Origin of the sequence: Kitasatospora sp. NPDC058115 (assembly GCF_042884635.1) — a bacterium.
In the GTDB taxonomy this organism is placed as follows: Bacteria; Actinomycetota; Actinomycetes; order Streptomycetales; family Streptomycetaceae; genus Kitasatospora.
On record NZ_JBHVTL010000001.1, the window covers coordinates 298,161 to 352,743 of the forward strand.

The window sequence follows — 54,583 nt, forward strand, 5'->3', positions numbered from 1 at the left end:
TTCGGGGGGTTGGGGGTGCACTGTTTCACCGGGCCCCCCACGCGCACCCCCGCCGCCGGGCACGCGGGGGGCGTGGGTGCCGACGGCACCGACGCCACCGACGGCACCGACGCCACCGCGGACCCCCGGGCCGTCGGCCGGATCGCCGACCTGGCCGGCCTCGTCTACGGCCTGGGCTGGCCGCTCCTGGCCGCCGGGCGCGGCGGCTTCCACGAGGTGGCCTTCGCCGTCCCGCTGATCCTGCTGATGCTCGAACGCGGCCTCGCCCGCCGCTACGGCACCGCCGCCCTCGCCGCCGCCCTGCTCTGCACCACCAAGGAGGACCTCGGCCTGCTGGTCGGCGTCCACGGCCTGGTCCTGCTCTGGCGCAACCGCCCGCGCGGCGACCGGCGGGGCGAGCGGGCCGGGGACCGCCGCGGCCTCGCCCTCGGCGCCGCGCTGCTCGTCGGCGGCCCGCTGGCCTCGGCGCTCGCCATCGTCCGACTGATCCCCGCGATGGGCGGGCAGCCGGACTACTACTGGGTGTACGGCCCGATCGGCCCGGACGCCCGCAGCGCGCTCGCCCATCTGCTCGGGGACCCTCTGCTGCTCCTCCGGACCGCCACCGACGCCCCCGTCAAACCACTGCTGCTGCTCTGGCTGTTCGGCACCCTGCTGCTGCTGCCGCTGCGCTCCGCGACCACGCTCTGCCTGCTGCCGCTGCTCGCCGAGCGCGTGCTCTCCGACAACCCCAACCACTGGTCGATCGCCCACCACTACGACGCGCTGCTCTGGCCGGTACTGCTCACCGCCGTCCTGGAGGTGCTCGGCCGGCTGTACCTGCGGGGCGGGGCACACCGGCGCGCCGCCCACGGCCTGGGCACGGCGGTGGTCGCGGGCTCGCTGGTGTGCAGCCTGCTGCTGGGCGGCCTCAGCCTGCTGACGCCGGCCTCCTGGCGCCCTTCGGCGAGCAACGCCGCCCTCGTCCGGGGGGCCGCGCGGATCCCGGACGGCGCGCTGGTGGAGGCCGACAACCAGGTGGTCCCCCGGCTGGTCGGCCGCACCGACGTCGTCCTGGTGGACGCCACCCCGCGCGGGCGCGACTGGGTCCTGATCCGCTCCGACACCCGGACCTTCCCGTTCCAGACCTCGCAGGAGCAGGCCGAGCGGATCGGGCTGCTGCTCGCCCACGGGTACCGGCAGGTCTGGGCGGAGGACGGGGTGGTGCTGCTGCACCGCGAGGGCGGGGAGCCGGTGCCCGGCGCGCGGGTCCCCGACGGGACGAGTGTGCCGGTGAAGGAGATCGTCCCCCCCGACGTCGGGCACAACCTGTTCAAGGGCTGAGCCCGCGCCGGTGTCCCCGGTCCCGCGCGTGCGGGGCCGGGGACACCGCCCGGTGCGGGGTCAGGCGACCGCCGCCCGGTGCCGGCCCGGCAGGGAGGTCCGCCAGCGGACGAACACGCCGGCCAGGGCGAGCAGGGTGGCGCCCCAGACGATGCTGAAGACCACCAGCATCGGCAGCCAGGTCACCTGGGAGGCGACGGCGCCGAGGCCGAGCGAGAGGCCGACCATGAAGACGACGGCCGTCGGGGTGAGACTGCACAGCCAGTGCAGGGCCCGGTGCGCCCAGCTCGGGTGCTCCGGCGCGTCGGGGCCGGTGTCCAGGGCCTTGTAGGTGATGAGGTCCATCGGCAATCGCCTCCGGGGGGTGTCAGGGGAGGTCACGAGGCCTTCCGGGGAGTGGCGGTCTTCCGGGTCGTGGTCTTCTTCGCGGCGGACTTCGCGGTCTTCCTCGCGGTGGTGGCCGGCTCGGCCGCCGTGGTCCTCTTCGCGGCGGCCCGCTTGCGCGGAGCCGGTTTCTTCTCGGCGGGCTCCCCGGCCGGCCCCTCGGGCTCCCCGGCCTCCCCGGCGCCGTCCGCCCGGGTGCGGCCCGGGTGGGCGTCCTTGGCCTGCCGCAGGCTGCTGCGCAGCGCCTCCATGAGGTCGATGACGTTGTCCGGCGCCGCCCCCGCCTCCTCCTCGTGCGGCACCTCGACGCCCTGCAGCCGCGCCTCGATCACCTGCTGGAGCGCCTGCTGGTAGTCGTCGTGGAGCTGGTCGAGGTCGAAGTCCTCGGAGAGGGTCTCCATCAGCGAGCGCGCCATCTTCAGCTCCTGCGGCCGCACGGTCACCTTCTCCTCCGGCGCGATGCCGGCCGCCGGGCGGACCTCGTCGGGCCAGATGCAGGTCTGGAGCACCAGTGTGCCGTCGTGCACCCGCAGCACCGCCGGGGACTCCCTGGTCCGGAGCGCGATCTTGGTGACGGCGATCTGGCCGGACTCCACGAGCGCGTCGCGCAGCAGCGCGTAGGGCTTGGCGGCGGCCTTGTCGGCGACGCCGACGTAGTAGGCCTTGGAGAACATCAGCGGGTCGATCTCGCCCTCGTCGACGAAGGCCAGCACGTCGATGATCTTCTTGCTGGGCAGCGGGAGGTCGGCGAGGTCCTCGTCGGTGAGGGTGACGGTCCGGCCGTCCGGCGACTCGTAGCCCTTGGCGATCTCCGCGTACGGGACCTCCTTCTCCTCCCGTTCGCAGTACCGCTTCATGCGCACCCGGCCGCCGTCCCGGGCGTGCACCTGGTGCAGCGGGACGTCGTGCTCCTTGGTGGCGGAGTAGAGGTGGACGGGGATGGAGACCAGACCGAAGCTGATCGTCCCCTTCCAGGTGGTCTGCATGGGGGTCGCTCCTTCCCGGAGCCGTCCCGGTGGTGTCGCGCCGCCCCGGGCGGTCCGGGCCCGGGGCTATCCACTCTGCCCGGGTTTGCCCCGTTCGGCCACAGGATGCCGCCCGGCGTCCCTGGGAGGATGGACGGCATGGGGCGCAGCACCGGGCCGGCCCCGCCGCCGGCCGCGACGACGTACCGGGTGCGGTACGCGCTGGCCGGCGAGCCGGAGGTGCGGTGCGCCGAGGTCACGGTGGTGCCGGGGTACTCGCGGGAGGCCGACATCCCGGCCGTCCTGGCCGCCCGGCTCACCGGGCGGCCGGCCGACGCGGGGCGGATCGTCCTGCTGGAGGTGACCGAGGCGTGACGGCCCTGGCGCGGGGGTCAGGCCCGCAGCGAGGCCAGCGTGACGATGGTGATGTCGGACGGCGCGCCGACCCGGACCGGCGGCCCCCAGGCCCCGGCGCCGCGGGTCACGTAGAGCTGGGTGTCGCCGTAGCGCTCCAGCCCCGCGACCGTGGGGTTGGCCAGCTCCGCCAGGTAGTTGCCCGGCCAGAGCTGCCCGCCGTGGGTGTGGCCGGAGAGCTGGAGGTCGACGCCGTGCCGCACGGCGTCGTGGATGGTGACCGGCTGGTGGGAGAGCAGGACGGCGGTGCGGGACGGGTCCCGGTCGCCGAGCGCCCTGCCGAAGTCGGGGCCGTCGCCCTCGCGCTCCCCCGCGATGTCGTTGACGCCGGCGAGGTCGAAGCCGCCCAGCTCGACCCGGGCGTTCTGCAGCGGGTGGACGCCCAGCTCGCGGACGAAGTCCACCCAGGGCGCCGCGCCGGAGAAGTACTCGTGGTTGCCGGTCACGAAGTAGGCGCCGTCGCGGGCCCGCAGCTGCGCCAAGGGCTCGGCGTCGCGGCCGAGTTCCGGCACCGATCCGTCGACCAGGTCGCCGACGACGGTGATCAGGTCGGGCCTCGCGGCGTTGATGGTGTCGACGATCCGCTGGGTGTGGGCGCGCCCGAGGACGGGGCCGAGGTGGATGTCGCTGACCACGGCGATCCGGTACCCGTGGGCGCGGGCCGGCAGCTTGGCGAGCGGGACGGTGACCTGCTTGAGCCGCGGTCCGCGCAGCACCCCGTAGGTCCCGGTGCCGACCACGGCCGCCGCCGCGCCGGAGGCGCCGATCGCGACCGCCCGGGCGACGAACAGCCGCCGCTCCGGCGAGGGGGCGACGGACGCTGACGGCTCGTCACCCGCCCCGGCGGGGGCCTCCTCCGCGGCCGGCGCGGGGGGCGCGTCCGGTACGCCCGGCACTTCCGCCGCACCCGGCACTTCCGCCGCACCCGGCCCGCCCGGTGCGGCCCGCCGGGCCGGCAGGCGCAGCAGCAGCGGCCGCAGCAGCTCACCGACGCCGAGCGCGAGCAGCAGGTACAGCAGCACCGCCAGCCAGAGGAAGCCCGGCCAGGCGAACCAGCGCTGGACCGCCATCGGGAACACCCGCCCACCGACCAGCGCGCCGAGCGAGAGCAGCGGCAGCGCGACGGCCAGCACCGTGCCCGTCCGGCGCCAGCCGCCGCCGGGCACCGAGACGTCGCGCACCAGCCGGCGCCAGAGGTACCAGTGGACGAGGGTCAGCAGGGCCAGGACGAGGACGGCGCCGAGCACCACGAGGACGATCATCACGCGGACAGTATGGACGGCCGCCTGACAAACCCCGCCACGGGGCCCCAACGTGCTGTCGCTGCGTCAGATTTGAGCTTTCCGGGTGACCTTCCCACCTGGCCTGACCAGGCCTTTTGCGTCCGCTCACCGAACAGTTGCCGGTGCCTTGTTCCGATAGCCGGAGGTAGCGGCTAGGTTGCACCGCAATGCGCGGATCCGTCCCCCACCCTCCGGCGTTCGAGCCGAGGGTCAGGCCGCGCCGGAAAGGCACAGGGCACCCTCACGATGCGTGCGGACACCACCACCCAGGCCGGTTCCTCGCCGGCCGGTCCCCCGAAGAACGACCGCTCCCCCGGTCACGGCCACGGCGGCGACGGCCGGCTCAAGGCCGGGCTCAAGAACCGCCACCTGTCGATGATCGCCATCGGCGGCGTGATCGGCGCGGGCCTGTTCGTCGGTTCCGGCGCGGGCATCGCCGCCACCGGCCCCGGCATCCTGCTCTCCTACGCGCTGGCCGGTGTGCTGGTCGTGCTGGTCATGCGGATGCTCGGCGAGATGGCCGCGGCCGACCCGCAGAGCGGCTCCTTCTCGGCGTACGCCGACCGGGCGCTCGGCCGCTGGGCCGGATTCACCATCGGCTGGCTGTACTGGTTCTTCTGGGTCGTGGTGCTGGCCGTCGAGGCCACCGCCGGTGCGAAGATCCTCAACAACTGGATGCCCGGCGTGCCGCAGTGGGCCTTCGCACTGATCGTGATGGCCGTCCTGACCGCCACCAACCTCGGCTCGGTCGCCTCCTACGGCGAGTTCGAGTTCTGGTTCGCCGGGATCAAGGTGGTGGCGATCGCGGCCTTCCTGGTGGTCGGCACGCTGGCCGTGTTCGGCCTGCTGCCCGGCACCCACGCGGTCGGCGCCGAGAACCTCACCGGCCACGGCGGCTTCCTGCCGCACGGCGTGGGCGCGGTGTTCACCGGCATGCTCACCGTCGTGTTCGCCTTCATGGGCAGCGAGATCGTCACCCTGGCCGCCGGCGAGTCCGAGGACCCGGAGCGGGCGGTCAGCAAGGCGACCAACAGTGTCATCTGGCGGATCGGGATCTTCTACCTCGGCTCGATCCTGCTCGTGGTCACCCTGCTGCCGTGGGACTCCGCCGCCGTGAAGGGCAGCCCGTACGTCGCGGTGCTGGAGCATGTCGGCATCCCGGGCGCCGGCCGGGTGATGGACGTGATCGTGCTGACGGCCGTGCTGTCCTGCCTCAACTCGGGCATGTACACCGCCTCCCGGATGGCCTTCTCGCTCGGGCAGCGCGGCGACGCGCCGAAGGCCTTCGCCTCGGTCAGCAAGCGCGGCGTGCCGCGGGTGGCGATCCTCTCCTCGGTGGTCTTCGGCTTCGTGGCGGTGTTCTTCAACTACACCTCGCCCGACACCGTCTTCGCCTTCCTGCTGAACTCGTCCGGCGCTGTGGCGCTCTTCGTGTGGCTCGTGATCTGCTTCTCCCAGCTGCGGATGCGCCGGATCCTCGAACGCGAGAGCCCGGAGCGGCTGACCGTCCGAATGTGGCTGTACCCGTACCTCACCTGGGCCGCGATCGGCATGATCGGGTTCGTGGTGGTGTACATGTTCACCGATGCCGACGGTCGGAAGCAGATGTACCTGTCGCTGGTCGCCGCGGCGATCGTGCTGGCGGCGTCGGCCGTGGTGGGCCGTCGGCGGCGGGCCGCGGCGGTGGCTCCGGCATCCTGAGCCGGACCGCAGTACCGCCCGCGGACACCGGGCCCGGGAGCCGTTGCGGAGGCTCCCGGGCCCGGCCCCGTTTCCGGTGCCGCTTTCCGGTGCCGTTCCGTGACGCGGCGGACATGACCCGGCGACGCGCCGCCCCCTACTCTTTCCCCTCATGCGAGATCTTGCAGCGGGGATGGGGTACCTGGCCAAGGGCCAGAAGTGGGTGGGGCGGCACGGCCGCTGGTGGGCGTTCGGGATGATCCCGGCGCTGATCACGCTGGCCGGCTACGCGGTGGCGCTGTTCTTCCTCGGCGGCTGGGCCGGGGACATCGCCGAGTGGGCCACCCCGTTCGCCGACTCCTGGTCCTCGCTCTGGCAGGACCTGCTGCGCACCACGCTCGCCGCGGTGGTCTTCGTCGGCGGGCTGCTGCTGTCCGTGCTCACCTTCACCGCGGTCACGCTGCTGGTCGGCCAGCCGTTCTACGAGGCGCTGTGCGAGAAGGTCGACGAGACCGAGGGCGGTGCGCCGACCCCGCCGGACGTCCCGCTCTGGCGCGAGCTGGTGGTGGCGGCCCGGGACAGCCTCTTCGTCCTGGTGCGGGCCGGCGGCTTCGGCGTGCTGCTGTTCGCGGCCGGGTTCATCCCGGTGGTCGGGCAGACCGTGGTGCCGGTGCTGGGCTTCCTGGTCTCCGGCTTCTTCCTCACCCTGGAGCTGACCTCGGTCGGCCTGCAGCGGCGCGGGGTGCCGCAGCGCGAACGCCTGCGGCTGTTGCGCGGGCGGCTCGGGCTGGCGCTCGGGTTCGGCGTGCCGCTGGTGCTGGGGTTCCTGGTCCCGCTGGTGACGGTGATCGCCATGCCCGGCGCGGTGGCCGGCGCGACGCTGCTGGCGCGCGACCTGGTGCCGGTCGGGGAGGAGCCCCGGCCGTCGTCGGAGGACGGCGACGAGCAGGGAGAACAGGGCGAGCAGGGCGAGCAGGGCGGGCACGGCGAGCGGCCGGACGCGGCGGCCGTCCCGGAGCTGCCGGAGTACGGCGCGCGGCGGCCCGTGGACGGCAACCCGTACGCCGCCGCCCCGGCGCAGCCGGTGGAGCCGGTGGAGCCCAATCCGTACCGGAGCGCGTGAGTGCCCCGTCACCCTGCGTCCGGCCCGCCGCCGCCCGCGTGTGAGGCCTCCCACAGGGGCCGGACGGTCTACTGCCGCCGATAGTGGCCGGCCGCGCGGCGTCGTCCCGGCCGGGGTCCGCGGTGCGCCGCCCGTAGGGCCGCGGCCCGGGCGGCCGGGCGGCGCCGGAGCGCAACGACGCAGGCGGTGGGCCGGTTCGGACCGTCGATTCCTCGACGGCCCGCCGGTGCGACCATCGATTCACGGAAACGGACAAATCGCCACGAAGCGCCCGCCATCGGCCGGGCGCTTCGCCGTTCCGGGCCATCCGCTCCACTACCGCCCGTCGTAGCCGAGCGCTTTGCCGCCCCCGCCGGGCTCTGCCAAGAATGGCCCGTCGCCGGGCAGCGCGGCTGCCCCCCGAGCGCGCCCGACGCGCCCCGACGGCACCCCGACGGAAAAGGATCGTCCGCTTCATGCAGCTCAGCCATGCCCGCCGCAACTCGCTGATCACCGGGATCGCCACCCTGGTGGTGGCGGGCGCGGCAACCGCCGCCCTGGCCGTCCCCGACAGCGGGACCGCCGTCGCCGAGGCCCCCGCCGCCGCGGTGGTCGACACCGCGGCGCAGGCGCAGGCCGAGGCGGACGCCCGGGCCCAGGCCGATGCCCAGGCCGCCGCCGCTGCGGCTGCCGCGCAGGCCCAGGCGCAGGCCCAGGCCGAGGCGGACGCCGCCGCCCAGGCGCAGGCCGCCGCCCAGGCCGAGGCCGAGGCGAAGGCCCAGGCGGACGCCAAGGCCAAGGCGGACGCCGCGGCCGCCGCCTCCCGCTCGCAGGAGCGCTCCGCGCTGAACAGCAAGCCGTCGTACTCCGGCAGCCCGCGCGAGATCGCCGCCCAGATCGTGCCGGCCGGCCAGCTCCAGTGCTTCAACAACATCGTGTCCCGCGAGAGCAGCTGGAACGTCACCGCGACCAACCCGTCCTCCGGCGCCTACGGCCTGGTCCAGGCCCTGCCCGGCTCCAAGATGGCCTCGGCCGGCTCCGACTGGCGCACCAACCCGGTCACCCAGATCAAGTGGGGCCTGAACTACATGAACTCCCGCTACGGCAGCCCGTGCGGCGCCTGGGCGTTCTGGCAGTCCCACCACTGGTACTGAGCCACCCCCGCCAGGCCCTCCGCCCGCGGGCTCGCGGCCTTCCGGGCAGGCCACCGGCCCGCAACGCCCCGTAGCGGCGGACGGCGTGCGCCGGGTGCCCGCTCCGCGCCGGTTCCACTTGCCGGGTCGGTGCCTTCCGGCGGAGGGGGAAGTCGGGCAGGCCGACTTCCTGCTCCGTTACCCCAACCCGCAGACGGATTGAGGCCGCAAGCCCGCGCCGACCCACAGCCCCACCCGTGACGGCAGCGACGCGACGCGAGAAGTCCACCCCACCGACGTCCTGCTCCACGGACCGCCAGTAGGCGCCCGCCGCCGCGCAGGGCCGTCGTCGTCGCGCGGGCCGTGCGACCGGCATCCAGGTCGGCCGAAATCCTGGTGGTCCCGGGCGTGTCCGGGGAGCGAGAGTGGGACCCATGGATCAGGTGAGGCTCTCCGACGGGGTCGTCACGCTCACCCCGTTCCGGGCCGAGGACATCGACGCGCACCTCGCGGGCGAGGACGAGTTGCTGGTGCGGTGGCTGAACGGCGGCCCGAGCACCCGTGCGGGCACCGAGGAGTACGTGCGCCGGTGCACCGCGCAGTGGGTGTACCGGGGGCCGGCCCGGGTGTTCGGGATCCGGACCGGGCCCGAGCCGGTGCTCGCCGGCACGATCGACCTGCGGTTCGCCATGCCGTGCCTCGGCCCGGGGCAGGTCAACATCGCCTACGGCCTCTACCCGGCCTTCCGCGGGCGGGGCCTGGTCACCAGGGCGGTGCACCTGGTGTGCGGGTACGCGGCACAGGAGGGCGCGCGCGAGGGCGTGATCCGGGTCGACCCGGAGAACCACGCCTCGGCGGCGGTGGCCCGGCGGGCCGGCTTCCGGTACGCCGGGCGGATGCCGGAGCCGCCCGGGAGCGCGCTCGACCGGTACGTCCGCGAGCTGGCCGGCGCACCCGTCGGGGCGCACGCGGCGGCCGCCCGCACGGTCTGAACGATCCCGTCAGGGGCGGCGCCGCACGGCCGCCGCCACCTCACCCGCCAGCAGGCCGACCGCGATCGCCGTCACCAGGGTGACCAGCTCCACCAGATCGCGGAATCCGCCGATGGGGTGACCGCCCGCCAGGTCGGTCAGGCCGCGCATGCCGAGCGAGCCGACGGTCAGGGTGAAGAAGCCCGGCAGCAGCAGGAGCAGGCGCGGCGGCGCGCCCGGCCGGGCGGCGAGCCGCGTCGCGGCGGCGCCGAGGACGACCGCGGCGGCGAAGGTCCCGGCCACCTCGCCGGCCAGCCAGGTGGCCAGGGTCTGGGCCGCCACCGTCAGGTAGACCAGGAGCAGCAGCACCGGCCCGAACCGGGCCGGGACGGCGAAGGCCAGCACGGTGCCCGCGGTGAAGACGATCCAGGCGGTGAACAGCGCCCAGCGCGGCAGGTCCTGGGCCGCCGTCACGTCGAACAGCGCGTGCCGGTCGCGGCCGGTGACGGCCAGTCCGATCAGGATCCCGACGTACAGCTGGAGCAGCAGGAACACCGCGTAGACCAGCCGGACCGCGCCCGGTGTCAGGTGCCCGGCGGCCAGTTCGGCGGTGGCGGCGCTCAGGTAGTCGCCGGGGACGAAGAAGAACAGCGCGGGCAGCATGATCAGCACCGGTCCGCCGTGCGCCGGGGTGCGGGCGAAGACCAGCAGCGCGATCACCGAGACCACGACGGCCGCCGCCAGCGGCAGCACCGGGCTCAGCCGGGGCCGGCGGTCCGCGGCCAGCGCGAGGGCCGCGCTCGCCGAGGCGAGGACGGCGGTGGAGCCGATCTCCCACCAGGTGGGCTGCATCAGCGGGGCGAAGCCGAGCGAGAACAGGACGATCCCGAGCGCCTTCGCCCACCAGGGGTACGGCGGCGGGGCGGTGTCGAGCGCGGCGAGCCGGCCGGCCGCCGCGGGCAGGGTGAGCCGGCCGGCGTCCAGGTCGGCGAGCAGCGGCCGGACGGCGGCCACCTGGTCGAGGCGGAACACCTCGGGGAACGCCCGGACCGTCACCGTGGTGGTCCCGCCGGCGGCGCTGACGGTCAGCACCGCGCCCTCGGGGACGACCAGCAGCCGCGCCGAGCCGCCGAGCGCCCGGGCGGCGCCCGCCACGGCCGGCTCCAGCTCCTGGACGCCCTCGCCGCTGTTGCGCAGCAGCACCGTGGTCAGCCGGGCCAGGAAGGCGGTGAGTTCACCGACCCGCGGTGGCCGCGTCAGCTGTTCCAAGGCCCGCCTCCGTCCGCGTCCCGCCGTGGTGACCTCTCCAGCCTGCCCGCCGCCCGGGAAGGCCGCGCGCCGGGAGCGGGTCCGGGGGGGATGAGGACGCGCCCGGAGCAGCCGGTGAAGATATGGCGTACGTCCGTACGATTTGACGGTAAATGCCCCACCTACGGACCGTCAGGGCTTTGCCACCGTTCACGGGCGCTCCTACGCTCCCGCGTCATGCCCTCACCCCTGATCAGCGTCGTGATCCCCGCCTATGACCAGCAGAAACAGCTGGCGGACTGCCTCGACTCGCTGCTCGCCCAGTCCTTCCGCGACTTCGAGGTGCTGGTGGTCGTCGACCGCTCCCCCGAGTGCCCGGCGCAGCTCGCCGACCGCTACGCGGCCCGCCACCCCCAGGTCTCCGTGCTGCGCCTCGACGCGGCCGTCGGCGTCGGCGTCAGCCGCAACGCGGGCGCCGCCCACGCCCGGGGCGAGTACCTGTTCTTCCTGGACGCCGACCACCTGCTCGCCCGCGACGCCCTGAGCTCCTTCGCCGACCGGCTGGCCGGCAGCGGACCGGTCGACCTGCTGCTGTTCGGCCACACCCGCCGGCACGGCGGGCGGGACTGGCCCGGCGGCGCCGAGGCGCTGCTCGCCGGGGCCGGGCCCGAGGTGTTCGCCCCGCTGGAGCGTCCGGAGCTGCTCGGCGCGCCCGCGCTGGCCTGGGACCGCCTGATCGCCCGGGCGCACTGGCTGCAGCAGGGCCTGGCCTTCCCCGACGGCCGCTACGAGGAGATCCCGCCCGTGCACCGGGCGATGCTGACGGCCCGCCGGGTCTGCGTGCTGCCGCGCGCCTGCGTGCAGCTGCGCCGCCGGGAGACCGTGCACCCGACCGGCTCGCCGGGCAGCAGCAGCTTCGACATCTTCGAGCAGTACGAGCGGACCTTCGCGCTGCTGGACGTGCTGGACGCCCCGGACGCCGTCCGGGAGGCGCTGTTCACCCGGATGATCCGGCACTACCTGTTCGTCTTCGACCTCGCCGGGTGCGTCGCCCGCGCCGAGCGCCCCCAGTTCTTCCACCGCGCCGCCGACCACCACCGCCGCTTCCAGCCGTCCGGCCACCGCCGCCCGGCCGGCCGCGAGGGCGTGAAGTTCTCCCTGCTGGCGGGCGGCGCGTACCCGGCGTTCGAGGTCGCCAAGCTCTCCCACATCGCCGCCGGCACCCTCACCGGGGCGGCCCGCCGCCGCTGAGGGCCGGGGCGTCCCGGGCGTCGGCGGCGCGCACCGGGTGCCGGGGGCGCGCACCGGGCACCGGGGGCGCGCACCGGGCGCCGGGGCGGACCGCCCGCCCCGGCCCCACGGGCGGCGGGGCTCAGACGTGCGCGGTGCCGCCGTCGGCGGCGAGGGCCGCGGCGATCCGGCGCAGGGTGTCGGCGCGGACGTCGTCCGGCAGCGGCGGCAGGAGGTCCATCCACAGCGGCAGGGTGGAGCCCAGCAGCTGCCGCTGGCCCTCGGGGCGGGCGATCAGCCACAGGTGCAGGTGGGCCGCGCCGTCGCCCCAGCGGCTGACGTGCACCCGGCCGATGCCGCCGAGCCCGAGGATCGCCCGCTCCACGCGCTGGAGCGTCGGGCCGAGTCCGGCCGCCAGGGCCGGCGGGAGGTCGAGCAGGTCGTGGTGGCCGCGCGGATTGAGCAGCAGGACGGCGGGCAGCCCGTGCGGCCGGCCGTACGCCCGCAGGCGCCAGTGCTCGTCGGTCCAGACGAAGTCCTCGTCCGGGCGGCCGCACTCGCCGCACTCCGCCGGTCCCGCCTCGCCGTGCCGGGGCGGTTCGGGCAGCTCGGGGGCGTCCAGCGGCCGCACCCGCAGCCCGCCGCCCTCGGACGGCTCGTACGGGAAGATCTCCCAGGACGGCGCGGCGTCCTCGGGGACCGGCAGGCGCTCGCCGACCGGCAGGTGGGCGAGGAACGGGCGGGGGGTGTCATGAGGGTCGGTGATCATGGACCTCGACCCTGCCAGACGCCCCGGGCGCCCGGCCAGCCCTTTCCCGGTACCGCCCGCCGCTCACGGCTGCGATGATCGGCACAGCCGCACCCCTCGCCCGTACGCGTCACCGCCCGGGAGGACCCGCCCCGTGAGCCGCCCCGACACCGCCCCCGGGACCGACCTGGCCCGCGAGCTGTCCGCCGTGCTGCGCGGCGAGGTCCGCTTCGGCGCGGCCGAGCGCACCGTCTACAGCCATGACGCCTCCAACTACCGCCAGCTGCCGCTCGGCGTGGTCAAACCGGCCGACCCCGACGACGTGCGCACCGCGCTCGCGCTCTGCCGCCGCTACCGGGTGCCGGTGGTCGCGCGCGGCGCCGGGACGAGCATCGGCGGGCAGGCGATCGGGCCCGGCGCGGTGGTGTTCGACTTCCGCCGCCACCTCGGTGCCGTCCTCGACGTCGACCCCGGGCGCCGCACCGCGCGGGTCGAGCCGGGCACCGTGCTGGACGACCTGCAGCGCGCCGTCCGCCCGTACGGGCTGCGGTTCGGCCCGGACCCGTCCACGCACAGCCGCTGCACCCTCGGCGGAATGATCGGCAACGACTCCTGCGGCGCGCACTCGGTGGCCTGGGGCCGCACCGCCGACAACGTCGAATCGCTGGACCTGCTGCTCGCCGACGGCACCGAGCTGACCGTCGGCGGCCCGCTCGGCCCCGACGCGCGCGCCGCGCTCGCCGCACTGCCCGGTCCGGCCGGACGGCTCCACCACCGGCTGCAGGAGTTCACCGACCGGAACCTGGCGGTGATCCGCCGCGGCATGCCCGCGCTGCCGCGCCGGGTCTCCGGCTACCCGCTGGACGCGCTGCTGCCCGAGCACGGCCACCACCTGGCCCGCGCGCTCACCGGCACCGAGGGCACCTGCGCGCTGCTGCTCGGCGCCACCGTCAAGCTGGTCGAGGACCCGCCCGCGCGCGCCCTGGTGCTGGCCGGGTACCCGGACGAGACGGCCGCCGCCGACGCCGTCCCCGCCCTGCTGCCGCTCGGCCCGCTCACCGTCGAGGGCATGGCCGCCGACCTGATCGCCGCACTGCTCGCCGCGGGCCCCCGGCCGCCCGCCCTGGACCGGCTGCCCGACGGCGCCTGCTGGCTCTTCCTGGAGACCGGCGGCGCCACCCCGGCCGAGGCGCTGGACGCGGCCCGCCGGATCGCCGACGCCGTCCGGCGCGAACGCACCGCCACCGCCGCCGTGGTCACCGACCCCGCCGAGCAGCGCCAGCTGTGGGGCGTGCGCGAGGCGGGCGCCGGCATCGTCACCCGGCTGCCCGGCGGCGGGGAGGCGTGGCCCGGCTGGGAGGACTCCGCCGTCCCCCCGGAGCGCCTCGGCGACTACCTGCGCGAGTTGCGCGCGCTGCTGCGCCGGCACAGCCTGCGCGGCGTCCCGTACGGGCACTTCGGGGAGGGCTGCGTCCACCTGAGGATCGACTTCCCGCTCGCCCAGCCGCACGGGGTGCTGGTGTTCCGGGAGTTCATGGAACAGGCGGCCGATCTGCTGGTCGCGTACGGGGGTTCGCTCTCCGGCGAGCACGGCGACGGGCAGGCCCGCGCCGAACTGCTGCCGCGCATGTACCCGCCCGAGATCATCGCCCTGTTCGGGGAGTTCAAGCGGATCTGGGACCCCGAGCGGCTGCTCGGCCCCGGCATCCTGGTCGACCCGCGCCCGCTCGACGCCGATCTGCGGTTCACCGGCCCGGTGCGCGCGCTGCCGCTCGCCCTGCCGTACGAGCAGGACGGCGGCAGCCTCGCCAAGGCGGTGCGCCGCTGCGTGGGCGTCGCCAAGTGCGTCGACCCGAACACCGGTGTGATGTGCCCCAGTTACATGGCCACCGGCGAGGAGCGGCACTCCACCCGCGGCCGCGCCCGGCTGCTCGCCGAGATGCTGCGCGGCGGCGGCCCGGCCGGCGGGGCGATCGCGGACGGCTGGCGCTCGGCCGAGGTCCGCGAGGCGCTGGACCTCTGCCTCGGCTGCAAGGGCTGCGCGAGCGACTGCCCGGTCCACGTCGACATGGCCACCTACCGCACCGAGTTCCTGTACCAGCACTACCGGCACCGGCCGCGGCCCGCCGCGCACTACGCGCTGGGCCGGCTGCCGCTCTGGCTGCGCGGCGCGGCGCTGGCGCCCGCCCTGGTCAACACCGCCGCCCGCTCCCCGGCCGCGGGCGTGCTCAAGCGGCTCGCCGGGATCGACCCGCGCCGGGTGCTGCCCGTCCTGCCGCCGGAAACCTTCACCCGCTGGTTCCGGCGCCACCGCGCCGCCACCGGCCCGGCCCCGGCGGGCGCGCCGCCCGTCCTGCTCTGGCCGGACACCTTCGCCGACCACCTGCAGCCGGAGGTGCCGCGCGCGGCCGTCGAGGTGCTGGAGCACCTGGGCTTCGACGTCCGGCTGCCGGCCGGTCCGGTCTGCTGCGGCCTGACCTGGTACTCCACCGGCCAACTCCCCGGCGCCCGGCGGGTGATGCGGCGCAGCCTGGCCTCGCTCGCCGCCACCGGCCTGCCCGCCGGCACCCCGGTCGTCGGACTCGACCCCAGCTGCACGGCGACCCTGCGCGAGGAGGTGCCGCGCCTGCTCGGCGCCGAGGGCCGCCCGCTGGCCGAACGGACCCGCACCTTCGCCGAGTTCATCGACGAGTACGCGCCCGACGCGCCGCTGCCGCAGCTGCCGGTGGACGCCGTCACCCAGACCCACTGCCACCAGCACGCCGTGCTCGGCAGCGCGGCGGACCGCCGGGTGGAGCGGCGGATGGGTGTCGCCAACCGGGTTCTGGACTCCGGGTGTTGCGGCCTCGCGGGCAACTTCGGCTTCGAGCGCGGCCACTTCGAGGTGTCGGCGGCGATCGCCGAGCGGGTCCTGCTCCCGGAGCTCCGGGCGGCCGGGCCCGACACCGTGGTCCTCGCGGACGGCTTCAGCTGCCGCACCCAGATCGCGCACCTGGCCGACGGCCGCCGGGCCCTGCACCTGGCGGAGCTGATGCAGCGGGCGCTGCGCTCCGGCCGCCCGTCGGACGGCCGGCCGGCCGCTGGTCCCCCGGGCCCCTGATCCCCTGACACCCCGGGCCCCTGACGCCCTGACACCCTGCGGCGGGGCCGTCACAATGGCGGGATGACCACCCTCACCACCGCCGAGGCGGACACGATCCTGGCCGACAACTTCGCCCCCTGGGTGCAGGCGCTCGGCCTGTCGGTGACCGAGACCGGCGAGCACCACGCCGTGCTGCGGCTGCCCTGGTCGGACCGGTTGGCCCGGGAGGGCGGCGCGCTCTCCGGGCAGGCCCTGATGGCCGCCGCCGACACCGCGTCGGTGATCGCGGTCTCGGCGGCCCGGGGCGGCTTCGGCCCGATGACCACCGTCCAGCAGTCCACGAACTTCCAGCGCGCCGTCACCGGACGGGACGTCCTGGTGCACGCCCGGGTCACCAAACTGGGCCGCCGGATCGCCTTCCTGGACATCACCCTGACCGCGGAGGGCGAACAGGACGCCGCGGCCCGGGCCACCGCGGTCTACGCGCTGGCCTGAGCCGCCCTGCCGTCACGCGCCCTGCGGCGTCTCCAGCACCTCCTTCGAGCGCGGCGAGTCCTCGGCGCAGACCGCCGTCACGAACTCCGCCACCCTCGCCTGCGGCATGCCGCGCGCGATGTCCGCCTCGCTGATCATGCCGACCAGCTCGTGCTCCGGGTGGTTGATCACCGGCAGCCGGCGCACCCGGTACTGCTCCATCACCCGCAGCACCTGCTCGACGTCCTCGTCCGCCTCCACCGTCATCGGCCGCCCCTGGGCCACGTCGCCCGCCGTCACCCGCGCCGGATCGAGGCCCTCGGCCACGCATTTGAGCACGATGTCCCGGTCGGTGAGGATGCCCAGCAGCTTCTGCCGCTCGCCGCAGATCGGCAGCGCCCCGACGCCGCGCTCCTTCATGATCCTGGCCGCGGCGGCGAGTGTCTCGTGCTCGCGCACGCACTCGGCGCCCCGGTGCATGATGTCGCCCGCATTGGTCATGATCGGCCTCCTGACATGCCTGCCACTCCCACGTCTCCATCGTGGTCCGGTGCCGGTGGCCCCGCCACCGGGCCCGCTACCCCGTCCCGCCGTCGCCCTCCCGGCGTTCCGGCGGATCCAGCGGCGAACGCTCCAGCACCTCCTCCAGCGGCGGCAGTTCGAGCTGCTCCATGCCGGGCAGGACCGGATCCTCCACCGCGTCGGCGGCCGGACCCGCCGCGTCGGCGCCGGGACCGCCCTGCTCCGCGGGACCGCCCTGCTCCGCGAGACCGCGCCGGTGCGTCTCGGCCGCGCTGTCCAGGAACCGCAGCAGCTCCACCGGGAACGGCAGCACCAGCGTCGAGTTCTTCTCCGCCGCGACCTCCACCACGGTCTGCAGCAACCGCAGCTGGAGCGCCGCCGGGGTCGCGCTCATCACCGCCGCCGCCTCCGACAGCCGCGCGGACGCCTGGTACTCGCCGTCCGCCGTGATGATCCGCGCCCGCCGCTCCCGCTCGGCCTCCGCCTGCCGGGACATCGAGCGCTTCATCGCCTCCGGCAGGGCGACGTCCTTGATCTCCACCCGGTCGATCTCGATCCCCCAGCTCAGCGCCGGACTGTCGATCATCAACTCCAGGCCCTGGTTGATCGGTTCGCGGTTGGCCAGCAGATCGTCCAGCTCGCTCTTGCCGATGATCGACCGCAGCGAGGTCTGCGCCACCTGGGAGATCGCGAAGTTGTAGTCCTGCACGTTGACGATCGCCTTCACCGGGTCCAGCACCCGGAAGTACACGACGGCGTCCACCCGGACGGTCACGTTGTCCCGGGTGATGCCCTCCTGCGCCGGGATCGGCAGCGTCACGATCTGCACGTTCACCCGGCGCAGCCGGTCCGCGACCGGCACCAGCGCGACCAGCCCCGGCTGGCGGATCTCCTCGCGCACCCGGCCGAACCGGAACACCACGCCCCGCTGGAACTGCTGCACCACCCGCAGGCTCAGCCCGCCCACCACGGCCGCCACCATCAGCACCGCGACAATGACCCCGATCACCACATCGACGACCATGACGGCCTCCTCGCGCAGCAGCGAGCCCCGGCCGTCGCCGACCCGGCCCGGCCGACGGCCGCCGGAACCACCGGTTCCCACGCTACGCCTGCCCGGCGGCACCAGGGCGAACCCGGCCCGCGCGCCTAGGATCGTCGCCATGCCGCAGTCCCCCGTTCCGCCGGACCCCACCGGCCCGCCCGGCGCCATCGGCCCGCCGGACCCCGCCGACGACCCGGAGCATCCGCGCCACCCCGCCGGGGCCGCCGCCCGCGCCGCGGACCTCACCGTCCTCGACCGCGTCGTCACCGGCTGCCGGGCCTGCCCGCGCCTGGTCGAGTGGCGCGAGGAGACCGCCCGCACCAAGCGCCGCGCCTACCTGGACTGGGACTACTGGGCCCGCCCGATCCCCGGCTTCGGCCCGCCCGACGCCCCGCTCGTCCTGGTCGGACTCGCCCCCGCCGCGCACGGCGCCAACCGCACCGGCCGGATCTTCACCGGCGACCCCTCCGGCGACCTGCTCTACGCCTCGCTCCACCGCCTCGGCCTCGCCAACCGCGCCGAATCCGTCCGCCACGGCGACGGTCTGGCCCTGCACGGCGTACGGATCACCGATCCGGTGCGCTGCGCCCCGCCCGACAACAAGCCCACCACCGCCGAACGCGACACCTGCCGCCCCTGGATCGCCCGCGAGTTCGAACTCCTGCGCCCCACCGTGCGCGCCGTCGTCGCCCTCGGCGGCTTCGCCTGGCAGGCGCTGCTCCCCGCGCTCGACGCGGCCGGCTGGACCGTCCCGCGGCCCCGGCCGCTGTTCGGCCACGGCGCCCACGTCACCCTGCCGGCCCGGGACGGCGGCCCGCCGCTGGACCTGTTCGGCTGCTACCACGTGAGCCCGCGCAACACCAACACCGGCCGGCTCAGCACCGCCATGCTGCGCGAGCTGCTCCGCACCGCCGCCCGCACCGCCGGACTCGACCCCGCCGAGGACTGACCGGCCGGCTCACGCCCAGCGCGCCAGCTTCGGCCGCGCGGCGCGCGCCCACACCTCCGGCAGCGCCCGCCGGGCCCGCTCCGCCTCGGCCAGCTGCTGCCCGTAGAGCACGCCGTAGCCGAACGGCTCCTCCGCGGCCCCCGCCTGCTCCCGCAGCGCCGCCGAGGCCACCACCGCGTCCTGGTGCTCGCCCAGCAGATCCTGGGCGGCCTTCATCCGCTCCACGTAGCGTTCCGCCTTGCGGCCCACCACCGGCACCGCGGTCTCCCCCGCGTACCGGGCCCGCTTGGCCGCCTTCCGGGCCTCGTGCAGCGCCGCGTCCCGCTCGCCGTCCCGCCCCCCGGGCCGCTCCTCGTCGGCCGCGAGCGCCGCCCGCACCCGCTTCGCCGTCCGCCGCTGTTCCCGCGCGGCCACCCGGGCCAGCTCCGGACCGGCCGCCCGGGCCGCCCTGCCGCGCAGCGGCGGGTCGGCCAGCAGCGCCGCCAGGCCGTCCGCGAGGGCGCGGCGGCGGGGACTGTCCAGCGCGGCCACCACCTCCGGCCACACCCGCCGGTGCTCCGCCCGGCCCCGGCGCTCCAGCTCCACCGCGACCCGCTCGGGCCCGCACTCGGCGGGCAGCTCCCGCGCCCGCGCCGCCAGCCGCTCGCCCAGCACCTCCCGGTCCCGGGCCCGCCCCAGCGCCGCCGCCAGCCACCGCAACTCGGCCACCAGTTCGTCCGTGGCCCCCGGCGCGAGCAGCCTCCGGTAGGTGCGGAACGCACTGCGCAACCGCCGGCACGCGACCCGCATCCGGTGCACCGCATCCGGCTGATCCGCCCGCACCGCCTCGTCCAGCCCCGCCAGCACCTCGGCCTGCGCCCGGATCCGCCCGAGCACCACCTCGCCCACGGTGACCATCCGCCTGCACCCCCTCCCGGGGCCGTCCACCACCCCTCCAGGCTAGCCCCGCCCGGGCGGCGGCCCCCCTGGCGTCACGCAGAACGAGAAGTCGGCCCACCCGACTTCCCACTCCACCACCAAAGACACGCCAGGCCCAACACAGGAACCCGACCCGGCCGACCCCCACGCACCCCCACAGACAGGAGCCACCCCACCACGACACAAAACACCTGGAGCAGGAAGTCGACCCACCCGACTTCCCACTCCACCCGCCCACACCGCAGCCCGTGAACCGACCGGAACACCCGACGCGGAAGGTCGACCCACCCGACCTCCCGCACCACCACCGCCAGAGACACGCCAGGCCAAACACAGGAACCCAACCCGGCCGGCTCCCCACGCACCCCCACCCCCACAGGCACGAGCCACCCCTCCACGACGCGGCGCCTGGAGCAGGAAGTCGACCCAGCCGACTTTTCACTCCACCCGGACACCCACCGTGGCCCGTGAACCGACCGGAACACCCGACGCAGGAAGTCGGCCCGGCCGACTTTTCACTCCCGGGGGCGGGGGTCAGGGGCGGAGTTGGACGGCCAGGGACATGGTGTAGCCGACGAGGGCGGCGAAGAAGGTCACGGCGGTGGTGTAGCGGGGGGTGAAGGGGAGGCCGGCGAGGGCGGGGTAGAGGAGGACGGCGGTGCCGGCGGCGAGGTCGGCGAGGTAGAGGCCCCGGGGCGGGAGGGTGCCGGTGGTGCGGGCGGCCCAGCCGGTGGCGACCAGGAAGCCGGTGAGCAGGATGAAGCCGGACAGCAGGCCGGAGCCGATGCTGGAGAGCACGGGGTGGGGTTCGGGCGGGGGTTCGCCCTCGGGGACGGCGGGGCGGAGGCGGTGGGCCACCGCGAGGGCGCCGACGGCGAAGGTGACGCACGCCGCGGCGCTCAACAGAGGGGCGGGGTTCATCGGCGGCTCCGGGAGGTCGCGTGGTGGTGGCCGAGGGCGGCCGCGAGGGCGGCCGGGACCAGGACGGTGAGGACGAGCACGGCCGTCCAGGCGGTCGGTTCGAGCCCGGCCGGGGGCGACTCGACGGCCGGCGGGGGCGCGGCCGCGACGACGGCGACGGTGGCCGTCGGACCGGGGGCGGGCAGCGGGGACGGAGGCGGCGGCTGCGCCGTCCAGCTCGGCGAGGCCTGCACCGGGGCGGGCGCCGCAGACGGCTGAACGGGCGCCCGGACGGGCGGGCTGACCGGCGGCACCGCCTGCACGGTGATCGGCGCCCGGGGCGGGGCCGGCCTCGCCAGGTGCGGCGAGGCCGCCGGTGAGACCACCGGCGGGGAGGCCGGCGAGACGACCACGGTGGCGGACGGGGAGGCCGACGCCACCACCGGGGACGGAACGGCGGTCGGTGACGGCACCTCCGCGACGGTCGGCGTTGCAGTCGGCGTCGCAGCCGGCGTTGCGGCCGGAGGGGCGGTCGGCGTGGCAGTCGGCGTGGCCGCCGGGGACGGGCTCGGCGAGGCCGACGGCGACGGGCAGTGCCACGGCCACGGCCACGGCCAGGGCACCGGCCACGGCACCGGGCCGGGGGCGTAGTCCATCGCCCGATTGTCGGACCGCCCCATCCCCACCGTCAGCGCCTGACGGTCCCTCACCCGCCCCGCGAGCCGTCAAACCCATCGCTCCGGTGAACTCCCCGCCCCCGCTCCCCGAACGAACGACCGATGCGGGACAACCAGTGCCCGGATCCGGCCGCAACCGGGGACGCGCCCTCGTGCCCGGTGTAAGGCCCGTGACATACTCCCGAACGTGACGACGACCTCCACCCACGCGACGAGGGCCCTGCGGGCCGCGGTGTTCACCGCGCTCGCCGTGCCGCTGTCCGCGCTGGGCCAGGTCCTCATCACCGGCCGTCCGCTGCCGCTCACCCTGGTGGCCCTGGCCGCCGCGGTGGTCTTCCTGGTCTCGGCCGCGCTGGCCGGCGGGGAGCGGCGGCTGCCGCAGATCGCGGCCGTGATGGTCCCGGTCGAGCTGCTGCTCAACACGACCTTCAACCTGGGCCAGACCACCTGTGGCCCGATGCTCGGCGGCGACCTCCCGGCCCGCGGCATGAACCTGCTGGTCTGCGGCGGCGGCTCGGTGGACGGATCGTCGCTGTTCTACGGCCAGTTGGGCCACTCCGGCCGGCTGGCGCCCGCCGCCACCCAGGTGCTGCTCCTGCTGGTCCACCTGGTGATCGCGCTCGCCGCGGCCGCCTGGCTGCGGCTCGGCGACGCCGCCCTGTCCGGCCTCGGGCGGGCGCTGCGCGCGCTGCGCCAGGCCGTCGCGGCGCCGCTGCGGGCGCTGGTCGTGCTGCTGGTCCCGGCGCCGGCCCGGCCGGTGCTGCGGGTGCCGCTGCCGGTCTCGGACCGCCGCCGCCCGCGCCGCGAGGACGTGGTGCTGAGCCCGGCACCGCGCCGCGGCCCGCCGCTGCTCGCGCCTGCCTGCTGACGAGCCCCCGAAGGCCGCTCCTCGACGAAGGACGGTCCTGCGAAGGTCCCGTGGCGGGCGGCGCACGACTCCGACCCCTCGCCCCGTCCCCTCCCCTGCCGACGCGCACCGTGCCGAGCACGCCGTGCTGCGCGCCGGAGCGGGACACCCCCGCGCGCCCTGCGGCGCGCCCCCACCACGGAGTTGACCGAGCATGGCTCACCCCAACCAGAAGCCCTCCCGCAAGCAGGCCCAGAAGATCAGCGCCCGTGAGCGCATCCAGGAGGCGCAGCGCCAGGAGAAGCTGGCCGCCAAGCGCCGTCAGCGGATCGTCGTCGCGGTCTCGGCCGCCGTCGCGCTCGCCCTGGTCGGCGGCACCGCACTGGCCATCAGCGCGGCCGGCGACGACAAGTCCTCGGCCGCGGCGGCCGAGCCGACGCAGCTGGTCGTCCCGGCGAACACCTCCGGCGCCGACGGCACCGTGATCGCCTACGGCAAGCCGGACGCCGCGCACACCCTCCAGGTGTTCGAGGACTTCCGCTGCCCGGTCTGCAAGACCTTCGAGGCCTCCAACGGCGAGACCGTCAAGAAGCTCGCGGACGAGGGCACCGTCAAGGTCGAGTACCACCTGGCCGCGTTCCTGGACAAGAACCTGACCGGGAAGGGCTCGCGCACCGCGCTGGCCGCGATCGGCGCCGCGGTGAACGAGGGCGTGGACAAGTTCAAGGCGTACCACGACGTGCTGTACGCCAACCAGCCGGACGAGCGCGAGGACGCCTTCGGCGATGTCAACCACCTGCTGGAGCTGGCCGACAAGGTGCCGGGCCTGAAGACGGACGCGTTCGTCAAGGCGGTCAACGAGCGGACGTACGCGCCGTGGGCGAAGAAGGTCGCGGACGCGTTCAACGACAGCGGGGTGACCGGGACCCCGACGGTGAAGGTGGACGGCAAGCCGCTGACGCTGTTCAGCGGCAACCGCCCGGTGACGCCGGAGCAGTTCACCGCCCAGGTGAAGCAGGCCGCGGGCTTGCAGTGAGCACCACCGGCCCGGCCGATTCCCGGCCGGGCCGGCCCCTTCCTCACCCACGGAGTGCTCTGCCATGACCGCATCGACCGCTCTGCCCGGCTCCTCCTCCCGCCTCCCCGCCCCCGCTCCCGCCTCGGCGCCGATCGGCGCGGGCCGCGCGTTCTCGCTGTTCGTCCTGCTCGCCGCCCTGATCGGGCTGGCCGCCTCGGCGGTGCTGACCTTCGACAAGCTCCGCATCCTGGAGGACCCCTCCTACATCCCGAGCTGCAACCTCAATCCGGTGATCAGCTGCGGTTCGGTGATGCGCACCGACCAGGCCGAGGTGTTCGGCTTCCCCAACCCGCTGCTGGGGCTGGCCGCGTTCGGCGCGCTGGCGGCGGTCGGCGCGGGGCTGCTGGCGGGGGCCGCGTACCGCCGGTGGTTCTGGCTCGGCCTGCAGGCGGGCACGCTGTTCGGGGTGGGGTTCGTCCACTGGCTGATCGACCAGGCGCTGTACGACATCGGCGCGCTCTGCCCGTACTGCATGGTGGTCTGGGCGACGGTGGTGCCGCTGTTCTGGTACACGACGCTGCACAACCTGCGCTCCGGGGTGATCCCGGTCGGGCCCCGGCTGCGGCCGGTGGTCCGGGAGGCGGCGCGCTACCACTGGGCGCTGCCGGTGCTGTGGGCGGCGGTGATCGCGCTGCTGATCCTCAACCGGTTCTGGTCGTACTGGTCCACGCTGATCTGACGCCCCGCCACCCACCGGGTGTTCGCGGCGCCGTACGCGACCCGTTCTCGCCCTGGACCCGACGTGTTCGCGACGCATCGGGTACAGGACTCCCCCTGCTGGAGATGACGTGTCCCCGCCGGATCCGGTCGGCCGCCACCGCGGCCACCGGGCCCGGTCCGGGGGCACCGTCGTCCCGGCCCTGCTGCGGCGGCTGGTCGACGGCGCCGGGCCCGCCGAGGCGGCCCGGTGGTACGCCGAGAGCTACGGCGGGACGGTCGGCATCGAGGACTTCCTCGCCGACCTCGGCGAGCCGGGCTTCCTGCGCGACCCGGACGAGGCCCCCGCGCCCCGCAGCCGCGCCGGGGACGGTCCTACCCGAAGACCGCCCGGCGGAAGGCGTTGCGCAGTTCGGTGAGCGGCCGGAAGTCCCGGTCGTAGTGGACCTTGTTGGTGAGCAGCAGCGCCCAGCGGCCGCGGCGGCGGGAGACCCAGAGCGCGGTGCCGGTGAAGCCGTAGTGGACGAAGGTACCCTCGGCCGGATCGGTGCCGGAGGCGCAGAGCCAGGACAGGCCCCGGGCGGGCGCCAGTCCGCCGGTCTGCACCCGTAGCGACTCGGCGATCCACGGTCCGGCCCACGGCAGCGCGGACCCGGCGGCCGCGCCGCCCCCCTCGCCCCCGCCACCCCTCTCGCCCGCGCCGTCCCCGACGGCCCCGGGGAGCAGCGCGGCGAGGAAGCGCTCCAGGTCACGGGCGGTGGAGAAGGCGCCGGCGTTGCCGGAGACGCCGCCGAGCAGCCGCGCCGAGGGGTCGTGCACGACGCCGCACAGCACCCGGCCGGCACTCCGCTCGTACTCGGTGGGGGCGGTGCGGCCGGCGGGATCCGGGCCGAGCGGGCCGTAGCGGGTGTCGGCCATGCCGAGCGGCTGCCAGGTCTGCCGGGCGGCGAGTTCGTCCAGCGGCGCACCGGCCAGGGACTCCACCAGGTGGCCGAGCAGCACCGCGGCCCGGTCGGTGTACTCGACGGCGACGCCGGGCGGCCGGTGCAGCGGGGCGGCGAGCACCCCGGCGCGGATCGCGGCCGGGTCGGTGCCGTACAGCTCGGCGAACCGGGTGCGCAGCGGCAGTCCGGCGGTGTGGGTGAGCAGCTGACGGGCCGTCACCGCGCCGACGGGGCGGCCCGCGGCCGGTGGCCAGTAGTCGCCGAGGGGCCGGTCGAGCGGCAGGCGCCCGGCCTGCCGGAGGGCTCCGGCGCACGGCCAGAGTGCGACGATCTTGGTGAGGCTGGCCAGGTCGAACACCGTGTCGTGGTCCATCGGCCGCGCGCCGTGGGGCCCTCGGCCGAGCACGCCGGCGCGGCCGCGCCCCCGGACGCCGCCCGCGTCGCCCGCCGACCAGACACCGCCGGTCCCGGCGGCGCGCAGCCCGGCGCCCACCAGCCGGTCCAGCGGTCCTCCGGGCGCCGCGAGTTCGGCGAGCGGGGCAGCCGGCACCGATCCGGTCATCCGTTCCGCCCCCGTCCCGCGGTCCCTCCCGAGCGGGCCCGTCGGACCCGTCGGGAGGCTACCCGGCGGCGGCCACGGTCAGACGCCGGACGCGCCGCCGAACTCCTTGCCGAGGCAGATGCTCTGCTCGGACTCGCGGTAGAGGCCGAACTTCTCTATCGGCTCGTAGCCCTCGGAGGCGTACAGGGCGACGGCCTCGGGCTGCTCGGTGCCGGTCTCCAGGATGAACCGGGTGCGCCCGGCCTCGGCGGCGGTCCGCTCCAGCCGGCGCAGCACCACCCGGGCCAGCCCGCGGCCGCGGGCCCGGGGCCGGACGAACATCCGCTTCAGCTCGGCGTCGGTGGCGCGGATGCCGAACGGCGCCGCCTCCTTGGCCCGCCAGCCGCCGCAGGCGACCGGTTCGCCGTCCAGGTAGGCGACCAGGAAGAGCCCGGCCGGCGCCTCGAAGTGCTTGGGATGCAGCTCGGTGAGATCGGCCTCGCCGTAGCGGCGTACGTACTCCTGCTGGACCTCGGCCGTGAGGAGCCGGGCGTCGGGGTGGCCGAAGCCGGTGATCCGGATCTCGATGCCGCCGTCCTCGGTGTCGTGCACGAAGGGTCCGCCGGTGGTGGTGCTCTCCATGCCGCAAGCCTACGGCCCGGCCCCGGCGCTCCTAGGACCGGCCCTCGAAGCGGGCGACCAGCGCCTCCTTCCCGAACATCCGGGCGGTGTCGACGGCGGACGGGGTACCGGCGGACGGGTCGGCGCCACCGGCGAGCAGCGCGTCGAGGACGTCGTCGGCGCCCTTGAAGACGGCGCCGGCCAGCGGGGTCTGGCCCCGGTCGTTGGCCCGGTTCGGGTCGGCGCCGCGCTCCAGCAGCACGCCGACGGTGGCGGCGTGCCCGTGGTAGGCGGCGAGCATCAGCAGGGTGTCGCCCCGGTCGTTGGTGAGGTCGGCGGGGGCGCCGGCGTCGACGTACGCGGCGAGGGTGGCGGTGTCGCCGGCCCGGGCGGCGTCGAAGAGCTTGCCGGCCAGGGCGATCACGTCGGCGTCGGGGGTGTCGGTCATGTCTCGGCCTTTCTCCGGGGACGACGCCCGCGCGGGGCCCGTCCGGCGTTGTCGGTGGTCGCGCCGGACGCACGCTAGCGCACGGCGCGCGGGCCCGGGGGTCCCGCGACCGTTCGGGCGAACTTTCCGGCACGGAGCGGCAACTCCCGGAAACCACCCATTTGCCCCGTTCCATCAGCTATTACCTTTTGTCACGATTGTGGCACTTTCCGTGGCACTGTCCCCGTACCCTCCCCGAGGAGCAGATCGTGATCCTCTCGATTTCCGGCATCGTCCTGTTCGGCACCATCGCCTTCCTCTTCTTCCGCAGGGACGGACTCAAGGTCTCCCATGCCCTCGTCTGCGCCCTCTTCGGCTTCTACGTCGCCGGCTCCTCGATCGCGCCGAGCATCACCGCGGGCGGCGCCAGCCTCGCCGGCCTCCTCGGCGGCATCAAGTTCTAGGACCCCCGCACGGGCCCGGGGCGCGGATCCCACCGCCCCGGGCCCGGTCGTTGCAGCACGCCCCTCCCACCGACCGTCCCACTCGCCCGGGGAGCCAGGAATGCCACTCAACCGCCACCACCTCAGCAAGGGCCGCGACCTCGTCCGCACGGCCGGCGACCACGCCTCCGACATGTTCGCGCCGCTCACCGTCATCGGCCGCGGGCTGCGCCACCACGCCGCCTGGGCCAAGGACCGCTGGCAGGCCACCCCGAAGGACCGGCGCGGGCCGACGCTCTTCCTGACCGCCGCGATGCTGATCGGGATCTACCTGCTGCCGCACGGCCTGCTGTTCGCGCTGATCGCGCTGATGGCCAGCGCCGCCTGGGCGGGCCGCGCGCCCAAGGCCGCGCCCGCCGCGCCCGAGCCGGACCTCGCGGACGTCAAGCTCACCGCGCTGTACGCCGCGCTCACCCCGTACCTGGCCGGGCCGGAGGGATTCAGCCCGCTCTACCACTACGAGGGCAGCTACCGGGACGTCTTCTCCGGGTGGGAGTTCGACGCCGAGGGCCGGCTCGCCCGGCTGGAGATCGCCTACCCCGCGTACTTCACCGACACCGAGCCCGGCGCCCGGGCCCGCATCGAGCAGGTCGTCCAGGGCAAGGCCGGGCGGGCCAGGGAGTACCGCTTCGACTGGGACGAGGAGTCCAACACGCTGCGGATCGCCGCGCTGGCGCCGCTGCCCGCGGACATCGCCGCCCAGCGGTTCGTGGCGGCCCCGGGCGAGATCGTGCTCGGCTTCACCGACGAGGACGGCAGCGCCCGCACCATCCCGGTGCACCAGGGCGGGGCGCTCACCCAGCAGCCCCCGGTGGTCTGGCGCACCGGACCGCGCTCGGCCGAGCCGCACCTGCTGGCACTCGGCGTCAGCGGCTACGGCACCTCCAGCCTGGTGCGCTCGGTGGCGCTGCAGGCCCTGCCGTTCGCCGACCTGGTGGTGATCGACGGCGCCGGGACCGGCGAGCACGCCTGCCTGGTCAACCGGCCCGGCGTGCACACCGTGGAGACCAGCCTGCACGGCGCGCTGGCCGCGCTGCAGTGGGCCGCCGAGGAGACCGGACGCCGGCTCACCGTGCTCAACGCCGCCCGGCACACCGGCACCGCCCCGCCGCAGGACGTCAGCCGGCCGCTGTGGCTGCTGCTGGACCACCCCACCGAGCTGAGCGAGCTGGCCCACGCCGAGGGCCGCCCGGACCCTCAGGACCTGCTGGAGCTGCCGCTGCGGCACGGCCGGGCGGCCCGGGTCACCGTGGTGGTCGCCGACGACATCGAGGCCCGGGACCGGATCTCCCCGAGCGTGCGGGCCACCACCCGGGCCCGGGTGGTGCTCGGTCCGGCCGGCCCCGAGGAGGGCCACGCGGCGCTCGGCGTTCCGCTGGACATCGTGCCCGCCGCCCAGGCCCCCGCCGGGCGCGGCTACGCCCGGATCGGCACCGGCGCCCCGGTCCGGCTCCAGGTGCCGGCCACCGTCGACCCGCTGGACGAGGACGCCCCGGCCGCGCTGCGGGACGCGGTGATCGCCCTGCTGCCGCACCGCGACACCCGCACCGAGGCGCCCGCCCCGGCCGTGCCCGGCCGGCCGGTGGAGCCCCTCCCGGCGGAGCCCGGCGACGGGCCGCGGCCCGCGCCGCTCCCCGAGCCGCTCCCCGGGGTGGACCTCGCCAAGAGCCCGGCCGCGCTACGCTTCCGCCCGCTCGCCTGATCGGCCCGCCCGGCCCCGGAGCGGAGGGGCGGCGCATGCCGCCGGCTGCGCTCCCGGTACGCTCGTGCGGGAACGGCGGCCCGATCGCCAGATGTGAAATAGGTGACACCTGGGGTGATATCACCGGCCAGATGTGACAAATCGGGCGCCGGTGGGTACAAACAGGGGCGGCACGACAGACGACGCATGTCCCGGGACGGGAATCTTCGTCGGAAGCCGAGCGTTGACCGAACGACGAAGAACAGCGACCACTAGTCCTGTGGGCCATAAGCCCGGGAGGCACGATTCATGAGCGAGCGAGCTCTCCGCGGCACGCGACTCGGGGCCACTAGCTACGAGACCGACCGTGGTATCGATCTGGCTCCCCGCCAGACCGTCGAGTACGCATGTCAGAACGGACACCGATTCGAGGTTCCCTTCTCGGTCGAGGCGGAGATTCCCGCAGTTTGGGAATGCCGTTTCTGCGGCCAGGAGGCGGCCCTCCTCGACGGCGACGAGCCGGAGGAGAAGAAGGTGAAGCCGACGCGCACCCATTGGGACATGCTGATGGAGCGCCGGACGCGCGAGGAGCTGGAGGAGGTGCTGGCCGAGCGGCTGGCCGTGCTCCGCTCCGGTGGGATGAACCTCGCGGTGCACCCGCGGGACACCCGCAAGAGCGCCTGACCCCGCTCCCGCCGACGGGCGGGAGCACGCGAAAAGGGACCCTGGTCACCAGGGTCCCTTTCGCGTGGCCCGGATCCACCGGGAGCCGCGCACGGGAAGCGGACGTGCGGGAACGCACGGGAAGCGGACGTACGGGAAACGGATGTGCCCGGACGCGCGGGGCGTCCGGGCACGTCCGGGCAGATCCGGGAAGGCGGACGGTCAGCCGTTGATCGGCGGCCGGTAGGTGGTGTCCGGCCCCTGCGGCCCGGCCCCCGGACCGCTGCCCGGCTCGACCACCTCGCCCTGGATCACCTTGCCGTCGGGGCGGTGGATGCGCAGCTGCTCCTGCAGCCGCATCGCGTCCGCGAACGGATCGGCGCCGACGCCCGACGTGGAGCGCAGCGCCTTGTCGGCCACCCGGCGCCCGCCCGCCCGCCACAGCGCGCGGGTCGGCGGGAACAGCAGGGTCAGCGCCAGGACGTCCGAGAGGAACCCCGGCAGGATCAGCAGCAGGCCGGCCAGTACGGTCAGGCTGGTGCCGGTCTGCGGCTGCTTCGACTTCGGGTCACGGGTCTGCTCGAAGGCGGCCGACAGCGCCCGCGCGCCGGCCCGCTTGATCAGCGAGCCGCCGATCACCGCTCCGGCGATCAGCAGCAGCACCACGGTCAGGCCGCCCAGCCACGAGCCGACCTGGACCAGCAGCCAGATCTCCAGCACCAGCCAGGCGGTCAGCAGCAGCGGCAGCACCCGCCGCAGCTTCGAGCGCGGCGCCGGACGGGCGGGGGTAGCTTGCTGGGTCACGGTACGAATCCACTCCAAGCGGTGCTCTGCGCGCCGCACGGGAGGTCCGGGCCGGCTACGGCACCACCTGGTCCAACGATCAGCCGGCGGCCGGTGTTCCACCGGGGGCGGCGGCCGCGGCGGCGCGCCGCCGGCGGGTGAGCAGGACGCCACCGGCGCAGGCGAGCAGGCCGGCCACCGCGAGGATCCACTCGGGGGCGGCGCCGACCCGGTCGGCGACGGTGGTGCCGTCGCGCAGCGGGACGGTCGCGGACAGCTCGGCGGCGGTCAGCTCCTCGGTGCGCTGGACGACGCTGCCGTCCGGGGCGATCACCGCGCTGATGCCGCTGGTCGCGGCGATCAGCACCGCGCGGCCGTGCTCGACGGCGCGCAGCCGGCTCATCGCGAGCTGCTGCTCCGGCTGGCCGGTCTTGGCGTAGGTGGCGTTGTTGGTCTGCACGACGAGGACCCGGGCGCCCTGGTCGACGGTGTCGCGGACGATCTCGTCGTAGGCGACCTCGAAGCAGATGACGTCGCCGATCCGGGCCGGGCCGAGCTGCATGACGCCGTTGTGGTCCCCGGGGTAGAAGTCCCGGGCGACCCGCTGGAGGCGGGTGATGACCTTGGACAGCTGGTCGCGGAAGGGCACGTACTCGCCGAACGGCACCGGGTGCTGCTTGGTGTAGGAGGCGCCGGGGCCGGTCTTCGGGTCCCAGACGATGCCCTCGTTCTGCACGTGCTGCTCGTCGGGTCCGTCGACCAGGGTGCCGACCAGGGTGGGCACGCCGATCGCGCGCACCGCCTCGTCGATCCGCGCGTAGGCCAGCGGGTCGCTGAACGGGTCGAGGTCGGAGGAGTTCTCCGGCCAGATCACGATGTCCGGCTTCTCGGCCCGGCCGGCCTTGATGTCCGCGGCGAGCTTCTCGGTGGCGGCGGCGTGGTTGTTGAGCACCATCATCGGGCGGCCGAGGAAGTCCATGCCGGGGTTGGGCACGTTGCCCTGGATGACGGCGACCTTGACGGTGTCGGCGGGCGCGGTGGGCACCGGGACCAGGTAGCCGGCGAGCAGTGCGGCGACGGCGCCGAGGCCGGCGGCCGCGGCCTGCACCGGGCGCCGCGCGGCGCCCCGGCCGGCCACCCGCAGGGCGGCCCAGGCCAGCAGGGTGCCGGAGAGGGCGACCGCGAAGGTCACCAGCGGGGCGCCGCCGAGCGCGGCCAGCGGGGTGTACGGGGTGGCGGTGTTGGCGAAGGCCAGCCGGCCCCAGGGGAAGCCGCCGAGCGGCAGCCGGTCGCGGGCCCACTCCTGGGTGATCCACAGGCAGGCGCCCCACAGCGGCCAGGCGGGCAGCCGGGAGGTGACGGCGAGGCCGGAGCCGAGAGCGGCCAGGAACAGCGCCTCGACGACCGACAGGCCGATGGTGGCGTCCCAGCCGACCACCCGCAGCCAGCTCAGCAGCATCAGGAAGAACGGCAGGCCGAAGGCGAAGCCGGTCCAGGCGGCCTGCCGCGCCGTGCGGCCCCGGGTGAGCAGGGAGAGCGCGGCGACGCCGAGGACCGAGAGCGGCCAGAGGTCGAAGGGCGGGAAGGCCAGCGCGAGCAGCAGTCCGGCCAGCGCGGCCAGGCCCGTGCGGGGAAGGCCGGCCCGGATCCTGGCGAGGGCGCGGGCGCCGCGGCCCGGGCCCGGTGCCTCGTCGGGGGACTCGGGTGCGGTCCCGGACCGCTCCTGGGTGACGGGCATGGCCACCGTCGCACCATCTCTCTCGCCGCCGCCCCGCGGGGGAACGGGGACGGCTGTTCGGACGCTGTCCGAAGAAGGTACCCCGGAACGACACCCGGCCGTGAGCTGAGGGTCGTACCGGTGCGGTGCGGGGGCGGCCGGTCGCGTCACCGGCCGCCCCCGCCGTACCGGCGCACGTTACCCGGCGGCCGCCAGGTGCACGGTGCGGCCGCGGACCACGGTGCGCAGGCAGACCGGCAGCGGCTCGCCGGGGGTGAGGTCGGGCAGGCCCGGGGTGCCGGAGCGCGGGTCGGTCGACCAGCCGGCCACCCGGTCGTCGGGGGCCTGGACGACCAGGTCGCCGGCGGCCCAGATCGCGAAGCTGGCGACCGCGCCGGGCACGAGCACGCCGTCCTGGTCGCGGCCGATCGCGCGCCAGCCGCCGCGGGTGTGGGCGGTGAACGCGGCCCGCACGGAGATCCGGTGCGCGGGGGTGCGGTGGAAGGCGGCGGCCCGCACGGTGCCCCAGGGGTCGAGCGGGGTGACCGGGGCGTCCGAGCCGAAGGCCAGCGGGACGCCGGAGCGCAGCAGCGCGGCGAACGGGTTGAGCGCGGCGGCCCGCTCGGCGCCCAGGCGCTGGACGTACATGCCGTCCTCGCCGCCCCAGGCGGCGTCGAAGGCGGGCTGCACGGAGGCGGTCAGGCCCAGGGCGGCGAAGGCGGCGACGGTCTCGTCGTCCAGCGCCTCGGCGTGCTCGACCCGGTGGCGCAGCGCCCGGACCCGGTCGGCGCCGACCCGGTCGCCGGCGGCCCGCACGCCCTCGACGACGGCGGCGACCGCGGCGTCGCCGATGGCGTGGAACCCGGCCTGGAGGCCGGCCTCGGTGCACGCGGCGACGTGGTCGGCGACCTGGGCGGCGGTCAGGTAGGCGGCGCCGGTGTGCGGGGCGTCGCTGTAGTCGTGGCGCAGGCAGGCGGTGTGCGAGCCGAGCGCGCCGTCCACGAAGAGGTCGCCGCCGGCGCCGACGGCGCCGAGCCGGCGGGCGGTCTCGACGCCGCCGCGCTCGCTCAGCTCGCCCCAGTAGCCGAACACCTCGGGGCCCGTGCCCTCGGCGGCCAGCTCCAGCAGGGCGGTGAGGTCCTCCTCGGAGGAGATCCCGGGGCCGGCGCACTCGTGCAGCGCGCCGATGCCGAGTTCGGCGGCGCGGGCCAGCGTGGCGCGCTGGGCGGCGTGCCGCTGGCCGGGGGTGAGGCGGGCGAGCGCGGTCAGCCGCACGGCGTGGTGGGCGTCGCGAGTGAGCGGGCCGTCGGGGTGGAAGCCGGACTGCTCGGCGAGGCCGTCGGTCAGCGCGCGCAGGGCGCTGGTGGCGAGGCCGGAGTGCACGTCGGTGCGGGAGAGGTAGACGGCGGCGCCACCGGCGGCGGCGTCCAGCTCGGCGAGGGTGGGCGGGCGGCCCTCCGGCCAGCCGGTCTCGTCCCAGCCGTGGCCGATCAGCACGCCGCCGGGCTGCTCCTCGGCGGCGACGAAGTCGGTGAGGGCGGCGAGGGCGGCGGCCAGCGAGGGGGTGCCGGTGAGGTCGAGGCCGGTGAGCGCGAGCCCGGCGGAGGTGGCGTGGACGTGGGCGTCGACGAAGGCGGGGGTGACCAGGGCGCCGTCCAGTTCGACGATCTCGTCGGCGGTCCGCGCGTACGCCTCGGCGGCGCCGTCGCTGCCGACCCAGGCGACGTGCTCGCCCTCGACGAGCATGGCGGTGGCGAAGGGGTCGGCGGGGCTGTAGACGGCGCCGCCGCGCAGCAGGACGGTCCGGAAGGTGCGTTCGGTCATGCGGCCTAGTCTGCACCCCCGCACGCGCTGGTCAGAGCTTCGGGGGGCGCGCCTCGTAGGGGGTGGACAGCACGACGGTGGTGCGGGTGGACACGCCGGCGGCGCTGCGAATGCGGGCCAGCAGGTCCTCCAGGTCGCCGGGGGCGCCGACGCGGACCTTGAGGATGTAGTTCTCGTCGCCGGCGACGCTGTGGCAGGCCTCGATCTCGGGCAGGTCGGCCAGCCGCTCCGGCGTGTCGTCCGGGGCGCTGGGATCGAAGGGTTTGACCGAGATGAAGGCGGTCAGCGCCAGGTCGACGGCGTCCGGGTCGACGATCGCGGTGTACCCGCGGATCACCCCGCGCTGTTCCAGCCGGCGCACCCGCTGGTGCACCGCCGAGGTGGACAGGCCGGTGGCCTTGCCCAGGTCCGTGTAGCTCATCCGGCCGTCCTGGAGGAGCAGCTGGACGATGCGTTGGTCGAGATCCTCCACAAGGCGCAAACCTACCCCCTCGGGGGCGCGTGGATCACGGCACGGGGGCGCGCGCTGCCACCAGGCGCGCCCCGGGGTGCCGCGCGGGCACATGCCGGACGAATGTGGCGAAGGACACACCCGGTGCATCACAGTGCGCCGAACCGCAGGGTTATGAGTCCGTTTCGGCGGGAAGTGCTGGTTGTGGCCCCGGGCGACCACGCCGGGCCCGATCCGAGGGGGATCACCATGCGCGTTACCGACCAGCGCCCGACGGGCGCGGACGACGCCCACGATATGACCGACCGCGAGGACCTCGCGGTCCCCGACGAGACCCTGCCGGGGGTGGATCCGGGCGAGGCGGACACCTGGGAGATCGTCCGGGTGCACTGCCCTTCGTGCCGGCGCCCGATCGCCCTGGTGGGCGACGAGGAGCGGCTCCCGCAGCACGCCGTCCTGCCGCGACCCTGGCACCCCTTCTCGCCCGCGCTCTGCCCCGGTTCGGGCACGCCGACGGACGACCTGGCCGAGGTGGAGAGCGCCGAGGACGCCGGGTCCGGCGCGCTGGACGCGCTGCCGGCGCTGCCGGGCGAGCACGACTGGCGCACCCAGCCGTTCTCGCACGCGCTGGTCCACCGCCCGGTCCGCTCGGTGCCCGCGCCGGCCATCCCCGAGCAGCGGAGCCGGTTCTCGCGGCGCTGAACCCCCGCACGCCGCGCGGCCTCTGACGGTTCGACGAACGGTTCGACGAAAGTCCGGACGCAGTCCGGCGCAGTCCGACGACAACGGCCTCCGGGCGTCGCTCCGCACCCTGGAGCGGCGCCCGGAGGCCGTTCGCGGGCCGCCCCGCCCGGCACCCGCGCGCGGCGGGCGGGGCGGGAGCGGCCGGTCGGGGGGTCAGGACTTCGTGAGGTGGCGGCCGATCACCAGGCGCTGGATCTGGTTGGTGCCCTCGACGATCTGCAGCACCTTGGCCTCGCGCATGAAGCGCTCGGCCGGGAAGTCCTGGGTGTAGCCGTAGCCGCCGAGCACCTGGACGGCGTCGGTGGTCACCCGCATCGCGGCGTCGGTGCAGAACAGCTTGGCCATCGCCGCCTCCTTGGAGAACGCCAGGCCGGCGTCGCGGCGGCGGGCGGCGGCCAGGTAGAGCGCGCGGCCGGCCTCGATCTGGGTGGCCATGTCGGCGAGCATGAAGGACAGGCCCTGGAAGTCGGCGATCGGCCGGCCGAACTGCCGACGGGTGCCGGCGTACTCGACGGCGAGGTCGAGCGCGGCCCGGGCGACGCCGATCGCGCAGGCGGCGATGCCGAGCCGGCCGGAGTCCAGCGCGCCGAGCGCGATCTGGAAGCCCTGGCCCTCGGTGCCGATCAGCCGCTCGCGGGGGACCCTGGCGCCGTCGAAGTGCAGCTGGGCGGTCGGCGAGGACTTCATGCCCATCTTCTGCTCCGGCGGGGCGGCCGAGAGGCCCTCCTGGTCGCCGGGCACCAGCAGGCAGCTGATGCCGCGCGAGCCCTCCTCGCCGGTGCGCACCAGGGCGCTGTAGAAGTCGGCCCGGCCGCCGTGGGTGATCCAGGCCTTGGTGCCGTTGACCACGTAGTCCTCGCCGTCCAGCTCGGCGCGGGTGCGCAGGGCGGCGGCGTCGGAGCCGGACTGCGGCTCGGAGAGGCAGTAGGCGCCGAGCTGCTCGCCGGAGAGCATGCCGGGCAGCCAGCGGTCGCGCTGCTCATCGGTGCCGAAGGTGGCGAGCGCGTGGCAGGAGAGGGTGTGCACGCTGACGCCGAGGCCGATGGCCAGCCAGCCGGACGCCAGCTCCTCCAGGACCTGGAGGTAGACCTCGTAGGGCTGGTCGCCGCCGCCGTGGCGCTCCTCGTAGGGGAGCGAGAGCAGTCCGGCCTCGCCGAGCGTGCCGAAGACCTCGCGCGGGAACCGGCCGGCGGCCTCGTCCTCCGCGGCGCGCGGCAGCAGCTCGCGCTGGACGAGGTCCCGGGTGAGGGCGAGGAGCTCCCGGGCCTCCTCGCTGGGCAGCTGGCGGTCGACGGCCTTCGCGGGGGAGGTGGTCATGGTGGCTGGTCGCCTCCTCGGTCGTGCGCCGGGCCCCGAGGAGTGGTCGGGCCCGCGCGGGGTGTGGCAGCTCGGCCCGGCCGGCACCGGATCACGGTGAACGGCCGTTCACATGCTCGGCGATGCGAGTATGCCCGATCACGGCGCCGGCGTCACGACCTGCACCGGATCACTGTCCGTACCGGCGCACCGGCCCCCGTAGGGTTGACGTTGTGGCTGCTTCCGAGACTTCCGCCGCCCCGGTAGTGGGGCCCCGCACCGCCGCCGCGTCCGGCGGACGCGCTGCTCCCGACGCGTGCGGCGCTCCCGGTGCGAGCGATGCTCTTGATCCGAGCGGCGTTCCTGGTGCGAGCGGTGCTCCCGGTTCAAGCAGCGCTGCCGGCGCGAGCGCCGCTCTCCAAGCGCTCGCCGCCGAGCTGCGGGCGCTGCCGCCGTCCTGCGGTCCGGTGCGGCTGGTCGCCGTGGACGGGCACGCGGGCTCGGGCAAGACCACCTTCGCCGGCCGGCTGTCGGCCGCGCTGGGCGGTGCCCCGGTGGTGCACCTGGACGACCTGGCGACGCACGCCGAGCCGTTCGGCTGGACCGGCCGACTGCGCGCGCAGGTGCTGGAGCCGCTGGCGGCGGGCCGGGACGCGCGGCACCGGGTGTACGACTGGACGCTGCACCGGTTCGCCGGCACGGCCGAGGTGCCGTCCGCACCGGTGGTCCTGGTCGAGGGGGTGGGCGCCGGGCGGCGCGCGGTGCGGCCGTGGCTCAGCCGGCTGGTGTGGATGGACCTGGACGCGGCGGCGGCCCGGCGGCGCGGCGAACAGCGGGACGGCCCGGAGCTGGCGGAGTTCTGGGCCGGCTGGGCGGTCGCCGAATCGGCGCATTTCGCCGCCGACCCGAGCCGTCCGCACGCCGGCACGGTGGTCGACGGGGTGACCGGGCGGATCGCGCCGAGCACCGTCGGTGAACCTTCAACAATCACCTTGACCTGCGGGATCACCAGGAAATAGGTTCTCACTCGTTGCCGGATTCCTGGATTCCGCGACCTCGGACCCGGTATCCCCGGCTTGTTCCCCCGTGAGCCGGGGATATCGTCCGACCATCCCGCCCCGGATCCGGCCATCCGTCAACGCCCGCCCGCCCGATCGCTTTTGACATCGTGCGGCACCCTTCCGGATCAGCCCGGCGCCGGTACGATTCCTCGCAGGCGCATCTGCGCCCCGGGGGCAGACGACCACCGGCGGGGTCCCGCCCACCACCGCACCGGCCGGGCCCCGAGCCACACCGCGGGGGGCGTTGAGTGACGAACGAGAGTTCCCAGAGCAACAACGCGGGCGGCCCGGCACCGAACCGGCTCGCCGACCGCGCCTGGCTGCGTGCCATGGACGCCTACACGGCCGGCGCGTACAGCCGCGCCGAGGAGGAGTTCCGGGCCGCCGTGCGGCTCGACCCCGGCATGGCCGACGCCTGGCTCGGCCTGCACGCGCTGCGCAGCGACACCTCCGGCGCGCTGCTCGCCATGCACCGCCACCGCAAGCGCTTCGGCGAGCAGCGCCGGCGCCACGCCCGGCCGCTCAGCTCCTGGTACTGGCTCGGCTGGTGGGTGCAGCCGGTGCTGGAGACCCCCCGCGACCTCGCCCTCGCCCACGCCTCGCACTGGCTGGACGGCCGTCACCTCGCCGAGCTGGACCAGGCGCTGGAGCAGTGCCCGACCCCCGCCGAGGACCCGTCGGCCCGCTTCCTGCACGCCTGCCGCTCCTATCTGCTCAAGGACTGGGAACAGCTGATCCGGGACACCGACCGGCTGCTCGACGACGCGCTGCTCGGCATCGAGGCCGGGCTCTTCGCCGGCATGGCGCGGGTCCGGCTGGACATGTGCGCCCAGGCGCAGGCCCCGCTCGCCGCCTCGCTCGCCCGCTGCCGTTCCGAGCAGCCGCAGCGCAAGGAGCTGCGCTACTGGCTGGGCCGCGCCTACGAGGGCGCCGGGCGCAGCGCGGCCGCGTTACCCCTCTACCGGGCGGTACACCGGGCCGATCCGTCGTTCATGGACACCGCGGCCCGGCTCGCGGCGATCGCCGCCGAGGACGCCGTCGCCGACACCCTGCTGGACGCGCTCGGCGGGGGCCGGGAGGCCGGACGGGCGGGCGGGCCGGAGGAGGACGCGCTGGACGCCGCGCTGCTGGACCCGCCGGACTTCGACCCGCCCGGGGCCCCCGGAGGCCCGGACCCCTTCGGCGGCCCGGTGCTCGACGGGCCGCTCACCGACGACGCGCTCACCGGAGCGCCGTTCACGGACGGGCCGTTCACGGACCTCCCGTTCGCCGATGCCCCGTTCGCCGACGCCCCGTTCGCCGACGGGTCCCTGCCGGACGCGCCCTTCCCGGACGCGCCGTTCCCGGACGAGCCCCTGCCGGACGGGGCGGACGCGCCGGAGCCGGACGTCGGCCGCTCCCCGGTGGTGCCGACCGCCGCCGGTCCGGGCGCGGGCACCGACAACAGGTCCGGCCCGAGCGGCGCACCGCCCCCGCTGGCCGCCGGCGGACGCTCCGGCTCCACCGCGCCGCAGCCCGCCGCCGTCTCCCCCGCCGCGCCCGCGCCGGCGCGCGGCCCGGCCGCCCTCCCCCGCCTCACCAGCACCTCCCCGGCGCTCGAACGCGAGGGCGACCAGGCCGAGTTGGACGCCGCGCTGGCCGAACTCTCCCGGATGGTCGGCCTGGAGCCGGTCAAGCGGCAGGTACGGGCGCTCTCCGCCCAGCTGCGGATGGCCCGGCTGCGCGCCGAACAGGGCCTGCCGGTCCAGCCGCCCAAGCGCCACTTCGTCTTCTCCGGCCCCTCCGGCACCGGCAAGACCACCGTGGCACGGATCCTGGGCCGGGTCTTCCACGCCCTCGGCCTGCTCTCCGGCGACCATCTGGTCGAGGCCCAACGGGCGGACCTGGTCGGCGAGTTCCTTGGTCAGACGGCCGTCAAGGCGAACGAGCTGATCGACTCCGCGCTGGACGGCGTACTCTTCATCGACGAGGCCTACAGCCTCTCCAACTCCGGCTACAGCAAGGGCGACGCGTACGGCGACGAGGCGCTCCAGGTCCTGCTCAAGCGTGCCGAGGACAACCGGGACCGGCTGGTGGTGATCCTGGCCGGCTACCCCGAGGGCATGAACCGGCTGCTGGCCACCAACCCCGGTCTGAACTCCCGCTTCACCACCCGGGTCGACTTCCCCAGCTACCGCCCCGGCGAGCTGACCGCGATCGGCGCCGCGCTCGCCGGGCAGGACGGCGACGGCTGGGACGAGGACGCCGCCGAGGAGCTGGCCTCGATCTGCACCCACGTGGTGCGCGAGGGCTGGATCGACGAGCTCGGCAACGGGCGGTTCATCCGCACCCTGTACGAGAAGTCCTGCGCCTACCGGGACCTGCGGCTCACCCTGCTGCGCGAGCCGCCCGGCCGGGAGGACCTCGCCACGCTGCGGCTGCCGGACCTGGTGCAGGCCTACGGCGAGCTGATCGACGGCCGGGGCCGGAGCGCGTAGCCCCGGCCACCGGCGGGCGGGGTGCGGCGTCAGCCGGCCAGCGCCCCGGCCTCCTTCTCCGGGGCCAGGCCGACCGCCGGCCGGTCCGGGCGCTGCGGGGCGACGCCGCCGATCGAGCGCAGCCACGCCCAGGTGTCGGCGACCGTCTCGGCCGCCGGCCGGCAGCGCAGCCCGGCGGCGAGCGCCCTGCTCACGTCCGCGCCGTGCACGGTGTCGTACAGCTCGCCCGGCGGGACCCAGAACGGCAGCTCCGTCCACGGCTCGATCCCGGCCGCGGCGACCGCCTCCGGGGCCGTCCAGCGCAGCTCGGCGTCCGCACCGGTGACCGCCGCGCAGGCCTCCAGCAGTTCGCCGGTGGTGCTGTGCCCGCGCGGGCCGACCAGGTCGTAGGGGCCGCCGAGGCCGGCCGCGAGGGCGTCCAGGGTCCAGCCGGCGAGGTCGCGGACGTCGATGAACTGGAGGCCGAGGTCGCGCGGGCCGGGGGCGAGCACCGGGCCGCCGCGGGCGATCCGGTTCAGCCACCAGGGCAGCCGGCCGATGTTCTCGTACGGTCCGACGATCAGCCCGGCACGGATCAGCAGTGCCCGGTCACCGAAGGCCTCCAGCGCCGCCAGTTCCCCGCCGCGCTTGGACTCGGCGTAGGGCACCTCGCCGTCGTCCGGCGAGCCGTCCACCACCGGGGCGCTCTCGTCGGCGCCGGCCGGCGTCGGGTAGGCGTACACCGACCGGCTGGACACGTAGGCGTAGCGCCCGGCCCGGCCGGCCAGCAGGCGGGCGCTGTCGCGCACCGCCGACGGGGCGGCCGACCAGGTGTCCGCCACCGCGTCCCACTCCCCCTCGGCCAGGGCGGCGAGCCCGCCCCCGGCCGTGCGGTCCCCGTGCAGGACCCGCGTCCCGGGCGGCGCGGCGTGCGTCCCCCGGTGGAAGACCGTCACCTCCCATCCCCGCTCCAGCGCCGCCTCGGCGACGGCCCGCCCCACGAACTCCGTACCACCCAGCAGGAGAAGTCTCATGCCGACCACCCTGCACAACGGGTGGCCGGCATGGGAACGGCGGCACGCTCAGAGCGGAATCGCCCGTAGCGGAGCGGCTTCGGGAACCAGGACGCGGTCCTACGCGGCCGAGCGGTGGTCGGGGTCGTACACCTCGCCGACCAGCTCCTCCAGCACGTCCTCCAGCATCACCACGCCGAGGGTGCGCCCGTCCTGGTCGAGGACGGCCGCGAGGTGGCAGGCGGCCCGGCGCATCGCGCCCAGCGCGTCGTCCAGCGGCAGGGTGCCGCGCAGCACGGTGATCGGCCGCCACAGGCGGGCCGGGACCGGCACCGTCGGGTCCTCGACGTCGAGGATGTCCTTGAGGTGCAGGTATCCGAGGTAGCCGTGGCCGGCCGGGTCGCCGTCGGTGACCGGGAAGCGCGAGAAGCCGGTGCGCAGCGCCAGCTCCTCGATCTGGGCGGCGGTCACCTTGGTGTCCACGGTGACCAGCTGCTCGGGGGTGAGCAGGACGTCGGTGAGCGGGCGGCGGCCCAGCTCCAGGGCGTCCTCCAGGCGCTCCTGGCGGTCCTTCTCCAGCAGTCCGGCGTCCCGCGAGTCGGCGAGCAGGTACATCAGCTGCTCGGTGGTGAACACCGACTCCACCTCGTCCTTGCTCTCCACCTTGAACAGCTTGAGCACGCCGTTGGCGAAGGAGTTGAGGAAGGCGATCACCGGGGCCAGCCAGCGGGCGAGCCGGTCCAGCGGCGGGCCGAGCCAGAGCGCGGCCTTCTCGGGGCCGGCCAGCGCCATGTTCTTCGGCACCATCTCGCCCATCACCATGTGCAGGTAGACCACCACGGCCAGCGAGATGCCGTACGCCAGCGGGTGCTGCAGGCCGGCGGGGATGCCCATCGCGTGGAACGGGCCCTCCAGCAGGTGGGCGATGGTCGGCTCGGCGAGCGCGCCCAGGCCCAGCGAGCAGACGGTGATGCCCAGCTGGGCGGCGGCGAGCATCGCGGAGACGTTGGACAGCGCGTGCAGCACGGTGCGGGCGCGCTTGTTGCCCGCCTCGGCGAGCGGTTCGATCTGGCTGCGGCGGACCGAGACGACGGCGAACTCGGCGCCGACGAAGAAGGCGTTGCCGAGCAGCAGCAGGAGGGCGACGGCCAGTTGGAGCGCGGTCATCGGGTCCCGTCCTCGTCGTCGCCCAGGAAGTGGTGGTGGTCGGCGGTGCGTTCCACCCGGACCCGGCTGGTCCGGTGGCGGTCCACGGCCTCGACGGTGAACCGCCAGCCGGGCAGTTCGGTCTGCTCACCGGGGTCGGGGAGCTTGCCGAGCAGGTCGGCGACCAGGCCGGCCAGCGTCTCGTACGGGCCCTCCGGGGCGTGCAGGCCGATGGCCTCCAGCTGGTCGAGCCGGGCGCGGCCGTCGGCCGCCCAGACGGGCTGCCCCTCGACCGGCGCCAGCGGCAGCAGTTCGGGGGTGTCGGCGGGGTCGTGCTCGTCCTGCACCGCGCCGACGATCTCCTCGACGATGTCCTCGACGGTGACCACGCCGGCGGTGCCGCCGTACTCGTCGACCACGATGGCCATCGGCTGGAGGCGGCGCAGCTGGTCGAGCAGCCGCTCGGCGGGGAGCGTCTCGGGCACCAGCAGCGGCGGGACGGAGAGGTCGGCGACCCGCACCGAGCCGCGCCGCTCGGCGGGCACGGCGAGCGCGTCCTTGAGCGTGACGGTGCCGGTGACCTCGTCCAGGCTGTCGGTGTAGACCGGGAAGCGGGACAGGCCGGTGGCCCGGGTGAGGTTGAGGACGTCGGCGGCGCTGGCGTCGCGCTGGAGCGCGGAGACGTCGACGCGCGGGGTCATCACGGACTCCGCGGTGAGGTCGCCGAGGCCGAGGGTGCGCACGAACAGGGTGGCCGACTCCTCGTCTATCGCGCCCGCCTTGGCGGAGTGCCGGGCGAGCGAGACCAGCTCGGCGGGGGTGCGGGCGTGGCCCAGCTCCTCCTGCGGCTCGATGCCGAAGGCCCGCACGGTGCGGTCGGCGGAGCCGTTCAGCACGCTGATCAGCGGGCGGCAGACCCGGGAGAACGCCATGTGCGGGGCGGCGACCGCGCGGGCCACCTGGAGCGGGTGGGAGATCGCCCAGTTCTTCGGGACGAGCTCGCCGATCACCATCTGGACGACGGTGGCGAGCAGCATGCCGATCACCACGGCGGCGCCGCGGGCGGCGCCGGCGGGCAGGCCGATGCCGGTGAACACCGGCTTCAGCAGGGTCGACAGGGCGGGCTCGGCGAGCATGCCGACCACCAGCGAGGTGACGGTGATGCCGAGCTGGGCACCGGAGAGCTCGAAGGAGAGGTGCCGCAGGGCCCGGGAGACCCGGCCGGACTTGGCGTCCCCGGCCTCGGCGGCGCGCTCGACGGCGCCGCGCTCCACGGTCACGAAGGCGAACTCGGCGGCCACGAAGAGGCCGTTGGCGAGGATGAGCAGGAGGGCCGCGAACAGCAGCAGCCAGGCGGTGATCACAGTGCCGCCTGCCTTCCGGGGGTCGGAAGGAGGGCGGCGCAGGTACTACCGGACGGATCGTCCATGGACGGGGAGTGTCACTCCTCAGGTCGATTTCGGGCAGGGCAATGCCTTTGCCCCGCTTTTACCAGCGTAGACCATACCCGTGCGACCGTCGGATCCGCGTTCGGACCCGCCCGGAGCGTGGTACCGGGCGCGGCCCGATGCGCCGGGCCCGGCCGCGCCGGACGGGGGCGTGCTCGCCGCTCCGGGCCCGGCCGCGCCGGACCGGGCACGCTCGCGCCGGACGGGGCACGGCCGCCGCGCCTCGCTCAGCCGCTGTTCCGGGCGACCAGGTCGCGCAGGGCGCGGGCGTCGGCGATGGCCTGGGCCTTGCCCACCCCGGACTGGATGCCGACGGCGGCCAGCGAGGTGCCGTCGGCGAGGTCGAGGGTGGCCCACGGGTCGCCCTGGCGGAAGTTCACGCCGATGACCTCGGCCCAGGCCAGCCGGCGGCTGCGGACGAAGTTGACCACGGTGATGCCCTCGGCGTCGGCGCTGACCCGCGGCCGGGCCAGCATCAGACCGACGCCGGCGAACAGCACGCCGCTGACCGCCATCATGATCCGGTCGTTGAGCTGCCAGTTCGCCGGGAGGGCGACGGCCAGCACCGCGAACAGCACCACCAGCAGCGCGCAGACCGGCAGCAGCACGGCGCGGGTGCGGCGCGGGGCCCAGGTGACGGGGAACTCGGCGGGGGTGGACACGAGGGGGCTCCGGGGTGCTGGTTCGGGTGGTGACGGAAGGGGTGGGGCGCCCGACGGCGGCCCCACCCCCATTCAACCGGTGCTTATGCCCGCGAGCCGGTCAGAGGCGGCAGGCGTGGATGTTGGTCACCAGGATGGCCCGGGCGCCGATGCCCCACAGGTCGTCCATGATCTGCTGGGCCTCCTTGCGGAGCACCATCGAGCGGACCGCCACCCAGCCCGCGGTGTGCAGCGGGGAGACGGTCGGCGACTCCAGGCCGGGGGTCAGCGCCACGGCGGCGGCGACGTTCTCGGCGCGGATGTCGTAGTCCATCAGCACGTAGCGGCGGGCCACCAGCACGCCCTGCAGCCGGCGCAGGAACTGCTCGACGGCCGGGTCCTCGCCCGCGCCCTTGGGCCGGATCACCACGGCGTCGGAGATCAGGATCGGCTCGCCGAAGACCTCCAGGCCGGCGTTGCGCAGGCTGGTGCCGGTCTCCACCACGTCGGCGATCACGTCGGCGACGCCCAGCTGCACCGCGGTCTCCACCGCGCCGTCCAGCTTGGTGACGGTGGCCTTCACCCCGTGGTCGGCGAGGTGCTGCTCGACCAGGCCGGTGTAGGAGGTGGCGATCCGCAGGCCCTCCAGGCCCTTGACGTCCTCGACGTCCACGCCGACCGGGCGGGCGAAGCGGAAGGTCGAGCCGGCGAAGCCGAGCGCGAGCACCTCCTCGGCGTTGGAGTGCGAGTCCAGCAGCAGGTCACGGCCGGTGATGCCGACGTCGAGGCGGCCGGAGCCGACGTACACCGCGATGTCGCGCGGGCGCAGGAAGAAGAACTCGACCTGGTTCCCCGGGTCGACCAGGACCAGCTCCTTGGCGTCCTTGCGCTGCCGGTAGCCGGCCTCATGGAGCATCTCCGCCGCAGGACCCGAGAGCGAACCCTTGTTGGGGACGGCGATGCGCAGCATGGAGGTCAGTTCCTTACCTGTTCGGTGGGGGTGGAGGGGGGTTCCGGGCCGGGGCCTAGAGGTACTTGTAGACGTCGTCGAGGGTCAGTCCGCGGGCGACCATCATCACCTGAAGGTGGTAGAGGAGCTGGGAGATCTCCTCGGCGGTCTGCTCGTCGGACTGGAACTCGGCGGCCATCCAGACCTCCGCGGCCTCCTCGACGACCTTCTTGCCGATCGCATGGACGCCCTGCTGGACGAGCTGCGCGGTGCGGGAGGACGAGGGGTCGCCGGTGGCGGCCTTCTGCTGGAGCTCGGAGAAGAGCTCCTCGAATGTCTTCGAAGCCATGATGGGACTCACCTTACGGCGTGCGGACGGACGGACGGTAAACGGTTCCGGACCGTGGACAGTCCGGTGGACGTCCACGGTCCGGGACGCAGGCCCGGCCGGCCGCTCAGAGCGCGCGCAGCGCCGCGGCGGTGGCGACGGCCGCGGTGACCGCCTCGTGGCCCTTGTCCTCGGCGGAGCCCGGCAGGCCCGCGCGGTCCAGTGCCTGCTCCTCGTTGTCGCAGGTCAGCACGCCGAAGCCGACCGGGACGCCGGTGTCCACGGCGACCTGGGTGAGGCCGGCGGTGGCGGCCTGGCAGACGTAGTCGAAGTGCGGGGTGCCGCCGCGGATCACCACGCCGAGGGCGATCACGGCGTCGTAGCCGCGCTCGGCGAGGCGCTTGGCGGCGACCGGCAGCTCGAAGGTGCCGGGGACGCGCAGGACGGTCGGCTCGGCGACGCCCAGTTCCTTGAGGGCGCGGTGGGCGCCGTCGAGCAGGCCGTTCATCACCTGCTCGTGCCACTGGGCGGCGATCACGGCGACCTTGAGGCCGGCGGCGTTGTCGATGGTCAGCTCGGGGGCTCCGTGGCCGCTCATGTGCGGGTGCCTTTCGGTGGTTCGGACGGACGGTGTTCGGGTGTTCGGGTCGTGCTCAGTCGCCGAGGCCGGGCAGGTCGTGACCCATCCGGTCGCGCTTGGTGCGCAGGTAGCGCGCGTTGTGCTCGCCCGCCGGGATCTCGACCGGCTCGCGGCCCTTGACCTTCAGCCCGTGCTCGGTGAGCGCGGTGAGCTTCTGCGGGTTGTTGGTCAGCAGGGTGAGCGAGCGCACGCCGAGGTCGCAGAGCATCTGGGCGCCGATGCTGTAGTCGCGGGCGTCGGCGGGCAGGCCGAGGTCGAGGTTGGCGTCGACGGTGTCGCGGCCCTGCTCCTGGAGCTCGTAGGCGCGCAGCTTGTGCGCCAGGCCGATGCCCCGGCCCTCGTGGCCGCGCAGGTAGAGCACCACGCCCCGGCCGGCCTCGGCGACCCGGCGCAGCGAGGCCTGCAGCTGCGGGCCGCAGTCGCAGCGCAGCGAGCCGAGCACGTCGCCGGTCAGGCACTCGGAGTGGACCCGGACCAGCACGTCCTCGCCGTCCGGCAGCCGGCCCTCGGCGTCCAGTCCGCCGGCGACCAGCGCGATGTGCTCGACGCCGTCGAGGGTGCCGCGGTAGCCGACGGCGGTGAACTCGCCGTGGGCGGTGGGCAGCGCGGTGACGGCGGCCCGGTCGACGTGGAGTTCGGTGCGGCGGCGGTAGGCGATGAGGTCGGCGATGGAGATGATCGCCAGGTTGTGGGTGCGGGCGAAGGCGACCAGTTCGGGCAGCCGCGCCATGGTGCCGTCGTCGTTGACCACCTCGGCGATCGCGCCGGCCGGGGCGAGTCCGGCGAGCCGGGCCAGGTCGACGGCGGCCTCGGTGTGGCCGGGGCGCACCAGCACGCCGCCCTCGACGGCGCGCAGCGGGAAGACGTGCCCGGGGCGGGCGAGGTCGCCCGGCCCGGTGCCGGGCGAGGCGAGCAGGCGCACGGTGCGGGCCCGGTCGGCGGCCGAGATGCCGGTGTCGACGCCCTCGCGGGCGTCCACCGAGACGGTGTAGGCGGTGCCCTTGCGGTCCTCGTTGACCTGGGTCATCGGGGGGAGCTTGAGGCGGTCCAGCTCGGCGCCGGTCATCGGGGCGCAGATCACGCCGGAGCTGTAGCGGATGGTGAAGGCCATCAGTTCGGGGGTCGCGGCACTGGCCGCGAAGACGATGTCGCCCTCGTTCTCGCGGTCCTCGTCGTCGACGACGATCACCGCGCGGCCGAGCGCGATGTCGGCGACGGCCCGCTCGACCGGGTCGAGGACGAGCTCGTCGCTCTGCTGGTTCTCGGTCATGCCGTAGCTCCCTGCGGGACGGTGGTGGACGTGGGGCGCGGCGCACGGGTGTTCAGCCACCACGAGCGCAGCCCGAGCAGGACCAGGACGAAGTAGACGGAGTAGGTGAGGCCGGAGAAGGTGTAGCCGGTGTTGAAGGCGAGCGGCACGCCGACCATGTCGACGGCGATCCAGGCGAACCAGAACTCCACCCAGCCGCGGGCCTGGGCGATCATGGCCGCCAGGGTGCCGACGAAGATGTAGGCGTCCGCCCAGGGGCTCCAGGAGCCGAGCGCGGGGACGGTCAGGAAGGCCCAGGCGAGCAGGGCGGTGCCGGCCGCGGTCCCGGCGGCGAGCGCGGCCCGTTCGGGCCAGGTGGCGAAGCGGACGGCGATCCCGTCGGCGCCCCGGCGTCCGCGCCGCCACTGGTTCCAGCCCCAGGCGGCGGTGGCGACGACGATCAGCTGCTTGCCGACCATGCCGGGCACGTTGCCGGCCAGGTAGGCGGTGATCAGGACCAGGCCGGAGAGCAGTTGGACCGGCCAGCTCCAGACCGACCGGCGCCAGCCGAGCGCGAGGCCGGCCATGCCGAACAGGTTGCCGATCATGTCCGACCACTTCACGTGCTGGCCGAACACCGTGAAGGCGTCCGTGTTGAGCCAGTTCACCGGTCCTCCCCGGCGGGGTTCGTCGGGGGCAGCGTGCGGGACTCCAGCAGCCGCTCCACGTACTTGGCGAGGACGTCGACCTCCAGGTTGACGCTCTCGCCGGGGGACTTGGCGCCGAGCGTGGTCAGCGCGAGGGTCGCCGGGATGAGGCTGACGGTGAAGCTGTCGCGGGCGGCCTCGACCACGGTGAGGCTGACGCCGTCGACGGTGATCGAGCCCTTCTCCACCAGGTAGCGGGTGACGGACTGCGGCAGCGAGAAGCGCAGCACCTCCCAGCGGAGGTTCCCGGCGGCGTCGCGCTCCCCCGGCTCGCGGCTCAACAGCCGCCCGGTGGCGTCGACATGACCCTGCACCAGGTGTCCGCCGAGCCGGGCGCCGAGCGCCATGGCGCGCTCCAGGTTGACCGGCGAGCCGGGCTTCAACTCGCCCAGGCTGGAACGGTGGAGGGTCTCGGCCATCACGTCGGCGGTGAACTCACCGGTTCCGGCGGCCAGTTCGGAGGGGGTGTCGACGACGGTCAGGCAGACGCCGTTGACCGCGATGGAGTCGCCGTGGCGCGCGTCCTGACAGACCACCGGACCGCGCAGGCGGATTCGCGAGGAGTCGCCGATCTCCTCGATCGACACGACCTCGCCGAGCTCTTCGATGATGCCGGTGAACACCCGGGTTCTCCTCGCGCTTGGGGCGCGGACTCCGGGGTGTGGCAACGGGAAACCGACGCGGACGGGCGCGGGGCCGCACGGGCTCGCCGGACGGCCACGGGACCCGTCGTCGGGCCGCTGCCGCACCGGACGCCGGAGGAGGGGAACCCTCGACCGCCGACCCGTACCACCTCCCGCGGTCCACCGGGGGACCACGGGTACCGCTCACTCGTCCGCCGCGCACGCCTCCCATCCGGACTTTAACCGTCGGTCCAGGAATTTCACCTGGTCAACCGGCCGCTGGCTGCGGACGGGTCGCGGACTGTAACCGCCGGTTCGGATTTTCACCGACCCCGGAGTGCGCTGAACGTCACTGCTACTGCTGCCGTCATTGTGCCACGCCGGGAGCGGGTGCAGGGAGATCCCCCGGCTGTGGGCTGTTTCACGACGGCGGCGGGAATGCGCGCGGGTGCGCGGGGGCGCAAGCTGGTGGGAGGGGGCGGACAGCGGGCCGGGCGCGGGCCCCGGTCCCGGGAGGTGCGAGCGCGATGGCCAAGTTCATGGACGTCCACCACGGGATGTCCGGCATCACCGAGGAGCAGCTGCGCATGGCCCACCAGGCCGACCTGGACATCCAGGCCGACGAGGGCGTGCGGTTCGAGCAGGCCTGGGCCGACCCGGAGGCCGGCGTCGTCTACTGCCTCTCCGAGGCGCCCTCGAAGGAGGCCGTGCAGCGGATCCACGAGCGCAGCGGGCATCCGGCCGACGAGGTGCACGCCGTTCCGCTGACCGTCTGAGCCGGACCGCCCGCCCTGTGCGGCCCCGGAGCGCCCCGTTACGTTTGCCGGTATGACCAGCACACCGGAGACCGTCGTTCCGTCAACTCCAGGACCCCAGGGCCCCTCGGGCCTGTTCGCCGCCCTCGAAGCGGGCGCGATCCACGACACCGCGCGGCTGCGCGACGTCTACGAGCAGCCCAGTGACGTCGTGCGCCGCAAGCAGGTGGACCGCGTCCACGAGGTCGCCCGGCAACTCATCGCCTGCTCCCCGCTGGTCTTCCTGGCCAGCGCGGACGCCGCCGGGCGCTGCGACGTGTCGCCGCGCGGCGGGCCGCCCGGACTGGTCTCGGTGCTCGACGAGTTCACCCTGGCGATCCCGGACGCCACCGGGAACAAGCGGCTGGACACGCTGCACAACGTCGTCGAGACCGGCCGGATCGGGCTGGTCTTCGTCGTCCCGGGCCGGGACAGCACGCTGCGTGTCAACGGGCGGGCCTGCGTCTCGACGGACCCGCGGCTGCTGGCGCAGCTGACGGCGGTCGGCAAGCCGCCGCGCAGCGCGATCGTGGTGGCCGTCGAGGAGGTCTTCGGGCACTGTCCGAAGGCGTTCCTGCGCTCCTCGGCGTGGAAGCCGGAGAACTGGCTCGGCGCGGACGAGCAGCCGAGTTCGGCCGAGGTCACGCTCTCCCACCTGGCGGACCCGTCGCTGACGATCGAGGCGATCGAGCGCAACGAGCGGGAGTCGCTGCTGTACCGGTACGAGTAGCCCCCCGGCGCCGTCCCGGGCCGCCCTTCGGGCAACCGGCGGGCGGCGCGCGGACGGCGGCGGGGAGGGGCCCCGCCGCCGTCCGCGGCGCTCAGGCCGCAGCCTTGGGCTTCAGGTCCACCACGCTCGCGCCGTCCGCCGCCCGCTGGACGGCCTCGACGCCCTTGTGGGCGGCGTCCTTGCTCGCGTACCCCTGGCCGGTCGCGACGATCTCACCGTTGCCCGCCTTGAGCCGGAACCGGTACTTGCCCCCGGCGTCCTCGTACACCTCGAACTTGCCCGCCATCCGGGCCACCTCCTCGTCGACGGGACGCGCCGCGCGCCCCACCTGCACGGTGCGCCCCGGCCCCGGGGGGCCGCACCCGCTCGGGGTCCGCCCGGGTGACCTCCCGGCGGTCCGTCGCCGAGCGGATGCCGGGGCCGCGGCGGGCCGGTTGAATGGACGGATGGACTGCGTCTTCTGTGCGGTGGTGGCGGGCACGGAGCCCGCGCACCGGGTGCTGGACGACGAGGCGGCGGTGGCCTTCCTGGACCGCCGGCCGCTGTTCCCGGGCCACGTCCTGGTGGTGCCGCGCGCCCACCACCGCACCCTGGCGGACCTCCCGGCCGCGCAGGTGGGCCCGTTCTTCCTGCGGGTGCAACGGGTGGCGGCGGCGATGGAACAGGGGCTGGGCGCGGCGGGCAGCTTCGTCGCGGCGAACAACCGGATCAGCCAGTCGGTGCCGCACCTGCACGTGCACGTGGTGCCGCGCAACCCCAAGGACGGGCTGCGCGGCTTCTTCTGGCCGCGCCGGGCGTACCCCGACGAGGCGGACGCGGCGCTGGTCGCCGAGCGGCTGCGGGCCGCGCTCGCCCCGTCGGAGGGCCGACGGCCGGGCGTCAGCCGACCTTGACGTTGTCCAGCACCCAGTACCAGTTGTTGCTGCCGGTGTAGCGGAACCGCAGCCGCAGCCGGCTCGCGCCCGCCGGGACGGCCAGGTCGAGGCGCTGGCGGCCGTTGGTGTCGGAGGTGAAGCTCTTCACCTCCACCGGCGCGCCGCCGTCCCAGACGGCGAGCACCCGGGCGCTCTGCGCGCCCTCCGGCCGGTAGAAGGTGGTGAAGGTGACCGGCACGGTGCCGCGCCCGGCCACCGGGTACTCGGGGCTGACCAGGGTGGAGTCGTAGGTCCCCGAGAAGATCTTGTCGGCCCACTCGTCGGAGTCGGCGACGGCGAACACGTTGCGGGAGCGGACGTTCAGCTCGCGGTTCTGGTCGCGCTGGGTCTTCGTCCAGAACTCGTCGGTGGTGAACGACCAGCCCCGCCACTCGGCGACGCCGCCGGTGCCCATCGCGGAGTTGTCGACCGACCAGCCGGCCGGCGGGGTGTGGGTGAAGCCGAGGACGCCGGCCGCGATGCCGGTCTCGTCCACCCGGCCGGTGAGCTGCGGGCGCAGCGCGTCGAACTCGTCGGGGACCAGGGCCGGGATCGGGGTGCCGTCGAGGTTCCAGGCCGGGTCGGCGGCGATGCCGAGGTGGGCGAGGGCGGTGGGCGCGATGTCCACCATGCGCACGTCCTGGCGGACCGAACCGGCCGGGAACGCCGAGCCGTTGGCGATCACGAAGGTCTGCCGCTCCTCCCAGGTGGAGCCGCCGTGGCCGCCGGTCGGGGTGTGGCCGTGGTCGGCGGTGACCAGGATCAGCCAGTCCTCCTGGGCGTAGCCGGCCCGGCCGCGGACGGCGGCGACGATCTGGCCCACCTGGGCGTCCACGCCGCGGATCGCGGTCAGGTAGGCCTGGCTGGCGGAGCCGCTGCTGTGTCCGGCGTTGTCGACGTTGTCGAGGTGGACGAAGACCACGTCGGGGTTGTCGTCGCGCAGCTTGGCGACCGCGCGGGCGGTGGTGCCGGTGTCGTACTCGGCGGACGGGGTGGCGATCCGGGTGTCGACCCGGCCGGAGCAGATGGTGTCGGCGATCGGTGCCCAGGAGGCGACGACGTAGGTGGAGAGCGCGGGGTCGGCGGTCTCGGCGCGGGTCAGGAAGTCCGGGTAGGCGGTGAGGTTGGGCGCGGTGAAGTTGTTGTCCTTGACGTTGTGCTTGTCCGGCCAGACGCCGGTGGCGACGGTGGACCAGCCGGGGCCGGAGAGGGTGCCGGCCATCGGGTTGGCGTAGAGGCTGCTCGCCGCGGTGAGGCCGCCGGCCATCAGGGCGGTGAGGTGGGGGGCGCCGGCGTCCTTGATGCGGGTGAGCATGGTGCCGTCGAGGCCGATCAGCAGGACCTTCGGGGTCCGGCCGGCGGCCGGGGTGGCGGTGGGGGTGGCGGCGCCCGGGGCGGTGGCCGCGCGGGCGGCGGTGGCGGTGAGCGGGGCGGTGGCGAGCGCGGCGGCGGTGCCGAGGAGCAGGCCTCGGCGGGAGAGGCCGGGGGCGGCGGGGGTCTGCGGGGTCACGTCGTCCTCCTGATGCTGCGTCATGGCGCGGAAGGGGGCGGTGACTACGGTCGGAGCGGCGGATGGACGGGGGTGGCCCGGCTTTCGACCCGGGTGTGAACAACGCCCAAATTCGGTCCAGACCCGTTATGTTCCCGTGATCATGGCGCCTCCGGGCGGGGCCGGGGCGCGGGGGTCCTGAGGCAGGTGGGGGCGCGGGCGTCAGTCCGCTTCGAGGCGGGTGGTGAAGCTGAACCGGTCCCCCCGGTAGAGCGAGCGCACCCGCTCCACCGGCTGCCCGCCGGTGTCCCTGGTCAGCCGGTGCAGCAGCAGCATCGGCAGGGCCGGCGGGGTGCCGATCAGCAGGGCCTCGCGCGGGGTGGCCAGCACCGTCTCGATCCGCTCGTCGGCGGCGCCGAAGCCGATGCCCGCCTTCTCGGCGAGATAGGCGTAGAGCGAGGAGCCCGGGTCGAACTCGACGTCCAGCGCCGGGACCCGGCCGACCGCGAGGTAGGTGCTCTCCAGGCCCACCCGCTCGCCGTCCGCGAGCAGCACCCGCTCCAGGTGCCAGACCGGCTCGCCCGGGGCGATCCGCAGCTGACCGGCCAACTGCGGATCGGCGCCGAGCCGTTCCAGGCCGATCAGGGTGCGCCCGGGGACCCTGCCCTGGCGTCGCACGCCCTCGGTGTAGCTGGCGAGCGAGAGCGGCTGCTCCAGCTTGGGGCCGGCCACCACCGTGCTGCGCCCGCGCCGGCGGATCCGGCCCTGGATCAGCAGATCGCGCAGGGCCTGGCGGAGCGTCTCGCGGGCGACCTCGAAGCGGGCCGCGAGCTCACGTTCGGTCGGCAGCACGCCGCCCTCGCCGAGTTCGTCGAGCAGCGCGTCCAACTCGCCCTTGACGGCGTAGTACTTGGGCACCCGGCCGTGCTCCGGGATGCCCGAGCGGATCGGTGCGCCCGGGCCGGACCGGGCGGCGGGGTCGGGGGTCTCGTCCACCCGGCCATCCTTCCAGATGGAGGGACCTGGTCATGACAGCGCGTCCGGCGCGGCGCCCCTTCCGCACGCAGGCGTTCTGCACTGCGCGTCATTTGCCCGAAACCCCTTGACAGGTATAGACCACTCCGCTTGAGTTCTGGGTCAGCCCCGCACCGGCCCGCACCCCGGTCGGCCCGTCCCCCACGACGTGCCCCCACCACGCGGGGCTCCGGCTCCCCTGCCCCGACGTCCCAGCCTCCACGACCGTGCGGCCCCACACCGCACAAGGGGTGATCAAGTGTCCACGAAACGCCTGCTCGCACTGCTCTCCGCCGTCGCCACGGCGCTGGCGGTGGTCCTGCTGCTTCCCGCGGCCAACGCCAGCGCCGCCGTCTGCGCCACGCCCTGGAACTCCTCGGCCGTCTACACCGGCGGTGCCGCCGTCTCCTACAACGGCCACAACTGGCTCGCCAAGTGGTGGACCCAGAACGAGCCGCCGAGCACCGGCGGCTCGGGCGTCTGGTCCGACCAGGGCAACTGCGGCGGCACCGGCCCGACGCCGACCCCGACCGTCACCCCGACGGTCACCCCGACGTCGACCAGCACGCCGAACCCGGGCGGATTCCCGGTCAGCCAGGCCCAGTTCGACCAGATGTTCCCGAACCGGAACCCCTTCTACACCTACCAGGGCCTGATCGACGCGCTCAGCGCCTACCCCGCCTTCGCGGCCACCGGCACCGACACCGTCCGCAAGCAGGAGGCCGCGGCCTTCCTGGCCAACGTCAACCACGAGACCGGCGCGCTGGTCTACGTCGTCGAGCAGAACACCGCCAACTACCCCCACTACTGTGACAGTTCGAAGTCGTACGGCTGCCCGGCCGGGCAGGCCGCGTACTACGGCCGCGGGCCGATCCAGCTGAGCTGGAACTACAACTACAAGGCGGCCGGCGACGCCCTGGGCATCGACCTGCTGCGCAACCCCAACCTGGTGCAGACCGACCCGGCCGTCGCCTGGAAGACCGCGCTCTGGTACTGGAACACCCAGAACGGGCCGGGCACCATGACCCCCCACAACGCGATCGTCAACGGCTACGGCTTCGGCGAGACCATCCGCAGCATCAACGGCTCGCTGGAGTGCAACGGCGGCAACCCCGCCCAGGTGCAGAGCCGGATCAACGCCTACCAGCGCTTCACCCAGCTGCTCGGCACCGTGCCGGGCAACAACCTGAGCTGCTGACCCCGCACCACCCGTCCGCTAGCACGCGGCAACATCGCTAGCGCGTGCGCACAACCGGCGAGCGGGCGACAACCATGGCACCGCTCGTCCCCCGTACCTCCGGGGGACGAGCGGTGCGCCGGCGAAAATCGTCGCCGCGGTGGACGCCGCCGCCGTCCTGCCACTCCTAGGCTCGGGGCCATGAACGATCTTGGCAGCCTCGTCCAGCAGACCGCCGACCGCCTCGCCGGCCCCCAGGTCGGCGTGGTGGTCGCCGGTCTCGCCCGCGGCGCGACGGAGATCCGCGGCGCCGGACGCACCGGCCCGGGCCCGGCCGGCGGGCGGCCCGGCCCGGACACGCTGTTCGAGATCGGTTCGG

Annotated in this window: 55 protein-coding genes and 1 riboswitch (1 of these 56 running past the window's edge); of the genes, 24 read left to right on the forward strand and 31 right to left on the reverse strand. The window is 75.0% G+C overall.

Annotated elements, in window-relative coordinates:
- Positions 1-1,323 (forward strand): DUF2079 domain-containing protein (locus ACFVVL_RS01055; RefSeq protein ID WP_387670382.1); only part of this gene is annotated, 1,323 nt, incomplete at its 5' end.
- 60 nt (positions 1,324-1,383) lie between these two features.
- On the opposite strand, the gene ACFVVL_RS01060 is transcribed toward ACFVVL_RS01055, so the two are convergent.
- Both ACFVVL_RS01060 and ACFVVL_RS01065 read right to left on the reverse strand, forming a co-directional pair.
- Positions 1,384-1,668, reverse strand: a complete 285-nt coding sequence (locus ACFVVL_RS01060; protein ID WP_380295207.1) for a hypothetical protein — start codon at positions 1,666-1,668, stop codon at positions 1,384-1,386.
- A 32-nt stretch (positions 1,669-1,700) separates the two neighbouring features.
- Positions 1,701-2,693 (reverse strand): Ku protein, encoded by a 993-nt coding sequence (locus tag ACFVVL_RS01065; protein WP_387670383.1) that lies wholly within the window; start codon positions 2,691-2,693, stop codon positions 1,701-1,703.
- A gap of 138 nt (positions 2,694-2,831) precedes the next feature.
- Here ACFVVL_RS01065 and ACFVVL_RS01070 point away from each other — a divergent pair, with 138 nt between their 5' ends.
- On the forward strand, positions 2,832-3,047 hold the full coding sequence (locus ACFVVL_RS01070; protein ID WP_380295211.1) for a hypothetical protein: 216 nt from the start codon (positions 2,832-2,834) through the stop codon (positions 3,045-3,047).
- 17 nt (positions 3,048-3,064) lie between these two features.
- Here the strand turns inward: ACFVVL_RS01070 and ACFVVL_RS01075 are convergent, their stop codons facing one another.
- Positions 3,065-4,348 (reverse strand): metallophosphoesterase, encoded by a 1,284-nt coding sequence (locus ACFVVL_RS01075; protein WP_387670629.1) that lies wholly within the window; start codon positions 4,346-4,348, stop codon positions 3,065-3,067.
- A 267-nt stretch (positions 4,349-4,615) separates the two neighbouring features.
- Here ACFVVL_RS01075 and ACFVVL_RS01080 point away from each other — a divergent pair, with 267 nt between their 5' ends.
- From ACFVVL_RS01080 to ACFVVL_RS01095, 4 genes are all read left to right on the forward strand, one after another.
- Positions 4,616-6,070 carry an amino acid permease gene (locus ACFVVL_RS01080; RefSeq protein ID WP_380295212.1) on the forward strand — a complete coding sequence of 485 codons (1,455 nt, stop codon included), beginning with the start codon at positions 4,616-4,618 and terminating at the stop codon, positions 6,068-6,070.
- 151 nt (positions 6,071-6,221) lie between these two features.
- A complete protein-coding gene (locus ACFVVL_RS01085; RefSeq protein ID WP_387670384.1) occupies positions 6,222-7,172 on the forward strand; it encodes an EI24 domain-containing protein in 951 nt (316 codons plus the stop codon).
- A gap of 455 nt (positions 7,173-7,627) precedes the next feature.
- Positions 7,628-8,305, forward strand: coding sequence for a transglycosylase SLT domain-containing protein (locus ACFVVL_RS01090; protein ID WP_387670385.1), 678 nt, complete (start codon positions 7,628-7,630; stop codon positions 8,303-8,305).
- Positions 8,306-8,718: 413 nt separating this feature from the next.
- Complete coding sequence (locus ACFVVL_RS01095; RefSeq protein ID WP_387670387.1) at positions 8,719-9,276, forward strand: GNAT family N-acetyltransferase; 558 nt, start codon at positions 8,719-8,721, stop codon at positions 9,274-9,276.
- 9 nt (positions 9,277-9,285) lie between these two features.
- On the opposite strand, the gene ACFVVL_RS01100 is transcribed toward ACFVVL_RS01095, so the two are convergent.
- On the reverse strand, positions 9,286-10,524 hold the full coding sequence (locus ACFVVL_RS01100) for a threonine/serine exporter family protein (protein ID WP_387670389.1): 1,239 nt from the start codon (positions 10,522-10,524) through the stop codon (positions 9,286-9,288).
- Positions 10,525-10,740: 216 nt separating this feature from the next.
- Here ACFVVL_RS01100 and ACFVVL_RS01105 point away from each other — a divergent pair, with 216 nt between their 5' ends.
- Positions 10,741-11,754 (forward strand): glycosyltransferase, encoded by a 1,014-nt coding sequence (locus ACFVVL_RS01105; RefSeq protein ID WP_380287303.1) that lies wholly within the window; start codon positions 10,741-10,743, stop codon positions 11,752-11,754.
- A 121-nt stretch (positions 11,755-11,875) separates the two neighbouring features.
- Here the strand turns inward: ACFVVL_RS01105 and ACFVVL_RS01110 are convergent, their stop codons facing one another.
- Positions 11,876-12,502, reverse strand: coding sequence for a hypothetical protein (locus ACFVVL_RS01110; protein WP_387670391.1), 627 nt, complete (start codon positions 12,500-12,502; stop codon positions 11,876-11,878).
- 133 nt (positions 12,503-12,635) lie between these two features.
- Here ACFVVL_RS01110 and ACFVVL_RS01115 point away from each other — a divergent pair, with 133 nt between their 5' ends.
- Both ACFVVL_RS01115 and ACFVVL_RS01120 read left to right on the forward strand, forming a co-directional pair.
- Complete coding sequence (locus ACFVVL_RS01115) at positions 12,636-15,581, forward strand: FAD-binding and (Fe-S)-binding domain-containing protein (protein WP_387670393.1); 2,946 nt, start codon at positions 12,636-12,638, stop codon at positions 15,579-15,581.
- Positions 15,582-15,644: 63 nt separating this feature from the next.
- Positions 15,645-16,058 (forward strand): PaaI family thioesterase, encoded by a 414-nt coding sequence (locus ACFVVL_RS01120; RefSeq protein ID WP_387670395.1) that lies wholly within the window; start codon positions 15,645-15,647, stop codon positions 16,056-16,058.
- 12 nt (positions 16,059-16,070) lie between these two features.
- Here ACFVVL_RS01120 and ACFVVL_RS01125 read toward each other — a convergent pair whose 3' ends face one another.
- Positions 16,071-16,538, reverse strand: a complete 468-nt coding sequence (locus ACFVVL_RS01125; RefSeq protein WP_380287300.1) for a CBS domain-containing protein — start codon at positions 16,536-16,538, stop codon at positions 16,071-16,073.
- 76 nt (positions 16,539-16,614) lie between these two features.
- Entirely contained in the window at positions 16,615-17,541 is a 927-nt protein-coding gene (locus tag ACFVVL_RS01130) for a slipin family protein (protein WP_387670631.1), read from the reverse strand.
- Between the two features lie 181 nt (positions 17,542-17,722).
- Between ACFVVL_RS01130 and ACFVVL_RS01135 the strand changes: the two genes are divergently transcribed.
- Positions 17,723-18,553 carry a uracil-DNA glycosylase gene (locus ACFVVL_RS01135; RefSeq protein ID WP_387670397.1) on the forward strand — a complete coding sequence of 277 codons (831 nt, stop codon included), beginning with the start codon at positions 17,723-17,725 and terminating at the stop codon, positions 18,551-18,553.
- A 9-nt stretch (positions 18,554-18,562) separates the two neighbouring features.
- On the opposite strand, the gene ACFVVL_RS01140 is transcribed toward ACFVVL_RS01135, so the two are convergent.
- From ACFVVL_RS01140 to ACFVVL_RS01150, 3 genes are all read right to left on the reverse strand, one after another.
- Positions 18,563-19,450: a CHAD domain-containing protein gene (locus ACFVVL_RS01140; protein ID WP_380287298.1), complete on the reverse strand. Its 888-nt coding sequence runs from the start codon at positions 19,448-19,450 to the stop codon at positions 18,563-18,565.
- Positions 19,451-20,005: 555 nt separating this feature from the next.
- Positions 20,006-20,392: a hypothetical protein gene (locus tag ACFVVL_RS01145; protein ID WP_380287297.1), complete on the reverse strand. Its 387-nt coding sequence runs from the start codon at positions 20,390-20,392 to the stop codon at positions 20,006-20,008.
- Positions 20,389-20,844 carry a hypothetical protein gene (locus ACFVVL_RS01150; protein ID WP_387670400.1) on the reverse strand — a complete coding sequence of 152 codons (456 nt, stop codon included), beginning with the start codon at positions 20,842-20,844 and terminating at the stop codon, positions 20,389-20,391. Before ACFVVL_RS01150 ends, ACFVVL_RS01145 begins: the two co-directional genes overlap by 4 nt.
- 391 nt (positions 20,845-21,235) lie before the next feature.
- Between ACFVVL_RS01150 and ACFVVL_RS01155 the strand changes: the two genes are divergently transcribed.
- From ACFVVL_RS01155 to ACFVVL_RS01165, 3 genes are all read left to right on the forward strand, one after another.
- Entirely contained in the window at positions 21,236-21,916 is a 681-nt protein-coding gene (locus ACFVVL_RS01155) for a hypothetical protein (protein WP_380287294.1), read from the forward strand.
- Positions 21,917-22,109: 193 nt separating this feature from the next.
- The gene (locus tag ACFVVL_RS01160) at positions 22,110-22,931 is read left to right on the forward strand and encodes a DsbA family protein (protein WP_380287293.1); all 822 of its coding nucleotides are present in this window, start codon (positions 22,110-22,112) and stop codon (positions 22,929-22,931) included.
- 64 nt (positions 22,932-22,995) lie between these two features.
- Entirely contained in the window at positions 22,996-23,652 is a 657-nt protein-coding gene (locus ACFVVL_RS01165) for a vitamin K epoxide reductase family protein (protein WP_387670403.1), read from the forward strand.
- Positions 23,653-24,005: 353 nt separating this feature from the next.
- Here ACFVVL_RS01165 and ACFVVL_RS01170 read toward each other — a convergent pair whose 3' ends face one another.
- The 3 genes from ACFVVL_RS01170 to ACFVVL_RS01180 form a co-directional block, all read right to left on the reverse strand.
- Positions 24,006-25,124, reverse strand: a complete 1,119-nt coding sequence (locus ACFVVL_RS01170) for a serine hydrolase domain-containing protein (RefSeq protein WP_387670405.1) — start codon at positions 25,122-25,124, stop codon at positions 24,006-24,008.
- 90 nt (positions 25,125-25,214) lie between these two features.
- The gene (locus tag ACFVVL_RS01175) at positions 25,215-25,757 is read right to left on the reverse strand and encodes a GNAT family N-acetyltransferase (RefSeq protein ID WP_387670407.1); all 543 of its coding nucleotides are present in this window, start codon (positions 25,755-25,757) and stop codon (positions 25,215-25,217) included.
- A gap of 31 nt (positions 25,758-25,788) precedes the next feature.
- On the reverse strand, positions 25,789-26,184 hold the full coding sequence (locus ACFVVL_RS01180; protein WP_380287288.1) for an ankyrin repeat domain-containing protein: 396 nt from the start codon (positions 26,182-26,184) through the stop codon (positions 25,789-25,791).
- A 248-nt stretch (positions 26,185-26,432) separates the two neighbouring features.
- Between ACFVVL_RS01180 and ACFVVL_RS01185 the strand changes: the two genes are divergently transcribed.
- The 3 genes from ACFVVL_RS01185 (at position 26,433) to ACFVVL_RS01195 (ending at position 29,031) form a co-directional block, all read left to right on the forward strand.
- Positions 26,433-26,627: a hypothetical protein gene (locus ACFVVL_RS01185; RefSeq protein WP_355365556.1), complete on the forward strand. Its 195-nt coding sequence runs from the start codon at positions 26,433-26,435 to the stop codon at positions 26,625-26,627.
- Between the two features lie 100 nt (positions 26,628-26,727).
- A complete protein-coding gene (locus ACFVVL_RS01190) occupies positions 26,728-28,368 on the forward strand; it encodes a hypothetical protein (protein WP_380287287.1) in 1,641 nt (546 codons plus the stop codon).
- Between the two features lie 288 nt (positions 28,369-28,656).
- On the forward strand, positions 28,657-29,031 hold the full coding sequence (locus ACFVVL_RS01195) for an RNA polymerase-binding protein RbpA (RefSeq protein ID WP_380287286.1): 375 nt from the start codon (positions 28,657-28,659) through the stop codon (positions 29,029-29,031).
- A gap of 201 nt (positions 29,032-29,232) precedes the next feature.
- Here ACFVVL_RS01195 and fxsA read toward each other — a convergent pair whose 3' ends face one another.
- The 4 genes from fxsA to ACFVVL_RS01215 all read right to left on the reverse strand — a co-directional run bounded on the left by fxsA (position 29,233) and on the right by ACFVVL_RS01215 (position 33,806).
- The gene (gene fxsA, locus ACFVVL_RS01200) at positions 29,233-29,814 is read right to left on the reverse strand and encodes an FxsA family membrane protein (protein ID WP_380287285.1); all 582 of its coding nucleotides are present in this window, start codon (positions 29,812-29,814) and stop codon (positions 29,233-29,235) included.
- 79 nt (positions 29,815-29,893) lie between these two features.
- Positions 29,894-31,531 (reverse strand): apolipoprotein N-acyltransferase, encoded by a 1,638-nt coding sequence (gene lnt, locus ACFVVL_RS01205; protein ID WP_387670410.1) that lies wholly within the window; start codon positions 31,529-31,531, stop codon positions 29,894-29,896.
- A gap of 177 nt (positions 31,532-31,708) precedes the next feature.
- Positions 31,709-33,334 carry an amidohydrolase gene (locus tag ACFVVL_RS01210; RefSeq protein ID WP_380287283.1) on the reverse strand — a complete coding sequence of 542 codons (1,626 nt, stop codon included), beginning with the start codon at positions 33,332-33,334 and terminating at the stop codon, positions 31,709-31,711.
- A gap of 31 nt (positions 33,335-33,365) precedes the next feature.
- On the reverse strand, positions 33,366-33,806 hold the full coding sequence (locus ACFVVL_RS01215; protein ID WP_350541033.1) for an Lrp/AsnC family transcriptional regulator: 441 nt from the start codon (positions 33,804-33,806) through the stop codon (positions 33,366-33,368).
- A 228-nt stretch (positions 33,807-34,034) separates the two neighbouring features.
- On the opposite strand from ACFVVL_RS01215, the gene ACFVVL_RS01220 reads away from it, so the two are divergent.
- The gene (locus ACFVVL_RS01220) at positions 34,035-34,487 is read left to right on the forward strand and encodes a hypothetical protein (RefSeq protein WP_380287282.1); all 453 of its coding nucleotides are present in this window, start codon (positions 34,035-34,037) and stop codon (positions 34,485-34,487) included.
- A gap of 195 nt (positions 34,488-34,682) precedes the next feature.
- On the opposite strand, the gene ACFVVL_RS01225 is transcribed toward ACFVVL_RS01220, so the two are convergent.
- On the reverse strand, positions 34,683-35,846 hold the full coding sequence (locus ACFVVL_RS01225; protein WP_380287281.1) for an acyl-CoA dehydrogenase family protein: 1,164 nt from the start codon (positions 35,844-35,846) through the stop codon (positions 34,683-34,685).
- A 416-nt stretch (positions 35,847-36,262) separates the two neighbouring features.
- Here ACFVVL_RS01225 and ACFVVL_RS01230 point away from each other — a divergent pair, with 416 nt between their 5' ends.
- Both ACFVVL_RS01230 and ACFVVL_RS01235 read left to right on the forward strand, forming a co-directional pair.
- Complete coding sequence (locus ACFVVL_RS01230; RefSeq protein WP_387670633.1) at positions 36,263-36,844, forward strand: uridine kinase; 582 nt, start codon at positions 36,263-36,265, stop codon at positions 36,842-36,844.
- Positions 36,845-37,215: 371 nt separating this feature from the next.
- The gene (locus ACFVVL_RS01235) at positions 37,216-39,363 is read left to right on the forward strand and encodes an AAA family ATPase (RefSeq protein ID WP_380287308.1); all 2,148 of its coding nucleotides are present in this window, start codon (positions 37,216-37,218) and stop codon (positions 39,361-39,363) included.
- 29 nt (positions 39,364-39,392) lie between these two features.
- On the opposite strand, the gene ACFVVL_RS01240 is transcribed toward ACFVVL_RS01235, so the two are convergent.
- From ACFVVL_RS01240 to ACFVVL_RS01285, 10 genes are all read right to left on the reverse strand, one after another.
- Positions 39,393-40,376: an NAD-dependent epimerase/dehydratase family protein gene (locus tag ACFVVL_RS01240; RefSeq protein WP_387670414.1), complete on the reverse strand. Its 984-nt coding sequence runs from the start codon at positions 40,374-40,376 to the stop codon at positions 39,393-39,395.
- 99 nt (positions 40,377-40,475) lie between these two features.
- Positions 40,476-41,522 (reverse strand): hemolysin family protein, encoded by a 1,047-nt coding sequence (locus tag ACFVVL_RS01245; protein ID WP_380287278.1) that lies wholly within the window; start codon positions 41,520-41,522, stop codon positions 40,476-40,478.
- Positions 41,519-42,865 (reverse strand): hemolysin family protein, encoded by a 1,347-nt coding sequence (locus ACFVVL_RS01250; protein WP_380287277.1) that lies wholly within the window; start codon positions 42,863-42,865, stop codon positions 41,519-41,521. Before ACFVVL_RS01250 ends, ACFVVL_RS01245 begins: the two co-directional genes overlap by 4 nt.
- A 311-nt stretch (positions 42,866-43,176) precedes the next feature.
- Positions 43,177-43,611, reverse strand: coding sequence for a PH domain-containing protein (locus ACFVVL_RS01255; protein ID WP_380287276.1), 435 nt, complete (start codon positions 43,609-43,611; stop codon positions 43,177-43,179).
- Between the two features lie 100 nt (positions 43,612-43,711).
- Positions 43,712-44,560: an ATP phosphoribosyltransferase gene (gene hisG / locus ACFVVL_RS01260; RefSeq protein WP_380287275.1), complete on the reverse strand. Its 849-nt coding sequence runs from the start codon at positions 44,558-44,560 to the stop codon at positions 43,712-43,714.
- 55 nt (positions 44,561-44,615) lie between these two features.
- Positions 44,616-44,888, reverse strand: coding sequence for a phosphoribosyl-ATP diphosphatase (locus tag ACFVVL_RS01265; RefSeq protein ID WP_360252217.1), 273 nt, complete (start codon positions 44,886-44,888; stop codon positions 44,616-44,618).
- A 106-nt stretch (positions 44,889-44,994) separates the two neighbouring features.
- Positions 44,995-45,465 carry a 6,7-dimethyl-8-ribityllumazine synthase gene (gene ribH, locus ACFVVL_RS01270; RefSeq protein ID WP_380287274.1) on the reverse strand — a complete coding sequence of 157 codons (471 nt, stop codon included), beginning with the start codon at positions 45,463-45,465 and terminating at the stop codon, positions 44,995-44,997.
- A gap of 55 nt (positions 45,466-45,520) precedes the next feature.
- Complete coding sequence (locus tag ACFVVL_RS01275; protein ID WP_380287273.1) at positions 45,521-46,777, reverse strand: bifunctional 3,4-dihydroxy-2-butanone-4-phosphate synthase/GTP cyclohydrolase II; 1,257 nt, start codon at positions 46,775-46,777, stop codon at positions 45,521-45,523.
- Positions 46,774-47,364 (reverse strand): nicotinamide riboside transporter PnuC, encoded by a 591-nt coding sequence (locus tag ACFVVL_RS01280; protein ID WP_380287307.1) that lies wholly within the window; start codon positions 47,362-47,364, stop codon positions 46,774-46,776. Before ACFVVL_RS01280 ends, ACFVVL_RS01275 begins: the two co-directional genes overlap by 4 nt.
- 56 nt (positions 47,365-47,420) lie before the next feature.
- Positions 47,421-48,086, reverse strand: a complete 666-nt coding sequence (locus ACFVVL_RS01285) for a riboflavin synthase (RefSeq protein WP_387670419.1) — start codon at positions 48,084-48,086, stop codon at positions 47,421-47,423.
- Positions 48,087-48,302: 216 nt separating this feature from the next.
- A riboswitch (FMN riboswitch) is annotated at positions 48,303-48,430 on the reverse strand.
- Between the two features lie 183 nt (positions 48,431-48,613).
- On the opposite strand from ACFVVL_RS01285, the gene ACFVVL_RS01290 reads away from it, so the two are divergent.
- A complete protein-coding gene (locus tag ACFVVL_RS01290) occupies positions 48,614-48,862 on the forward strand; it encodes an SCO4226 family nickel-binding protein (RefSeq protein ID WP_380287271.1) in 249 nt (82 codons plus the stop codon).
- A gap of 52 nt (positions 48,863-48,914) precedes the next feature.
- Positions 48,915-49,610, forward strand: coding sequence for an MSMEG_1061 family FMN-dependent PPOX-type flavoprotein (locus ACFVVL_RS01295; protein ID WP_380287270.1), 696 nt, complete (start codon positions 48,915-48,917; stop codon positions 49,608-49,610).
- A 91-nt stretch (positions 49,611-49,701) separates the two neighbouring features.
- Here ACFVVL_RS01295 and ACFVVL_RS01300 read toward each other — a convergent pair whose 3' ends face one another.
- Positions 49,702-49,896 carry a YegP family protein gene (locus tag ACFVVL_RS01300; RefSeq protein WP_380287269.1) on the reverse strand — a complete coding sequence of 65 codons (195 nt, stop codon included), beginning with the start codon at positions 49,894-49,896 and terminating at the stop codon, positions 49,702-49,704.
- Positions 49,897-50,056: 160 nt separating this feature from the next.
- Between ACFVVL_RS01300 and ACFVVL_RS01305 the strand changes: the two genes are divergently transcribed.
- Positions 50,057-50,503, forward strand: a complete 447-nt coding sequence (locus tag ACFVVL_RS01305) for an HIT family protein (RefSeq protein WP_380287268.1) — start codon at positions 50,057-50,059, stop codon at positions 50,501-50,503.
- Here ACFVVL_RS01305 and ACFVVL_RS01310 read toward each other — a convergent pair.
- Together ACFVVL_RS01310 and ACFVVL_RS01315 are read right to left on the reverse strand one after the other, a co-directional pair.
- Positions 50,490-52,058, reverse strand: coding sequence for an alkaline phosphatase family protein (locus ACFVVL_RS01310; protein WP_387670422.1), 1,569 nt, complete (start codon positions 52,056-52,058; stop codon positions 50,490-50,492). The genes ACFVVL_RS01305 and ACFVVL_RS01310 overlap by 14 nt on opposite strands.
- 177 nt (positions 52,059-52,235) lie before the next feature.
- Positions 52,236-53,009, reverse strand: a complete 774-nt coding sequence (locus tag ACFVVL_RS01315; RefSeq protein ID WP_380287266.1) for a GntR family transcriptional regulator — start codon at positions 53,007-53,009, stop codon at positions 52,236-52,238.
- A gap of 277 nt (positions 53,010-53,286) precedes the next feature.
- On the opposite strand from ACFVVL_RS01315, the gene ACFVVL_RS01320 reads away from it, so the two are divergent.
- Together ACFVVL_RS01320 and ACFVVL_RS01325 are read left to right on the forward strand one after the other, a co-directional pair.
- Positions 53,287-54,225, forward strand: a complete 939-nt coding sequence (locus tag ACFVVL_RS01320; protein ID WP_380287265.1) for a glycoside hydrolase family 19 protein — start codon at positions 53,287-53,289, stop codon at positions 54,223-54,225.
- A gap of 180 nt (positions 54,226-54,405) precedes the next feature.
- Positions 54,406-54,583 carry the start of a serine hydrolase domain-containing protein gene (locus ACFVVL_RS01325; RefSeq protein ID WP_380287264.1) on the forward strand. 890 nt of this gene lie beyond the right edge of the window, so 178 of the gene's 1,068 nt are visible here — the first part of the coding sequence; the start codon lies at positions 54,406-54,408; its stop codon lies off the right edge, out of view.

Excerpts from the sequence above, each read along its gene's own strand:
- ACFVVL_RS01305 (WP_380287268.1), top strand. The coding sequence starts at position 50,057 with ATGGACTGCGTCTTCTGTGCGGTGGTGGCGGGCACGGAGCCCGCGCAC.
- ACFVVL_RS01310 (WP_387670422.1), bottom strand. The coding sequence starts at position 52,058 with ATGACGCAGCATCAGGAGGACGACGTGACCCCGCAGACCCCCGCCGCC.
- ACFVVL_RS01210 (WP_380287283.1), bottom strand. The coding sequence starts at position 33,334 with ATGACCGAACGCACCTTCCGGACCGTCCTGCTGCGCGGCGGCGCCGTC.
- ACFVVL_RS01190 (WP_380287287.1), top strand. The coding sequence starts at position 26,728 with ATGCCACTCAACCGCCACCACCTCAGCAAGGGCCGCGACCTCGTCCGC.
- ACFVVL_RS01080 (WP_380295212.1), top strand. The coding sequence starts at position 4,616 with ATGCGTGCGGACACCACCACCCAGGCCGGTTCCTCGCCGGCCGGTCCC.
- ACFVVL_RS01125 (WP_380287300.1), bottom strand. The coding sequence starts at position 16,538 with ATGACCAATGCGGGCGACATCATGCACCGGGGCGCCGAGTGCGTGCGC.
- ACFVVL_RS01175 (WP_387670407.1), bottom strand. The coding sequence starts at position 25,757 with ATGGAGAGCACCACCACCGGCGGACCCTTCGTGCACGACACCGAGGAC.
- ACFVVL_RS01110 (WP_387670391.1), bottom strand. The coding sequence starts at position 12,502 with ATGATCACCGACCCTCATGACACCCCCCGCCCGTTCCTCGCCCACCTG.
- ACFVVL_RS01065 (WP_387670383.1), bottom strand. The coding sequence starts at position 2,693 with ATGCAGACCACCTGGAAGGGGACGATCAGCTTCGGTCTGGTCTCCATC.
- ACFVVL_RS01060 (WP_380295207.1), bottom strand. The coding sequence starts at position 1,668 with ATGGACCTCATCACCTACAAGGCCCTGGACACCGGCCCCGACGCGCCG.
- ACFVVL_RS01140 (WP_380287298.1), bottom strand. The coding sequence starts at position 19,450 with ATGGTCACCGTGGGCGAGGTGGTGCTCGGGCGGATCCGGGCGCAGGCC.
- ACFVVL_RS01275 (WP_380287273.1), bottom strand. The coding sequence starts at position 46,777 with ATGACCGAGAACCAGCAGAGCGACGAGCTCGTCCTCGACCCGGTCGAG.
- ACFVVL_RS01300 (WP_380287269.1), bottom strand. The coding sequence starts at position 49,896 with ATGGCGGGCAAGTTCGAGGTGTACGAGGACGCCGGGGGCAAGTACCGG.
- ACFVVL_RS01225 (WP_380287281.1), bottom strand. The coding sequence starts at position 35,846 with ATGACCACCTCCCCCGCGAAGGCCGTCGACCGCCAGCTGCCCAGCGAG.
- ACFVVL_RS01220 (WP_380287282.1), top strand. The coding sequence starts at position 34,035 with ATGCGCGTTACCGACCAGCGCCCGACGGGCGCGGACGACGCCCACGAT.
- ACFVVL_RS01130 (WP_387670631.1), bottom strand. The coding sequence starts at position 17,541 with ATGGTGGCGGCCGTGGTGGGCGGGCTGAGCCTGCGGGTGGTGCAGCAG.
- ACFVVL_RS01180 (WP_380287288.1), bottom strand. The coding sequence starts at position 26,184 with ATGACCGACACCCCCGACGCCGACGTGATCGCCCTGGCCGGCAAGCTC.
- lnt (WP_387670410.1), bottom strand. The coding sequence starts at position 31,531 with ATGCCCGTCACCCAGGAGCGGTCCGGGACCGCACCCGAGTCCCCCGAC.
- ACFVVL_RS01095 (WP_387670387.1), top strand. The coding sequence starts at position 8,719 with ATGGATCAGGTGAGGCTCTCCGACGGGGTCGTCACGCTCACCCCGTTC.
- ACFVVL_RS01120 (WP_387670395.1), top strand. The coding sequence starts at position 15,645 with ATGACCACCCTCACCACCGCCGAGGCGGACACGATCCTGGCCGACAAC.
- ACFVVL_RS01145 (WP_380287297.1), bottom strand. The coding sequence starts at position 20,392 with ATGAACCCCGCCCCTCTGTTGAGCGCCGCGGCGTGCGTCACCTTCGCC.
- ACFVVL_RS01295 (WP_380287270.1), top strand. The coding sequence starts at position 48,915 with ATGACCAGCACACCGGAGACCGTCGTTCCGTCAACTCCAGGACCCCAG.
- ACFVVL_RS01085 (WP_387670384.1), top strand. The coding sequence starts at position 6,222 with ATGCGAGATCTTGCAGCGGGGATGGGGTACCTGGCCAAGGGCCAGAAG.
- ACFVVL_RS01240 (WP_387670414.1), bottom strand. The coding sequence starts at position 40,376 with ATGAGACTTCTCCTGCTGGGTGGTACGGAGTTCGTGGGGCGGGCCGTC.
- ACFVVL_RS01075 (WP_387670629.1), bottom strand. The coding sequence starts at position 4,348 with ATGATCGTCCTCGTGGTGCTCGGCGCCGTCCTCGTCCTGGCCCTGCTG.
- ACFVVL_RS01280 (WP_380287307.1), bottom strand. The coding sequence starts at position 47,364 with ATGATCGGCAACCTGTTCGGCATGGCCGGCCTCGCGCTCGGCTGGCGC.
- ACFVVL_RS01135 (WP_387670397.1), top strand. The coding sequence starts at position 17,723 with ATGCCGCAGTCCCCCGTTCCGCCGGACCCCACCGGCCCGCCCGGCGCC.
- ACFVVL_RS01105 (WP_380287303.1), top strand. The coding sequence starts at position 10,741 with ATGCCCTCACCCCTGATCAGCGTCGTGATCCCCGCCTATGACCAGCAG.
- ACFVVL_RS01235 (WP_380287308.1), top strand. The coding sequence starts at position 37,216 with ATGGACGCCTACACGGCCGGCGCGTACAGCCGCGCCGAGGAGGAGTTC.
- ACFVVL_RS01165 (WP_387670403.1), top strand. The coding sequence starts at position 22,996 with ATGACCGCATCGACCGCTCTGCCCGGCTCCTCCTCCCGCCTCCCCGCC.
- ACFVVL_RS01265 (WP_360252217.1), bottom strand. The coding sequence starts at position 44,888 with ATGGCTTCGAAGACATTCGAGGAGCTCTTCTCCGAGCTCCAGCAGAAG.
- ACFVVL_RS01195 (WP_380287286.1), top strand. The coding sequence starts at position 28,657 with ATGAGCGAGCGAGCTCTCCGCGGCACGCGACTCGGGGCCACTAGCTAC.
- ribH (WP_380287274.1), bottom strand. The coding sequence starts at position 45,465 with ATGAGCGGCCACGGAGCCCCCGAGCTGACCATCGACAACGCCGCCGGC.
- ACFVVL_RS01160 (WP_380287293.1), top strand. The coding sequence starts at position 22,110 with ATGGCTCACCCCAACCAGAAGCCCTCCCGCAAGCAGGCCCAGAAGATC.
- hisG (WP_380287275.1), bottom strand. The coding sequence starts at position 44,560 with ATGCTGCGCATCGCCGTCCCCAACAAGGGTTCGCTCTCGGGTCCTGCG.
- ACFVVL_RS01245 (WP_380287278.1), bottom strand. The coding sequence starts at position 41,522 with ATGACCGCGCTCCAACTGGCCGTCGCCCTCCTGCTGCTGCTCGGCAAC.
- ACFVVL_RS01290 (WP_380287271.1), top strand. The coding sequence starts at position 48,614 with ATGGCCAAGTTCATGGACGTCCACCACGGGATGTCCGGCATCACCGAG.
- ACFVVL_RS01070 (WP_380295211.1), top strand. The coding sequence starts at position 2,832 with ATGGGGCGCAGCACCGGGCCGGCCCCGCCGCCGGCCGCGACGACGTAC.
- ACFVVL_RS01090 (WP_387670385.1), top strand. The coding sequence starts at position 7,628 with ATGCAGCTCAGCCATGCCCGCCGCAACTCGCTGATCACCGGGATCGCC.